Origin of the sequence: Bradyrhizobium sp. (assembly GCF_049519115.1) — a bacterium.
Taxonomy (GTDB): Bacteria; Pseudomonadota; Alphaproteobacteria; order Rhizobiales; family Xanthobacteraceae; genus Bradyrhizobium.
Genome location: NZ_JBEKRB010000048.1, coordinates 1 through 46205, shown reverse-complemented (window position 1 = coordinate 46205; position 46205 = coordinate 1). Strand labels below are relative to the sequence as shown.

At 60.7% G+C, this 46205-nt stretch carries 39 protein-coding genes; 11 read left to right on the top strand and 28 right to left on the bottom strand.

The genetic code is table 11. From position 1 onward, the window contains the following. Positions 1 to 582, bottom strand: a 582-nt coding sequence (locus ABSE61_RS28285; protein ID WP_423874454.1) for a LysR family transcriptional regulator, incomplete at its 3' end; no start/stop codon positions are given. A gap of 92 nt (positions 583 to 674) precedes the next feature. On the opposite strand from ABSE61_RS28285, the gene ABSE61_RS28280 reads away from it, so the two are divergent. After that, entirely contained in the window at positions 675 to 1862 is a 1188-nt protein-coding gene (locus ABSE61_RS28280) for an MFS transporter (RefSeq protein ID WP_423874453.1), read from the top strand. 375 nt (positions 1863 to 2237) lie between these two features. After that, positions 2238 to 3077, top strand: coding sequence for a hypothetical protein (locus ABSE61_RS28275; RefSeq protein ID WP_423874452.1), 840 nt, complete (start codon positions 2238 to 2240; stop codon positions 3075 to 3077). Between the two features lie 808 nt (positions 3078 to 3885). Here the strand turns inward: ABSE61_RS28275 and ABSE61_RS28270 are convergent. From ABSE61_RS28270 to ABSE61_RS28250, 5 genes are all read right to left on the bottom strand, one after another. Continuing rightward, positions 3886 to 5115, bottom strand: coding sequence for an MFS transporter (locus tag ABSE61_RS28270; RefSeq protein ID WP_423874456.1), 1230 nt, complete (start codon positions 5113 to 5115; stop codon positions 3886 to 3888). 199 nt (positions 5116 to 5314) lie between these two features. Then, positions 5315 to 6037, bottom strand: a complete 723-nt coding sequence (locus ABSE61_RS28265) for an ROK family protein (RefSeq protein ID WP_423874451.1) — start codon at positions 6035 to 6037, stop codon at positions 5315 to 5317. A 119-nt stretch (positions 6038 to 6156) separates the two neighbouring features. Next, on the bottom strand, positions 6157 to 7278 hold the full coding sequence (gene atzD / locus ABSE61_RS28260; protein ID WP_423874450.1) for a cyanuric acid amidohydrolase: 1122 nt from the start codon (positions 7276 to 7278) through the stop codon (positions 6157 to 6159). A 229-nt stretch (positions 7279 to 7507) separates the two neighbouring features. Further along, the gene (locus ABSE61_RS28255) at positions 7508 to 7750 is read right to left on the bottom strand and encodes a transcriptional regulator (RefSeq protein ID WP_423874449.1); all 243 of its coding nucleotides are present in this window, start codon (positions 7748 to 7750) and stop codon (positions 7508 to 7510) included. A 93-nt stretch (positions 7751 to 7843) separates the two neighbouring features. Further along, positions 7844 to 8053 (bottom strand): cold-shock protein, encoded by a 210-nt coding sequence (locus ABSE61_RS28250; RefSeq protein ID WP_423874448.1) that lies wholly within the window; start codon positions 8051 to 8053, stop codon positions 7844 to 7846. Positions 8054 to 8551: 498 nt separating this feature from the next. On the opposite strand from ABSE61_RS28250, the gene ABSE61_RS28245 reads away from it, so the two are divergent. After that, positions 8552 to 9634, top strand: coding sequence for an acyltransferase family protein (locus tag ABSE61_RS28245; protein ID WP_423874447.1), 1083 nt, complete (start codon positions 8552 to 8554; stop codon positions 9632 to 9634). Between the two features lie 38 nt (positions 9635 to 9672). On the opposite strand, the gene ABSE61_RS28240 is transcribed toward ABSE61_RS28245, so the two are convergent. Next, entirely contained in the window at positions 9673 to 10962 is a 1290-nt protein-coding gene (locus ABSE61_RS28240; RefSeq protein ID WP_423874446.1) for an MFS transporter, read from the bottom strand. Positions 10963 to 11013: 51 nt separating this feature from the next. After that, positions 11014 to 12006 (bottom strand): LysR family transcriptional regulator, encoded by a 993-nt coding sequence (locus tag ABSE61_RS28235; RefSeq protein ID WP_423874445.1) that lies wholly within the window; start codon positions 12004 to 12006, stop codon positions 11014 to 11016. 114 nt (positions 12007 to 12120) lie between these two features. Here ABSE61_RS28235 and ABSE61_RS28230 point away from each other — a divergent pair, with 114 nt between their 5' ends. From ABSE61_RS28230 to ABSE61_RS28220, 3 genes are all read left to right on the top strand, one after another. Next, positions 12121 to 12543, top strand: coding sequence for a DoxX family protein (locus tag ABSE61_RS28230; protein ID WP_423874444.1), 423 nt, complete (start codon positions 12121 to 12123; stop codon positions 12541 to 12543). Positions 12544 to 12778: 235 nt separating this feature from the next. Then, positions 12779 to 14863, top strand: coding sequence for a hydantoinase/oxoprolinase family protein (locus ABSE61_RS28225; protein ID WP_423874443.1), 2085 nt, complete (start codon positions 12779 to 12781; stop codon positions 14861 to 14863). A 2-nt stretch (positions 14864 to 14865) separates the two neighbouring features. Beyond that, positions 14866 to 16524: a hydantoinase B/oxoprolinase family protein gene (locus ABSE61_RS28220; protein ID WP_423874442.1), complete on the top strand. Its 1659-nt coding sequence runs from the start codon at positions 14866 to 14868 to the stop codon at positions 16522 to 16524. Between the two features lie 25 nt (positions 16525 to 16549). Here ABSE61_RS28220 and ABSE61_RS28215 read toward each other — a convergent pair whose 3' ends face one another. The 5 genes from ABSE61_RS28215 to ABSE61_RS28195 are packed head-to-tail and all read right to left on the bottom strand — an operon-like array spanning position 16550 to position 21082. Further along, positions 16550 to 17506, bottom strand: a complete 957-nt coding sequence (locus ABSE61_RS28215) for an arginase family protein (protein ID WP_423874441.1) — start codon at positions 17504 to 17506, stop codon at positions 16550 to 16552. A 15-nt stretch (positions 17507 to 17521) separates the two neighbouring features. Next, entirely contained in the window at positions 17522 to 18760 is a 1239-nt protein-coding gene (locus ABSE61_RS28210) for a M20/M25/M40 family metallo-hydrolase (RefSeq protein WP_423874440.1), read from the bottom strand. Positions 18761 to 18773: 13 nt separating this feature from the next. Further along, complete coding sequence (locus ABSE61_RS28205; RefSeq protein ID WP_423874439.1) at positions 18774 to 19439, bottom strand: amino acid ABC transporter permease; 666 nt, start codon at positions 19437 to 19439, stop codon at positions 18774 to 18776. Positions 19440 to 19455: 16 nt separating this feature from the next. Beyond that, the gene (locus ABSE61_RS28200) at positions 19456 to 20271 is read right to left on the bottom strand and encodes an ABC transporter substrate-binding protein (protein WP_423874438.1); all 816 of its coding nucleotides are present in this window, start codon (positions 20269 to 20271) and stop codon (positions 19456 to 19458) included. A 55-nt stretch (positions 20272 to 20326) separates the two neighbouring features. Next, positions 20327 to 21082 (bottom strand): amino acid ABC transporter ATP-binding protein, encoded by a 756-nt coding sequence (locus tag ABSE61_RS28195; RefSeq protein ID WP_423874437.1) that lies wholly within the window; start codon positions 21080 to 21082, stop codon positions 20327 to 20329. Between the two features lie 114 nt (positions 21083 to 21196). Between ABSE61_RS28195 and ABSE61_RS28190 the strand changes: the two genes are divergently transcribed. Beyond that, positions 21197 to 22093, top strand: a complete 897-nt coding sequence (locus tag ABSE61_RS28190) for a LysR family transcriptional regulator (protein ID WP_423874436.1) — start codon at positions 21197 to 21199, stop codon at positions 22091 to 22093. Positions 22094 to 22396: 303 nt separating this feature from the next. Next, positions 22397 to 23377, top strand: coding sequence for a M28 family peptidase (locus tag ABSE61_RS28185; RefSeq protein ID WP_423874435.1), 981 nt, complete (start codon positions 22397 to 22399; stop codon positions 23375 to 23377). Positions 23378 to 23418: 41 nt separating this feature from the next. Here ABSE61_RS28185 and ABSE61_RS28180 read toward each other — a convergent pair whose 3' ends face one another. The 10 genes from ABSE61_RS28180 to ABSE61_RS28135 form a co-directional block, all read right to left on the bottom strand. Continuing rightward, positions 23419 to 24660: an ABC transporter substrate-binding protein gene (locus tag ABSE61_RS28180; RefSeq protein ID WP_423874434.1), complete on the bottom strand. Its 1242-nt coding sequence runs from the start codon at positions 24658 to 24660 to the stop codon at positions 23419 to 23421. A 39-nt stretch (positions 24661 to 24699) separates the two neighbouring features. Further along, positions 24700 to 26337, bottom strand: a complete 1638-nt coding sequence (locus ABSE61_RS28175) for a hydantoinase B/oxoprolinase family protein (protein ID WP_423874433.1) — start codon at positions 26335 to 26337, stop codon at positions 24700 to 24702. Beyond that, positions 26334 to 28403: a hydantoinase/oxoprolinase family protein gene (locus tag ABSE61_RS28170; RefSeq protein WP_423874432.1), complete on the bottom strand. Its 2070-nt coding sequence runs from the start codon at positions 28401 to 28403 to the stop codon at positions 26334 to 26336. Before ABSE61_RS28170 ends, ABSE61_RS28175 begins: the two co-directional genes overlap by 4 nt. 451 nt (positions 28404 to 28854) lie before the next feature. Further along, the gene (locus tag ABSE61_RS28165) at positions 28855 to 30090 is read right to left on the bottom strand and encodes an ABC transporter substrate-binding protein (protein WP_423874431.1); all 1236 of its coding nucleotides are present in this window, start codon (positions 30088 to 30090) and stop codon (positions 28855 to 28857) included. Positions 30091 to 30111: 21 nt separating this feature from the next. Continuing rightward, complete coding sequence (locus ABSE61_RS28160; protein ID WP_423874430.1) at positions 30112 to 30663, bottom strand: carboxymuconolactone decarboxylase family protein; 552 nt, start codon at positions 30661 to 30663, stop codon at positions 30112 to 30114. A 12-nt stretch (positions 30664 to 30675) separates the two neighbouring features. Further along, entirely contained in the window at positions 30676 to 31596 is a 921-nt protein-coding gene (locus ABSE61_RS28155; protein ID WP_423874429.1) for a branched-chain amino acid ABC transporter permease, read from the bottom strand. After that, positions 31593 to 32453 carry a branched-chain amino acid ABC transporter permease gene (locus ABSE61_RS28150; RefSeq protein ID WP_423874428.1) on the bottom strand — a complete coding sequence of 287 codons (861 nt, stop codon included), beginning with the start codon at positions 32451 to 32453 and terminating at the stop codon, positions 31593 to 31595. Before ABSE61_RS28150 ends, ABSE61_RS28155 begins: the two co-directional genes overlap by 4 nt. Then, positions 32434 to 33237, bottom strand: a complete 804-nt coding sequence (locus tag ABSE61_RS28145) for an ABC transporter ATP-binding protein (RefSeq protein ID WP_423874427.1) — start codon at positions 33235 to 33237, stop codon at positions 32434 to 32436. Before ABSE61_RS28145 ends, ABSE61_RS28150 begins: the two co-directional genes overlap by 20 nt. Then, complete coding sequence (locus ABSE61_RS28140) at positions 33234 to 34109, bottom strand: ABC transporter ATP-binding protein (RefSeq protein WP_423874426.1); 876 nt, start codon at positions 34107 to 34109, stop codon at positions 33234 to 33236. Before ABSE61_RS28140 ends, ABSE61_RS28145 begins: the two co-directional genes overlap by 4 nt. 198 nt (positions 34110 to 34307) lie before the next feature. Then, positions 34308 to 35621 carry an LLM class flavin-dependent oxidoreductase gene (locus tag ABSE61_RS28135; protein WP_423874425.1) on the bottom strand — a complete coding sequence of 438 codons (1314 nt, stop codon included), beginning with the start codon at positions 35619 to 35621 and terminating at the stop codon, positions 34308 to 34310. Positions 35622 to 35970: 349 nt separating this feature from the next. Between ABSE61_RS28135 and ABSE61_RS28130 the strand changes: the two genes are divergently transcribed. Next, positions 35971 to 37404 (top strand): FAD/NAD(P)-binding protein, encoded by a 1434-nt coding sequence (locus ABSE61_RS28130; RefSeq protein ID WP_423874424.1) that lies wholly within the window; start codon positions 35971 to 35973, stop codon positions 37402 to 37404. A 983-nt stretch (positions 37405 to 38387) separates the two neighbouring features. On the opposite strand, the gene ABSE61_RS28125 is transcribed toward ABSE61_RS28130, so the two are convergent. From ABSE61_RS28125 to ABSE61_RS28105, 5 genes are read right to left on the bottom strand one after another with little or no spacing between them, the layout of a single operon-like run. Continuing rightward, positions 38388 to 39464: a branched-chain amino acid ABC transporter permease gene (locus tag ABSE61_RS28125; protein ID WP_423874423.1), complete on the bottom strand. Its 1077-nt coding sequence runs from the start codon at positions 39462 to 39464 to the stop codon at positions 38388 to 38390. Between the two features lie 12 nt (positions 39465 to 39476). Continuing rightward, complete coding sequence (locus tag ABSE61_RS28120; protein ID WP_423874422.1) at positions 39477 to 40346, bottom strand: branched-chain amino acid ABC transporter permease; 870 nt, start codon at positions 40344 to 40346, stop codon at positions 39477 to 39479. A 4-nt stretch (positions 40347 to 40350) separates the two neighbouring features. After that, complete coding sequence (locus tag ABSE61_RS28115) at positions 40351 to 41052, bottom strand: ABC transporter ATP-binding protein (RefSeq protein ID WP_423874421.1); 702 nt, start codon at positions 41050 to 41052, stop codon at positions 40351 to 40353. A gap of 3 nt (positions 41053 to 41055) precedes the next feature. Beyond that, on the bottom strand, positions 41056 to 41775 hold the full coding sequence (locus ABSE61_RS28110; RefSeq protein WP_423874455.1) for an ABC transporter ATP-binding protein: 720 nt from the start codon (positions 41773 to 41775) through the stop codon (positions 41056 to 41058). A gap of 18 nt (positions 41776 to 41793) precedes the next feature. Beyond that, the gene (locus tag ABSE61_RS28105; protein ID WP_423874420.1) at positions 41794 to 43122 is read right to left on the bottom strand and encodes an ABC transporter substrate-binding protein; all 1329 of its coding nucleotides are present in this window, start codon (positions 43120 to 43122) and stop codon (positions 41794 to 41796) included. Between the two features lie 137 nt (positions 43123 to 43259). Between ABSE61_RS28105 and ABSE61_RS28100 the strand changes: the two genes are divergently transcribed. Together ABSE61_RS28100 and ABSE61_RS28095 are read left to right on the top strand one after the other, a co-directional pair. Then, a complete protein-coding gene (locus ABSE61_RS28100; protein WP_423874419.1) occupies positions 43260 to 44048 on the top strand; it encodes an IclR family transcriptional regulator domain-containing protein in 789 nt (262 codons plus the stop codon). A gap of 117 nt (positions 44049 to 44165) precedes the next feature. Continuing rightward, positions 44166 to 45752, top strand: coding sequence for a 4-hydroxyphenylacetate 3-hydroxylase N-terminal domain-containing protein (locus tag ABSE61_RS28095; RefSeq protein WP_423874418.1), 1587 nt, complete (start codon positions 44166 to 44168; stop codon positions 45750 to 45752). Positions 45753 to 46205 lie beyond the last annotated feature (453 nt).

The following is a 46205-nucleotide window of genomic DNA, read 5'->3' as shown; positions in this document are numbered from 1 at the left end:
GTTGAAGATCCAGGGAAATGGGGAAAGGTCTTGCAGCGTCGCGGGAGACGGCAAATCCAGCGATTGAGGGGCCGCTACAGATAGCGGCTGGATGTCAAGGGCGTCCGCCTCGATCTCGGTCGACGGATGCATTCCATCTGGAAGACAAAACGCGGCGACGTCGATTTCGCTGCGACGAAGCTGCTCCAAAAGCTGTTCGGGCCATCCGGTTGTGATGCGCAGCATGAGATCCGGAAAGCTGCCACGGAGCCTGTCGGCGAGTGTCGTTATCCCGACCTCCGACAAATAAGGTGAAATGCCGAGCCGGAATTCTCCGCTGACTACCCCGTTGGGCGACAATCCCGTCTTGAGATCATTCAACACGCCGAGCATCCGTCGCCCGTGCGCATAAGTTTCGCGGCCCGCCGCTGTCGGCTTCAACGGCTTCGACTGCCTGTCGAGCAAGACGACGCCAAGCCTTTCTTCCAAACTCTGGATGCGGCGGCTCACACCGGGCTGCGTGAGATGAAGCCGCATTGAGGCTCCAACGATCGAGCCGGTCTCCACCACCGCCAGAAAGGCCTCAAGGTCCCGTGTGTTCATGCGGATTCCGTATAATCTTATTGATAATAACTCAATTGTCTCATACATCTAAAAACGTATGATGTCATCAAACAATATGCGGTTTTGATGATATGATATATCTAAATACCTACCGACGCGTGCAGAGTGACGGATCCGCGCCCTATTGGCCGCTCTGGTCGGCCTGCTTCCTTGGCTTCAGCGCGTTTGGCATGACGATCCAGGTCATGCCCGCTTATGCCCATGAGCGGTTGGGAGCGGGTGCAATCACCGCCGGCCTGGCCGTGACGATCGGCTCTCTCGCCACCATGATTTCCCGCCCAGTCTCGGGACGGTTTGCCGATCAAAGCGGCGGACGTCGCGTGGCGATGGTCGGAGCCATACTCGCCTTGATCGGCGGCATCGGCCATGTGGTGGCGCCAAATCTGCCCGTTCTGGTTCTTGCACGCCTTTTTCTCGGGGCGGGTGAAGGCGCCCTCTTCACCGGTTCCGTCGGCTGGATCCTGGCGCAAACGGCGCAATCACAGCGGGGTAAGGTCGCAGGGCATTTTGGCTTGGCGATGTGGATGGGACTGGCGTCTGGCCCGGTGCTCGGAACCGCACTCATGGCGATCGGCACCTATCGCGAGGTCTGGATTGCCGCAAGCGTCATTCCGATGCTCTCCTGGGTGTTGGTTGCATCGACGCCGCCTGAGAGTCGTATCTCGTCCCGCGGCACGGATATCCGCCGCGCTTTGTTTCCAAGGGCAGCATGGCTGCCCGGCGCTTCAGGCGTATTCGCCAGCGTTGGATATGGCGTCATCGCTGCGTTTCTGGTGCCACGCTTCGCGGCTCTTGGCTTTGCAGGCCAAAACTTCGCGCTCACCGTGTTCGGCATCGCGTTTATGATGACACGATTTTTGGGCAGCGGTTATGCAGATCGTTTTGGCGCAAGGCCGGTGCTTCTATCGGCCTTCCTCATCGAGTCCGTCGGGCTTGCCGGCTTGTTTCTCACGCAACGGGAGTCGCTCGCTTTCGCCTCGACCGCATTAACCGCTGCAGGGCTTTCCCTGCTGATTCCGAGCGTCACGAGCCTTGTAACGGAAGCGGCCGATCCGCGCGAACGCACCGCAGCCTTGGGCGCAGTGACGTCCGCGTGGGACTTGGGCGTTGCTGTCGGCGGCCCTTTGGGAGGGCTTGTTGCTGGCGCATCGAACGCCGGGCCGTTCGCGCTGGGCGCCGTCGCAGCGCTGATCGCGATAGCGCCTCTGGCGATAAATCCCAAACGTGAGCGCGCTTTCGTGCCCCCAAAGGAAGCATGATTCCCGCCCGTTCCGCACCTTGGCCGCGAAGCATGTAGGCAACAGCGACACCAGCGCGGATATCCTTGTTGCTATCAACGTTCGCAACACACTTGCCCCGGTTTGTCGGAATTAGGTCATCCAACGTTAGCAACAAATCCGTGGTCAAAAGGCGACCTTAGCGGCGAAGCGGCGTATGGTCTGCTAAGGCCCGACAAGAGACAACGGTTGGCTCTGCTTGACGTCCCGACTAGATCCGCATCCCGCGCTTCCAACATTCTGATGGCGTGAATTTTGGCGTAATTTCGGTCTTCGTCCGAACGCTCGGCGTCTGTTGAAGTCCCGGTCGCGCCTGAGGTAGAACGGTGCCTGGTCGAGACAATTGCGATTGGTGTGATGGCAATCGTGAAGTGGTTGCAGCTATTCCTTCAGCAGGAATCCAACACCACCCGCGCGGCCCTTGGGTTGGCGATTGCGGGCCATGTCGTCATTGCGTTGCTTTTCGTGTTTGGGGCTTTTAACCGGACTGAGGGGGCTTCGGTCGTCGCAATCCCAGTTGAAATCGTGACGGAAGAGCCTGACGCGCAGGCTCGGTCATCCCCGGCGCCCGCATCGAATCAACAGAGTGCCTGGTCGGGCATTCCGGCCGTGGCCGATGTCGACAAACGGACCAAGGCGCCGCCTGCGACGCAGGACCTCAATGGTGTCGATCTGCCAAAGCAGCCAGGGCACGACGGTGGCGACCCCAGCCCAGATCCGGCCGCGAACCCCGTGCCACCTGCAGACGGCGACCTCGCCTCCGGCTCTGCGTCGCTCCCCTCCTGGGCAGTTGAAGCCATCGGTCTCGCACAGCGGCAGATGACGGCGCGCGAGTCGCACGAAGACGAAATGACGGCAACCAAGGAACCGAAGATTGAGTGCGGAGCCAAAGCGAGGTGGCAGTCACCGACGAACGGGATCCGGCTTCGAGGGAAGGTAACGGGGATAGCAACTGCGGCTCAAACGTCAGCCCTGATCCGATCGAGCCAGCTCATGACGGACAGGCGTATCAATCCGAAATACGTCAATAACAAGCAAGTTTTCGCCGAGACCCTGGATGGCGTCAACAGGTCGTCCGTGGTGCTTCCTTCCGGACTCATGGTGAATGTGGGCGATGTGATTGAAATTGATTCGGGCCACGTCGATCCAGCCGATCCCTGTCAGTACATTCCGAACGTCGTCGTCGGCAAGCCTTGAAGATCTTGCGTCGCGCTCTTCTCTCTAAAGCGCCTGCGCGCGATCCACGCCCGCAGCAAGTCCAATTACGGGGTAATTCCGGTAGTTCCGGTCGTCCGATTTTGTCGGTTCAAGGCGTCGACTTCGACGTCATTCAAATGCGCAAGCCGGGCATCGAGCCGCGCCCCAATAAGCGAGCAAATGCTGGAGTGCCGCAAAATATAACCCTCGCTGTCTGGCCGGCTCACGGGAGTGATTTGCCCGACGGGCAAATCACCCGAAATCATGTCCAGCCCCACTCGCAAAAATATTTCGCTTCGCCGTTTGCTAGAAACACCTTTAGTGATTCCAGCCATTCCGCCCCGGATAAAGGGGCGTATCGCGATCGTCACGAACGTTGGGTGCGGGATGCAGTGGACGCGGGTTGCGGCGCAAGACGGGCGCGGCCGGACGCGGACGGCGAAGTCGTGTGGGCCTGACATCCCGACGCTGATGTCAAATTGGCGAAGATGCTTTCGCATCGCAGCCTGTAACGGAGACAACAAAGCCCGGTCTCCGGGGCGAGCGCGAAGGAAACCGTTAAAACCATTGCGCAGGGAAGGCCGGCGTGATCGGCGAACCTGTGGTGACTAACTTGCGTGTTTTCTATTTTTACACGCAAGGCTGCGGGTGCGCTTGGGCATCCGGCTTTCCCTGCGCCCTCTATTCCGGAGGGGTTTCGTTCAAACTTCGGGCGCCGTCGCGTCGCGAGACCGCGTTTTGCTGCGCGTGGCTGTTTGACAAGTTAACAGGAAGGACAGGCCGCTAGCGATGAGCGAACCGGCCCTCTTTATCGTTTACCGGAAGCCGCGATCTTTGAGGGCGCGGTTTCCGGCATGAATATCATGGCGCAGAGTCCTGCAGCCGTCGCGAACAACAAGTACCAGGCCGGCGCCAGCGCGTTGCCGGTTACTTCCGTCAGCCAGGCGACGACGAGCTGGGCGGTGCCACCGAATATCGCGATCGCAACCGCATAAATGGTTGCAAAAGCGCCGCCGCGGATGTTCTTGGGCAAAGCTTCGGCGAGTCCAACATAAAACGCGCTGTAGGGGATCGAGCCGATCAGCGCCAATAGACCAAGGCCGCCAAGGAGTGCCAAGGAATTGCGGCTTTCCACGACCCACAGGAAAACTGGATAGGTCAGCAAAAGTGCTGCGATCTGCGGCCATACCATGATCGGCCAGCGACCCGCACGGTCGGCAAGCCAACCGCCCAGAAGCGCGGCAACAACTCCGACACCATTGACGACAGCTGTTGTCGCGAAAGCGAGCGGAGCATCGACGTGCAGGGTATGCTGCGCATAGGTGGTCATATATTGCGCCACGTAAGTGATGATGGTGCCGCTGGCCAGAATGACGAGCCCCAGCCCCAACAGACGGGTGTTGCCGCGTAGCGTCTTGGCAGCCGCGTTGTTCTCAACCGCTATCGCCGGCGTTTCAACCCGGTGCAGCGTTTCAGGCAAGCCGCGGCGCAACCATAATCCGAACGGCAGCGTGCCGGCACCGAGCAGGAAAGCGATACGCCAGCCATACGTATCCAGCGCATCGCTTGCCATGGTCAGCGATAGGATCTCGCCCACCAACGCTCCCGCCGTCGCCGCGATCTGCTGGCTTACAGGCTGCAATGAAACCACAAGGCCTCGACGCTGGACCGAAGCCGCTTCCATCAGATAAGCGGTCGTCGGACCGACCTCGCCTCCCAACGAAAAACCCTGCGTCAGCCGCGCCAAAATGACGACTATCGGAGCGGCGACGCCGATCGTGTTGTAGGAGGGCGTGATGGCCAGCACCAGGATGGCGACGCCCATCATCGCAAAACTGAGCAGCATCGCGGGCCGGCGTCCCGCGCGGTCCGAATACGAGCCGATCACGATGGCCCCGATCGGTCTCGTGACGAAGCCGGCGCCGAAGGTCGCCAGCGAAAGCAGAAGACTGCCGAACTCGCTCTTGGTCGGGAAAAATGCGTGGCCGATTTGCGTGGCAAAGAAACTGTAAGTAACGAAATCGTAGAACTCGAGCATGTTGCCGATTGTCGCGCCGAGAACGGCGCCGAAGGTGAGGCCTTCATCCTTTTCCTCGCTCAGGTCCTTAACCTCGGGCGACGGCGAATTCGGCTGATCGGAGGGCGCTGCCATGGTCCGTTATCTTTCAAAGGTAAAAGACGACGGCGACGCTTGCCGTTTGTCGATAAATTGCCTCCGGTGGAGACACGCGATCAAGCTACTCCGAAACCTTTTTAACGTTGCGGGTATCCCAAAGCCTAAAACCTCCCTTGAAGGCATTGGCGTTGTTTCCCAGTCGCACGTTGCGAGGCAGACGTCCGAGCTTTTCGGCATTTCCGCCGCCGAGAACGACGTAGTCGGGCTCCAGCGCCCCGACGAAATGCTTGACGATATCGGCGACTTTTTGCCGCCACTTCTTCTTGCCGAGACGTTCGAGGCCGGCCTCTCCCACATCATCTTCGAAAGTCCGGCCCTTCTGATAAGGCAAATGGCCGAGCTCCATCGGCTCCATAATGCCATCGATGATCATGGCGGAGCCGAGGCCCGTACCTAACCCAAGGAACAGCATTCGCCCTCCTTCGTAGCTGCCGAGAGCCTGCATCAGCGCATCGTTGACCACCTGCGTCGGGCGGCCAAACGCTTTGGCGAAATTAAAGCCGACCCAGCCACGGCCAAGGTTATGCGGTTCGGCCAGGGGTTTGTTATGAACGACCGGTCCAGGATATCCGATCGAAACGACATCGTAAGACCAATCCGTTGTGAGATCCTTGACCTGCTTCACCATTTCTTTGGCTGACAGATGCGGCCCGGACACAAACTCACGCTTGATGCGACGTTTGCTGTCCATGACCTTCACATGGGAGCCCCCGACGTCCACCGCCAAAATGGTTTTTCGCGATAGCCGTTTTGCTGGTGCCCGCGTTGCTGACGGCTTTTTCATTGACGGCTAATGGTCTCTGGTCTGCGATCGGCGGTTCCGGTGGAACACCGCAGAGAAACGCCGCCACCGCCAATAGGTTGCCGTGCCGATGAAACTTTCGATGCTGCTTGCGCCGCAAGTTAGACGCGCGCAATGACGGCGACCGGGCCACCACCCGGCGGTCCCTGGTGCTCCGCTCCGCCCGAGACGTACACGGCCCCCGTTCCCGAAAGGCCGCTGATCAAACCGCCGACGGCCGCCCGTGCGTGCCGCGTGGCACTGATGTCGGTGTCTTCCAACATGGTGTGGCGAAATCCGCGCACCGTGCCGTCGGGCGAGGCCTCCGCTTTGGCGAAGATATTTACCAGACCGCCCGCCGCAACAGGAGCAGAGCCTTCACCCCGCAGGCCGACGCTTTGCAAAGCGTCGATCACCGCGGCGGTGTCGATCGCATCGCGCATCACCGCATGGCCAATCACGAAGGGGCTCGCAGCCGCACGCGAATTTCCCATGACGATGATGACGTTGTGCATCAGCTCGATGCCGGCGGATGTCGAGGCGACCGACGAGAACAGATCGTATCTTTTCAGAATGTCGTCGTCCTTGATGTCGCCTTTGACCTCTCCGAGCGCTGCGGCCACGCCAAGCGCCGAGGCGCCGCGCGAGTATCCCATCGACCCGTACGCGCTGGTGGTCACCGGCCTCTGGCCCCTGCCGTGGGCCTCCTCGATACGGTCGCTGGTCAGCAGGGGGCATTTGATCTGCACGAAATGCACATCGGAGGGATTGTCGATGCCGGCATCGGCCATCGCGGCGGCAACCGCTTTCACCGTCTCAGTCAGCTGCGCGCCACGTCCGATCTCCTCGGGGAGAAAATTTCGGGTGTGGGCGATGCCGATACTCAGCCGCTTGTCGGCGAAGACGGATTGCGCGTCATTGTTGCCGGAGAGGTTACGCGTGAAGACAGTGATATGCGGACTGAGCACGCCTTCGGTGCCGCCCGACATCACGAAAGCGACCCGTTCCTCCACGCGCTCCGGCGGCAGCGCAAGATACGGCGCGAGCGCGATCGACAGTGCCGAGCCGGCATATTCGCGGGTAAAGTCGTTTACTCCGCCGTTGCCTTCGGTCTTGCCCAGGATCGCCAGGATCGATACCGGATCGATACGGCCGGCTTCAATCAACTGGATCAGGCCCGAAACGTCGCCGGGCCCTTTGGTCGGAATCCGGATCACGTCGACGGAAATGGTGCGCGCGCTCATTCGAATTCAGCGTCTTGCGTTGCGGTTTTAAGATGCGCGGAAGAGAACATCATCGAACAACCAAGCCCCTGCGTAGCGCCGACGAAGTCGCCGGCAATCGCTGCCAGAATGGCGAGGGATGATGGAATTTTCAACGCCGAAAAAAGATGGGGTGACAATGTGGAATCCGCGAGCTTTACGGAATTTCTTGTGCGCGGCGTCGCCGAGCCCCTGGCTCTGGCGCGACCGTCTAAGCCTTCGCCTTGACCTTGCGCTTCTTCTTTGTGTCTGCGGGAGCGGAGGCTTGGATTTTTGCCTCCTCCTCTTCCTTGGCCTGCCTCAAGGCGCGAAGGCGTTCCATGTTGCGCCTCACCGCGACCGACTTTTGCTCGACGTCGGCCATCGCCCGCGCGCCCTCTTCCGCCGCCAATCGTTGTCGATTGACGCGCGCAAGGCTCTCTGGCGATTTTTCGATCGGCTTCTTGTCGGCCATCGTATCCAACTCTACAAAAGCAAAACCCGCCCAATCCAAGGATCGAGCGGGCGCCACGCCATTTCAGTACATCCGTGAAATGGCTCTGACGGTTCAGGCCAGCGAGAGATTCTCTGCGCTTACCTTGCCCCGCATCTTGTCGGTCTTGAGCTCGAAGTTGACCTTCTGCCCTTCGTTGAGACCGGAAAGGCCAGCACGCTCAACCGCGCTGATGTGCACAAAGACGTCGTTTCCGCCGTCGTTGGGCTGAATAAAGCCAAAACCCTTCTGGCCGTTGAACCACTTTACAGTACCTGTCGCCATCTAACTTCTCCAAAGACAATCCGCACGACGATCGCGCGTTTTCGAATTCAACTGGTCGAGGTCTTTGGGAAGGAGCCGGCAGGGCGCATTCAAAAAGGCACAGCGGCTAATCGAATAAGCATAACTTATAGGACTTTTGGACCGGTTGCAAGTCGTCCAGTAATTTTATTTCGCCGAATCCGGGGATGGTTCGAACGTGGTGAAGAACGCCCCTTCCGGTTAGCCTCCTTAGCGTGCACCCGGACCGGCCGATCGCTTCATCGGAGGGGTTATCGACCTTCGTAACCGTCGATCAACGTATCAGGAACAACCCACATTGCTTGCCACGTTCGCCGCGATGGAGTCTTTTGCGACAAGTTTTCGCTAACGGCGCGAACCTTGCTGCGGCAAGCTTGCCGTCTGCACAAAATTTGAATTTTTCCGCAACGCCTCGCTACGCTAGGTTTCTCGCCATTCGTGAACGCGCCGATTGCTGAAGCTGCCGAGGTGATAGTCAATATGAAGGCCGAGATTCGATCATTGACCGGCGTACGGGGTATCGCCGCCATCATCATCGTGATTTACCACTACGGTAAGTTTCGTCTCGATCACGTCAGCGACGTCTGGGACATTCCTCACGGGTATCTCCCGGTCGATCTGTTTTTCATGTTGAGCGGTTTTGTGATTGGGTATGTCTATCGCGACCACCTTCATCCGGAATCATCGTCGGACTACCGAATTTTTCTCGTCAAGAGATTTGCAAGGCTCTACCCCGCCTACATCGTGATTTCGGCCTTTTATGTGCTGAAGATCGCGCTCGGTTTGACAGGTGACGAAACATTCGCGCGATTTGATTGGCTCGATGCCGTCGGCAATCTTTTGCTGCTGACCGGCTGGGGGCTTAATATCTATCCGCTGATCGGCGTATCATGGGCGTCGAGCGCGGAACTAGGTTCTTATTTCGCAGCACCAGCCTTGATGAAATACACGCTGGAAAAAAATCTGCGCTGGTGCATCGCCTGCGTCGTTGTTGCCCTCATTGGCATCTACTTGATCAGCATTAGCGGCCAGGGCTCGAGCGGCCCTCTGGATGTCGTCGCGCGGAATTCCCTCCTCCCGCTATGCCGCGCCATTATCGGATTCACCCTTGGCCTCGCGACGCTGCGGTTCGCGGTCTATCTGGACCGCCTCTCGGCAATCGCCCAGGACGCTCTCGTGATTGGCATACTGGCGTTGATGTTGGCTCTCTCCGTCTTTACGACTGAGGATCTGCCGATCTATCTGCTGTTTGTGCCTTTTATCGCCGTGCTCTCGCGCGACGGCCGCGTTGCGCAGGCTCTGTTCGGCAACCGGCTCGTCTATCACCTTGGTGTCATCTCCTATTCAATTTATCTTTTCCATCCCCTTTTCTTCACGTTCGCCGAGCGTTCCTCGCGGCACCTCGGCAATAATCTGACGGCCTATCTGCTTTGCACGCTCGCTGCCTTTGCGGCGATCTGGCTCCTGTCATATCTGAGCTATCGATTCATCGAGATGCCCGGACGGCAATATGTGATTGCATTGTTGAGCCCAAGAGCCAAGGCCGCGCCGGCAGAAACCTGATCTTCGACCAGCGGTTTCCGCCCACGCTTTTTTCGAATTTAATTTTCGGCCTGCAGCACGCGCCCGCGCGTTTCAGGCAATGCGAAGGCGGCAAGGAAAAACACGGCGTACGCCGCGACCGCAAAGATCGCAATTGCGTTTGCGAGCGAGGTTGAGTTCGACAGCGCGCCGACCATGAATGGGAATAGCGCACCGATCCCTCGGCCGAAGTTATAGCAAAAGCCCTGACCGGAACCGCGCAGTCGCGTCGGATACAATTCCGTCAGGAAGGCGCCCACACCGGAGAAATAACCAGAGGCAAAAAAGCCGAGCGGAAAGCCGAGCACCCATAAAGCTTCGTTCGGTAACGTCAGTTGGGTGTAAAGCAGCACGACAGCGATCGCGCCTACCGAAAAGATCAGGAAAAGATTACGCCGTCCGATCCGATCGGCGAGCCAGGCACCGACAAGATAGCCGGCAAAAGACCCGATGATCAGCGCTGACAAGTAGCCCGTCGAAGAAACGATGGAGAGCTTTCGCTCCGTCGTAAGGAAGCGCGGAACCCAGAATGTAATCGCGTAGTAACCGCCCTGGCATCCCGTCGCCATCAACGACGCCAGGACCGTCGTCGTCAAGAACGGGCCAGAAAAGATCTCCCATATCGACGGCTGATCTCCGGCTTGCGCCTGCTTGGCCCGCGCCGCCACGGCCATTTCCGGTTCTGAAACGTAGCGGCGCAGATAAAATACGAGAAGCGCCGGCAGAGCGCCGATCACAAACATCCAACGCCAGGCGGTTTCCGGCGGAAAGTTGGAATACAGTACGGCCTGCGCGAGCACAGCCAGGCCCCAGCCCACGGCCCACCCCGATTGCACCGAACCGACCGCACGGCCGCGATATTGCGGGCGAATGGCTTCGCCCATCAGCACCGCGCCCGCCGCCCATTCGCCGCCAAAGCCCAATCCCAGCACGGCCCGCGCAATCAGCAGCTGATCGAAGTTCTGCACGATCGCGCAGACCAGTGAGAAGAACGAGAACCAGAGGATGGTGAACTGCAGTGTCCTGACCCGGCCGACACGATCTGCGATATAACCGCCCAGCCATCCGCCAATGGCAGACGACAGCAGAGTTACCGTGCCAGCAAGGCCGGCGTAGGCAGCATCAACCTTCCACATGGTGATGATGGTGCCGATCACGAGCGGATAGATCATGAAGTCCATGCCGTCGAGCGCCCAACCTGCGGCGCAAGCCCAGAACGTACGGCGCTCCAGCGTATTCATGTCGCGGTAAAACGCGACAAGGCTGGTATCTTCGATCACTGCCGTTTCGAACTGATCGGTTGCGCTCATGCTGTTTCCTCAGGGATTTTCTTGACCAGTATTTGAATTACGTCGCAAAGGCTATCTTTTAGTGTCCGGCGGCGAACCGGCAAGGGCTCCTTTCCTGCGCCGTGCAGGCGGTTTCCACCCCATCACCCTCTCGGCGCTCCACCGTGCGTCGGCAAGCTCGGTGATCAGGAAGTCGGCCAGAGCGGAAACCTTTGCGGGACGCGCGCGAGCCGTCGGCGTCACGAAGTACAATCCGCCTCCCGGGAGACTCCAATCGGTCAGGATCGGCTCAAGCTGCTTCTCCGGAAAATATTGTGTGGCAACGAACTCAGGCAGTTCGGTGATCGCCAGCCCCTCCAGTACTGTCGGCAACAGCGCCTCGATGCTCGTTCCCCGCAGCTGCCCCCTTGGCGTGATCGAGCATTCCTCGCCGGTTTTCAGATGAGCGAAGCGCCAGGTATCGTGCTTTGCCTTGTTAGCGTAGGTCAGGCAGCGATGGGAAATCAGATCGCGCGGGTGCCGCGGGCGACCATATCGGACAATGTAGTCTGGTGACGCCACGACAAAACGCCGGACCGCCACGATCTGTCGCGCGACAAGCGATGAATCCTTCATGACGGCGATGCGCAATGCGGCGTCAAAGCCATCGCCGATAAGGTCGGTCTGCGCATCTGTCAGATGAAGATCGACGGCGATGTCGGGATACCGGCGAAAGAACTCGGGCAGCAGGGGCGCAACCCAGCGCGTCCCAAAGGACAGCGGCGCTGCGAATTTCACCAGGCCCCGCGGGCGGCTCGAGGCCTTGCGGGCGAAGTCCTCGGTTTCCTCCGCGTCCGCGTAGATCCTGGTGGCCCTCCCGGCCAGCGTGCGGCCGTAGTCCGTTAATGCCAGCCGCCGCGAGGTCCGGTTGAACAGACGCCCGCCGAGCCGTTCTTCGAGACGGGTGACAGCCCGCGAAACGGTCGCGACCGATACTCCCATGGCTCGGGCCGCCGCGGCGAACGATCGCTCCTCCGCCACCTTGGCGAACATCGCGATCCCCTCAAAATCCGGCAATTTCGACATCGACAATCCCGCAACGATACATTTCTATTCTTTCTATTTCGAAAAAACAGCTTTCGCGACAGATTTGTCGAGCCCGCCCCGAGAGGCGGAAACCCCGTTTCAAGGAGATTTTCAATGAGCATGACCCGTTACCTTCCTTTCGCTGGCAGACTGATGATTGGTCTTCCCTTCGCCATGAGCGGCCTTGGCAAGCTCGCCGCCTACGGCGCCACCACCGCCATGATCAGCGCTGCGGGATTGCCCGTTCCGCCGCTGGCCTTTGCGCTCGCTGTCGCCATCGAGCTCGGCGGCGGCCTGCTTCTCATCGCCGGCTATCGCACCCGATTCGTTGCGGCCGGCCTGGCACTCTTTGCGCTGGCGACGGCGATTTCGTTCCACAGCAACTTCGCCGACCAGAACCAGATGATCCACTTCCTCAAGAACGTGATGATGGCGGGCGGACTCCTTCAGATCGTCGCCTTCGGGGCCGGCGCATTCAGCGTCGACAACCGCCGCCACACGGGCGATCTGCATTCACGTTCGGCTGCAGTCGCTTGAATACGTCGTCTTGCCTTGGTTTTCCGGCGACGACCAGTTGGCTAGTGGCCCGGACAGCACCTCTGGGCCGCTAGCCGCATTGCCGGTACGAGAGCAGAAATTCGTAGAAGCTGTGCCGTATAGGTGCCCAGCAAAAATGGTTGAGCGCACCGCCGCAGATGCTGGCATACAAATTGCTGTACAAATTGCAGTATGTTTTCCCATCTGTTCATCAGAAAACCTGCGGAGATCTGGAATGCTTGACGGAGCCGAAGTGCGGCTGGCCGTGGATATCGGCGGTACGTTCACGGATATCGTGCTCGACGTCGGGCGGGATCGCAAGACGCGCAAGGTGCTGACGACGCCTGCTCGTCCTGAGCAGGCGGTGCTGGACGGGATGCGTCTCATTTTGGCCGACGCCGGCGCCCACATCAGCGATGTCGACGTCTTTATTCACGGCACGACGCTGGCCACCAACGCCATCATCGAGCGCCGGGGTGCGAAGACCGCGCTGATCGCGACGGAAGGTTTTCGCGACGTGCTCGATATCGGCACCGAGAGCCGCTACGATCAATATGACCTTGCGATCGACAAGCCGAAGCCGCTGGTGCCGCGATCTCTTCGCTTCACGGTGCCCGAGCGCGTCGACGCGCATGGTGACATCAGGCTGCCGCTTGACGAAGCAGCCGTACGGGCGCTGGTGCCAAAGTTGCGCGCGCAAAATGTGGAAAGCATCGCCCTCGCCTTTATCCACGCTTACGCCAATCCAGCGCATGAACAGCGCGCCGGTTCGATCCTGCAAGCGGAGATGCGGGATATAAGGGTGACGCTCTCATCGGCGGTGTGCCCTGAAATTCGCGAATATGAGCGCACCTCGACGGCGGTCGCCAACGCCTATGTCCAGCCCCTGATCGACGGTTATCTCGGACGCATGGCGGAAGCCCTGCAGGTCCAGCAATTTCGCGGCGCCATCTACCTCGTGACCTCGGGCGGAGGTGTCACGTCGATCGAGACGGCACGGCGCTTTCCGGTCCGTCTTCTGGAGTCGGGCCCCGCGGGCGGCGCGATTTTTGCAAGCCAGATCGCTGCGAGCCTTGGCGAAAGCAAGGTGTTGTCCTTCGACATGGGCGGAACCACCGCAAAAATCTGTCTCATCGAGAAATATCAGCCGGAAACATCGCGGGTGTTCGAGGTCGACCGCGCCGCGCGTTTCTTGAAGGGATCGGGATTGCCGGTGCGCATTCCCGTCATCGAAATGGTCGAGATCGGCGCCGGCGGCGGCTCGATCGCACGGGTCGATGCCCTGAAGCGGGTCACAGTGGGACCGGAAAGCGCGTCTTCCGAACCGGGACCGGCGTGCTACGGTCGCGGCGGCGTCCACGCCACCGTGACGGATGCGGATGTTGCGCTTGGCAAGATCGATCCCGATGCCTTCGCAGGCGGTACGATCAAGCTCAGTTCTGAGCTGTCGCGGCAGGCGCTATTGCGTGACATTGGCGAGCCGTTGGGATTAGCAGCGGAAACGGCGGCCTACGCCGTGCATGAGATCGTGTGCGAGAATATGGCGAGCGCGGCCCGCGTGCATGCGGTCGAACGCGGCGCTGTCGTGGGGCAACATACGTTGATTGCATTCGGCGGCGCAGCGCCTCTTCACGCGGCACGCGTTGCCGAGAGGATCGGCGTCTCGCGGGTGATCGTGCCGTCCAACGCCGGCGTCGGCTCGGCCGTGGGATTTCTCGCAGCCCCCATCGCCTATGAACTGGTACGAAGCCGTCATGTTCGACTGGACGAATTCGACACCGCGGCGGTTTCCGATCTGCTGCACGAGATCGCGAGCGAAGCCCGGGCTCTGGTGGAGCCTGGCGCCGCCGGGATGCCGGTGCGCGAGCGGCGCACGGCCTTCATGCGCTATGTCGGACAAGGCCACGAGATTACGGTCGAATTGCCCGGTCGGCGGCTCACCGAGGCAGATCTCGCCGGCCTGCGCCAGGCCTTCGAGAAGGATTATGCGGCGCTGTTCGAGCGACCGATCCCGGGCGCGGCGATTGAAGTGCTCAGCTGGTCGGTGCTCGCGACCACCGAACCGCGCAATCCGGCACGGGTCGCGGAAGTAATGCGCAAGCCGGCCGGCAAAGCCGCAGGCCACCGCAGCTTTTTCGACGGACGCGCCGGGCACGTGGTGGAGATTCCGATGTATCTGCGCGACCAGATGCCGCCGGGGGCGACCATCGCAGGTCCCGCCGTGATCGCGGAAGATGAAACCTCGACGTTCGTTGCGGTGAGCTTCGAGGCCTATATCGACGGTGCCGGCAGCATCGTCATGGAACGGAAGGCAGCCTGATCATGAGCGAAACAAACGGTGCGAACCTCATCGATCTGCAAATCATGTGGAACCGGCTGATTGCCGTGGTCGAGGAGCAGGCGCAGGTTCTGCTGCGAACGGCCTTCAGCCCGATCGTGCGCGAGTGCGGCGATCTCTCGGCCGGCGTATTCGATGCGAAGGGACGGATGCTGGCGCAGGCGGTGACCGGCACGCCCGGCCACGTCAATTCCATGGCAGAATCGGTGAAGCATTTCATCACGCATTTCCCGCTTGAGACGATGAAGCCAGGCGACGCCTACATCACCAACGATCCGTGGATGGGTACCGGTCACCTCAACGATTTCGTCGTCACCACGCCCTGCTTCAAGGACGGCAAGCTGGTCGCGCTGTTCTCCTGCACCAGCCATTTGATGGACATCGGCGGTATCGGCTTTGGACCGGACGCCACCGACGTTTTCATGGAAGGGCTCTACATCCCGATGTTGAAGCTGATCGATCAGGGCGTCGTCAACGAAACCCTGATGTCGATGATCCGCAGCAACACGCGGTTGCCGATCGACACCGAAGGCGACACCTATTCGCTCGCGGGCTGCAACGACGTCGGTTGCCAGCGTCTGGTCGAGATGATGGAGGAGTTCGGCATCGAAACGCTCGATCAGATCGCCGATCACGTCTGCGACCGTTCGCGCGAGGCGGTGCTGGCCGAAATCGCGAAATTGCCGAAGGGCGTCTGGCGCAACAGCATGGTGGTCGATGGCTATGACGAGCCAGTCACGCTTTCGGCGACGCTGACCATTTCGGACACGGGTATTCATGTCGATTATGCCGGCACCTCGGCGGCATCGAAGTTTGGCATCAACGTGCCGGCATCCTACACCACCGCCTACACTGTGTTCGGTCTCGGCTGCGTGGTGGCCTCACAGATTCCAAATAATGCCGGCTCGCTGGCGCCGCTCACGGTATCGGCGCCCAAGGGGGCGATCCTCAACGCGTTGAAACCGGCGCCGGTGTCGTCGCGCCATATCATCGGCCAGATGCTGCCCGACGTGGTGTTCGGCTGCCTTCGCCAGATCATTCCCGAGCGGGTGCCGGCCGAAGGAACGTCCTGCCTGTGGAATCTGAATGTGCGAGGACAGACGCGCAGCGGCGCCGGCGGCAACTATGGATTCTCGATGGCGGTGACCAGTAACGGCGGCACGGGGGCGCGTTTCGCCAAGGATGGTCTGTCCGCGACCGCCTATCCCAGCGGTGTGCGTGGCACGCCGGTCGAGATCGCCGAGACCCAAACCCCGCTGATCTTCTGGCGCAAGGAGTTGCGTCCGGATTCCGGCGGCGCCGGACGCACCCGCGGCGGCCTCGGTCAAATCATCGAAGTGGGCAGCGGCATCGATGCGCCGTTCGAAATCCTCGCGGCGTTCGATCGCATCGATCATCCGCCACGCGGACGTGACGGCGGCCGCAATGGCGAGAACGGTTATGTCGGACTCAAATCCGGACAGAAGTTGCGCGGCAAGGGCTTTCAGACCGTGCCCGCCGACGACCGGCTGGTGGTGATGACGCCCGGCGGCGCCGGAATCGGCGACCCCAAAGAGCGTGCCGCCGCGAACGTGAGTGAAGATATAGCCAGCGACCTGGTATCGAACGAGAAGGCGGCTACGGTATACGGTTTCCCGCGCTAGTCTCGCTAAATCGCCCGGTTTAGCATTAGGCCGCAGGGTCTCTGCGTGCGGCCTTTTCCTCGATCAGCAGAAGTGCCTCGTAGGTCATGTAGGCTGCCAGGTGAGCCGCCATGCCGTTGACGTCGTGTGGTGGGCTCACCGTGTTGATGTCGACGGCGACGATATCGAGCCCCGATAGTCCACGCAGCAATTGCAGGCCTTCGCGTGCGGTGAAGCCGCCCCAGGTCGGCGTGCATACGCCCGGCGCAACCGACGGATCGAAGGAATCCATGTCCCACGAGAGATAGACCGGGCGTCCCTTCATCGCGGCGTGCAGTTCTGCGAGCACATCCGCCTCTCCGCGTCGCATATAGTCGCGCATGGTGATGACATTATAGCCGAAGCTTTTGGTGTGGGCTGCGACGCCGGCGCGATAGGTCGGGCCGCGGATTCCGACGTGATAGGAAGCGCCGGCCGATACCCGCTGCTCCATGGCGACGTGACTGAACTGGCTGGCGGCGTCGTAAGGATGATCGGGATTGACGGGATGACAATCGGTGTGGCTGTCGACGTGAAGCACGCAAAGGTTTGGCCACTTGCGCGAGGCGGCGCGGACCAGCGGCACTGAGATCGAGCCGTCGCCGCCGAATCCGACCACGGTCGCTCCATCGGAGGCGATGCGCCAGGCGGCTTCTTCGATGCGCTCGAACGCCACTTCGATGCGGCTCGGGGTGACGTCCACGTCGCCGCAATCCACCAGCCTCAACGCCGCGCGAATATCATAGTCGGCGCGTTCGGACTCGAAGGCGCGCACCAGTCGCGACTGTTCACGGATCGAACGTGGCCCGTCCCGTGAGCCGATACGGAACGCATGCGTGCCGCAATCAAACGGCACGCCGAGGATCGCGGCCTTCGATCCTTTGGCGGACGACGCCCAGGGTACGCCCATGAAACCAGTGCTGGTGCGAAACAGATCTGCCGTTGAAAGTTCTGATGCTTTCATTGTTGGTTTTTCCAGTCAGGCTTCGCTCAGAAAATCGAAGGCAGCGAGCGTATGAACTTTCGCGACCGCCACCAGCTCGTCGACGAGGATGTATTCGTCCGGCGCGCCCATATTGAAGGGCGTGCAGCCGAACACCACGCTCGGCACACCGAACATGCGGTAGAGCCTGGCGTCGGACGCTCCCACGCGCATATTGGCGACGGGCGCTGTTCCCAATACTTTTGTCGCCGCGGCGATCGTCCGACGGACGATCTCGTGGCTCGGCGGCGTAAAGCTTGGAGGATAGGCGCGTATGATGCGCCAGTTCACACCCTGGCAAGGATCAAGTTCGCGGTGCAGGGCCGCCTCGACGGCCTCCAGGCTGACGCCCACCGGAAGTCTGATATCGGCGGCCGCGCGCGCCCGCGCCGGCACCAGGTTCGGCGAGATCCCTCCCTCCATCGTGCCGATATTGACGGTCACGCGCTGCAAGGTTTCCGCCTCGCCCTCGCCCGATAACTCCTCCGAGATCGGCCTGGCAGCCATGATCGCCGACGTGACATCTGCAGGAGCTGCGACGGGGAGGTTCTCCAACCGCTTCAACCCGTCCAGCGCTTGTCGAAGCCGATCGATGGCATTCGTACCCTTATGAACATGCGCGCCATGGGCGGGACGGCCTTCGGCCTCGATCTCGACCCAGCAAAGTCCCTTCTCGCCGAAGCGCAAGACCATCGGCGAGCCGACATCGCCGCACAACATCGCGTCGCCCCCGGCTTCCGGCACATGCTCCAAAAGCCAGCGCGAGCCGAGCGAACCCATATTCTCTTCGTCGCCGGCAAGCGTCATGACCAGTTCGCCGCGCCAGCGTTCACGCAAGCCCGCAAGGATTCGAAGCGCGGTCAGCGCGGCCGCAATGCCGGCCTTCATATCTGAAACGCCGCGGCCGTAAATTCGTCCGTCCTTTAACGTGCCACCCAACGGTGGCACCGTCCAATGGCCCTCCCCGATCGGAAACGTGTCGAGATGCCCGTTGAAGACGAGCCTGCGCCCCGGCGCGGCGCCCTTCATCACGGCCACCAGATTGACGACACCCGGTGCTGTTTCGTAACGCGTGATGCTGACACCATCGATCGCCCTCAACAGCCCAGTGGCGACTTCGGCACATTCCGTCACATCGCCGGGCGGATTGGGCGACGCCACGGCGACGAGCCTCCGCGTGGTCTCGATCAAAAAGCCACGCTGCGCTTCGACCTCGGCTTGGAGGCGTGCACTCAAGGATGAAACGTGATCAGCGACGGGCAAGACGGCCTTCCCAGATACGGATCGCCATCGCGAGCGGCCAGCAGATGAAGAAATAGACCACCGCGATGAAGGAGAAGATTTCCAGCGGCCTGAAGGTGGAAGACGACAATTCCATGCCGCGCCGCGTGATCTCGCTCACCGAGATCACCGCACCCAGCGAGGAGAACTTGATCAGTTGCACGAAATTCGACGCCAGCGGCGGCAGCGTCATCCGGATCGCCTGCGGCAGCACGATCCGTATAAAACTCTGCGCCGGCGTGAGGCCGAGCACCTGTGCGGCCTCACGCTGGCCCTTGGGAACGGCCTGGATGCCCGCCCGGTATACTTCAGAGATGAAGGCCGCCATATAAAGTGACAGACCGATCAGGATGCCGGCCAGCGAGGAAACGCGAATGTTGAAGACGATCGGCAGTACGTAATAGACCCACAGAAGCTGCACGAGAATCGGCGTGTTGCGGATGATTTCCCCGAGCGTGAGACTGAAACCCCGCAGCACAGCGAATCGCGAGAGGTCAAACAAGGCCAGGATGAGGCCGCCGATCAGCGCAAATATCAGCGACGTCGCCGAGATGAACAACGTCATCTGAAGCCCCGACATCAGGAAGTCGAGGTTGTTCCAGATGACATCCCATCTGAATTGATAGGTGACCACGGCGTCTTACCTGACTTTACGGAGCGACAATCGGGCCGAGCTTGTTCTTCTCGGCATATTTCTTCAGACGACCATCGAGCTTGATGGTGTCGATGAAGAGATTGATGAAATTGAGCCAGACCTGATCGCCCTGCGGCACGGCATAAGCGTAAGGTGTGACGGCCAGTTTCTCCGGCGGTTCGATGCTCTTGGCCCAGTCGAACTCGTCGGTCACCTTCACCGCGGTCGGAAAGTCCGTCATGATGACGTCGACGCGGCCGGCGACAAGTTCGCCTTCGCGCGTATTGGGCGGCGCTACCGAAATCAACTCGGCTTTCTTCAGATAACCCTTCATGAAGGGCTCGATGTAACTGCCGAGCGTCACGGCGGCCTTGATGCCGGGCTTGTCGACGTCGTCCCAGTTCTTGATCGGGCCGTCCTTGCGGGTCACCGCATAGACATTGGTGATGAGGTAGGGCTTCGAAAACTCCACCGCCTGCGCGCGCTGAAGCGAGGCGCCGAGCGCGAACATGCCGATGTCGCACTTGTTGGCCTGAAGATCGGCGATGAAAGTGCCGAAGCTGCTTTCCACGATCTCGAGCTGCGCACCCAGATCCTTGGCGAGTTCCTTGGCAAGATCGGCATCGATACCCTCGATCACGCCCGTCTTGGGATTGCGGAAGGAAATCGAATAGTAGAGCGGGAACTGGCAGACGCGCAGCTTTTTGGATTTCGTGATTTCGTTGAGCCGCGAATTCACCTCGGCTGAACTTGCAGGCGTCGGCGTGAGGAGCGCGGCGGTGACGGCAAGCACGGCCGCGTGAAACAAGAATGGGCGCAGATTGTATTTCATCCGTTTGTCCTCTCGCTGGCTTTGATCCTGATCCTGTTGATCTTGATCCTTGGGACTAGTTCTGGAGCTGGGAGATAAAGCGTTTCGCGCGTTCGCTTGACGGCACGGTGAAGAAAGTCTCGGGCGGCGCCTCCTCGACGATCTCCCCGGCGTCCATGAACACGACCCGGGTGCCGACCTGGCGCGCAAAGCCCATTTCGTGGGTCACAACCAGCATGGTCATCCCCTCGCCCGCGAGCTGACGCATCACCATCAAGACTTCCTGACGCAACTCGGGATCGAGCGCAGACGTCGGTTCGTCGAACAGCAGGACCTTGGGCGACATCGCCAATGCACGGGCGATCGCAACGCGTTGTTGCTGGCCGCCGGACAACCGGTTCGGATAGACATCGCGCTTGTCGGAGAGACCGACCTTGGCGAGCAGCGCCTCGGCCATTGCGATGGCCTCCGCCCTCGGCATGCGTTTCACCCGCAGCGGGGCCTCGATCAGATTGCCAAGCACCGTCATGTGCGGCCACAGATTAAAGTGCTGGAACACCATGCCGATATCCGGCCGCACCTCGCGCGCCGCGCGGCGCTCTTCAGAACTGTTGCGTGCGGACGCAATCGTGACGCCGTTCATGGCCACCCATCCGTCGGTCGGTTGTTCGAGTAGCGCGAGGCAGCGCAGCAAAGTGGTCTTGCCCGAGCCGGACGGTCCGATCACGCAAACCACGTCTTTCGGCGCGACCGCGAGACTGACGTGCCGCAGCACTTCGGTCGGACCGAAGCTCTTCGATACCTTCTCGGAAGCGATCAACGGTGCAGCCAAGTCCGGACCCCGTCGCAGGATCAGCATAAAAAAATATAATGCTAGGCTTTACTAAATTTGGTGCGCTGGCTTAAATTAAAGCAATAGAAGTCGAATTAGCAATAACCAAAATTTATGCAAATTGACCCTCGTCTCCTTGAAGCGTTTCGCAGTGTCCTGGACAGCGGTTCCATGACCCACGCGGCTGCGTCCCTCGGTCTCACCCAGCCGGCGGTGAGCGCACAGATTGCGCGGCTAGAGTCCGATGTCGGCTTCGCCCTCTTCGTCCGCTCAGGCAACCGGGTGCGCCCGACCGCGGAAGCCATTGTCTTCCGCGATGAGGTCGAACACACGCTTGCGAAGATCAACGATCTGAGCCGAATTGCCGAGCAAATCCGTGCTGGCGATGTTGGATCGCTGACAATTGCGGGCCATCCGATGGCGGGTATATCGCTGCTGCCCCCCGTCGTTGCCGCCTTTGCCAAACAGCGGCCCAACGTCAAAGTCGAGCTCTTCATCCGCAACTCCGACGTGGTGCGCGGCATGTTTCCCTCGCGGAGCTACGATATCGGCATTGCCGAACCGCCTATTGATCCTTCCGGGCTCACCATCACGCGCTACCCGATGGAGTTCGTCGCCATCCTGCCGAAAAATGATGCGCTCTGTGAATACGACGTAATCACTCCGCAACTGATGTCCGGCCGTGCGTTCGTGGGTGTGTCGCGGCTCATGACCGGCTATCATCTCGTGGAAAAGGTATTTTCGGACGCGCAAGCGCGTCTGAATGTGGTCGCAAGTTCGGAATTCTTCGCAGCCATCTGCGCGATGGTGGCGAGCGGATTAGGGGTCTCGATCGTCGATCGCGCCTCGGCGCTGCAGTTTCAGTCCGCCGGACTGGAGATCCGCACCTTCAGGCCCGCCGTTCTCTACGATATCGCGGTTTTTCATGCGGCCGATCCGAACCTTTCGATGCTCGCGCGCAACTTCCTCGATGCGTTCGACGCCCACATGCGCAACTTTCTCGGAGACTGACCGATGCATCTACCGCCGGATGTATTTGCCCGTATTGCCGCCGACGGCGCTTTAGGCGAGGAATTTGCCGCGCTCTGTAATTTTGGCGGCCGTCTCGCCGGCACGGAGAGCGAGCGCGCGGCGATGGAATATGTCGCCGAACGCGGTAGCCTCGCGAGCAGTGTTCCCTGTACTTCCCTTCCCGTCAGCTACGGTGGCTGGCGCGCGATAAAAGCCGAGTTGCGCCTTTCCGACGGAGCGCTTGCCGCCTGCCATCCGTTGGTGCGCTCGACACCGACCCCAGCTGGCGGGCTCAGCGCGGAGGTGATCGACCTCGGCCGTGGCACACCGGAAGAGTTCGAAGCCCATGAAAAAGAAATCGCCGGCCGCATCGTCCTGGTGCGACATGAACTCATGTTTGCAGCCGGCACGATCCATCGCCGCCGCAAATACAATATGGCGCTTGAAGCCGGCGCCGCCGGCTTTCTCATCGCCGGTCCGTTGGCGGGCGCGCTGGTGACGGGATCTTCCGGCAGAAACGAGGGCGATGCAGGAATCCCGGCCATGGGCATTGCACCGGAAACTGCCGCGCGCCTGGCGCGCACGGCCGCCGGATGGGCGCACGCCACCATGATGATCGAAACCGAAGAATACGAAGCGCAAACCTCAACCTTACTCTTTGACATGCCAGGCCAAACTGACGAGGTGGTTGTCCTCAGCGCACACGTGGACGGTCACGACATCAATGAGAGCGCCATGGACAATGCTTCAGGCGTCGCAGCCGCGCTGGCGGTAGTCCGAACCATCGCGCCACACGTGCAAGGCTGGCGGCGGGGCGTACGCCTGGCATTTTTCAGTGCGGAAGAATGGGCGCTGACCGGCTCGGCGCGTTACGTCGCAGGTCTGTCCGACGTTGAAAAACAGCGCATCGTCTTGAACATCAATCTCGATACTGTCGCCGGCGGTAAACGCCTCACCGCATTGACCAGCGGGTTTGGCGGACTGGAGCCGTTCCTGCTGGAAACGGCTGAAGCGAATGGACACGCCTTGCGCTGCGTGCGGCCGCTCCAGACGAATTCCGATCACGCTAACTTTGCGCTTGCAGGTATCCCCGCCTTTCGACTGGTGGCGGGCTACGACAACCCTTCCGCAAATGTGCGGCTCGTTCTCACGCCAGCTGATCTCAGGGACAAGGTAACCGAGGCCGAATTGATCAAGGCGGCACAGCTCACAGCCGCTGTTCTTGCGGCCGGCTGTAACGCCCCCCCCGCCACAGTCACATCATGGCGAAAACTGAGCAAATAGCGGGACACCGTGCCGGCTGAATAAGCCGGCTGCGCCGGATTTCACTTCATCGGCCAGACAGCCTCCGCAATTGCGGCCTGCGGCGGAAAGATCGTGACGAACTTGCCGCCGACATACTGCAGCAACACCGGATCGGCATCGTTGTTCTGGCCCAGTTCGTCGAACCTGATGCGCCGCCACGGCATGATGGTCTGTTCTCCCGAAATATCGGTCGCGGCCAACGCATCGCGGATCTTCGGACCCTCGGTCGATTTGGCGCGGTTGATCGCGTCCGCCAACACCAGAAGCGCCATGAATTCTCGCGAAGTGAGGTCATTGAGGTCCTTGCCGGACCTTGCCTTGTACATCGCGTTAATGGTGCCGACCATTGGCCGCTTGGTGGCAAGATCGAGCGAAAAGGTGCTGCGCGAGATCGCGGCCTCGACCTTGTCGCCGACCGCGTCATAGAACGCCTTGTCGGAGAAACCGGCGTCTTGCGCCACGATCGCATTCGCCTTGTAGCCAAGCTCAAGCATCGTCTTGATCAGAAGGATACTGTCGGTGGTGTAACTTGACGGCATCAGCACGTCGGCATTGGCTGCCTTGAGTTGCTGCACCTCGGCCGAGAGCGAGGGCGTATTGGCGCGGTACTTGATATCGGCCACGATCTTGTAACCGCGCTCGGCCGCCAGCTTCGCTTGCGCATTGCCGGAGTCGGTGCCGAAGATCGTATCCTCGTGGAACAGCGCCAAGGTTTCGATCTTGGTGCCTTTCTTCTTCATCGCGTCGAAGAAGTCGAACATCGCCGCCGAATACATCTCGTCATGCGGCGACGGACGGAAAAAATATTTCAAGCCGCGCCTGTGCAAACTGGGCGAGGAGTTTTCGGCAGAGACGAACGGAATCTGGTAGCGCTCGCAGGTCTGGCTGACGGTGACCGCTACCGCGCTTTGATAGGTGCCGATGACGGCGCAGACATTTTCCTGGGTGATCAGGCGCTCGGCTTCGGCACGACCCTTCTGGGGATCGGATTGATGGTCGGCAAAGATCAGTTGCACCTTGGCACCGCCCAATCCCGGCAGACCTGCGCCTTTTGCCAACGGCAGATCGAAATCGTAGTTGTTGTTGATGATCTCGGCCGCGGTCTCGAACGCCCTTTGCGCGTCGACCCCGATCTGGGCGGAGTTACCGGACAATGGATAGGTGAAGCCGATCCTGATATCGCCGGTGTTTTGAGCGCGTGCTGGCAAAGTGCTGGCGGCAAGCGCTGCTGTACCACCTAAAAGAAGCGTTCTACGATCCATGATGTTCACCCCTACTGTTTCAAACTAATCAGACGTGCCTCATTCCGCCAAATAACCTTGCTCGCGATCCCGCCGCCGCGCGGATGCCTGACGCTCACCAGGCGCGCCCAGACCGCCGCCGCCGGAGGTGACAAGCCGGACAACGTCGCCTTTTCGCAGCGGCATATTGGAAATCTTCGAGTGCAATGCTTGTACTTCGCCCTCGCGCACGAGCTCGAGTTGGCCTGCCGCGCCAGGTTCGCCGCCATCAAGCCCGAACGGACGAAAGCGGAAGCGGTCCATCTGCGCCGTAAAGGTCGCCGCCTGGCTATCGATGCGCCACGCTCTGCGCAGGCCGAGGCCACCGCGATGGCGGCCATCTCCGCCCGTCCCCGGCGCGAGACCGTACTCGACCATGGTGACGGGCATGCTGCTTTCGATCATCTCGACCGGGATCGATGCGTTGTTATGCATTCCGAACGAATGCGCGCTGGCGCCATCGCCGTTGGGATGGGCACCGCAACCGCCGACTTCAATCTCGACCAGCACCTTTCGTTCGCCGCTCTCTTCCATCGTCTGAAACGAACAGACGTAGCTGACGGCGTAGTAGGCCGCCGGCAGTCGTCCTGGGATAGCCTTCGCAAGAGCACCGAACAGAACGTTGAGCAGGACGTGACCGGGCGCAAGGCGATGTGCAACAGGCGACGGATGCTGCGCCGACACGATCAAGCCTTCCGGCGCGACAATCTCGATCGGACGGTAGCAACCCGCGTTCGGAACGATCACGCGGTCGGCGGCGGCCACGATGGCGAAATAGACCGCAGATGATGTTGAGCCCAGCGTCGCATTGATCGGTCCGGGGACCGCGTGGTCCGAGCCGGAGAGATCGACGACCAACCTGTCGCCGTTCACGGTGATCCGCGCATGAATGCGTACCGGCCTCGTCACATCGATGCCGTCGTCATCGAGAAAGTCCTCGAACTCGTAAGCACCGTCAGGAATCGCGCGAATGGCCGCGCGCATGGTGGCTTCGGACGCATCTAACATCGCCGAACACGATGCGATCAAGGTGTCCGCGCCGTATCGCGCGGTCAGGATTTCGACCGCGCGCACGCCGACACCCAGGGACGCGATTTGCGACTGCAGGTCACCCATGACGGCCACCGGCTGGCGAACATTCTGCGCGATCAGTCCCCACAGCACGTCATTGCGCACGCCCTTGGCGAAAAGTTTCGAGGGCGGAATCCGCAATCCCTCCTGATAAATTTCGGTCGCATTCGCAGCATAGCTGCCGGGCGACATGCCGCCGACATCGAGATGATGGCAAAGCGTGCCGACGATCGCGACCCGTTTGCCCCCGGAAAAAACCGGACGGAAAGCCGCGATGTCCGGCAGGTGTTGGCCGCCACAATAGGGATCGTTGGAGATAATGACATCGCCCTCTTCCCAGAGGTCGGCCGGAATGAACCGGTCGAGGATCGTCTGCAGAAAATAGCCCATGGAATTGAGGTGCTGCGGAATGCGCGCCGACTGCGCCACGTTATTGCCATTCGCATCGAAGATGGCCGTCGAGTAGTCGAGCATCTCGCGCACAATGGTCGAGCGGCTGGTCCGCCACATCGTGACGTCCATCTCCGCCGCCGCAGCCGTCAGCGCGTTGCGCAGCACCTCGAGTTCGATTGCATCGAGCACGCTCATGCCAACTCCTCACTGCGAGCCGCCATGAGGTGACCGTCGCGCCCGAGCACGAGCGACCAGCCGGGGGCAACATAGATCGCCGTATAGTCTTCCTCGACGATCGCCGGCCCGATGATCCCAAGCGAATCTCCGATCGCATCGCGCCGCCATGCGGCGACGTCTTGCCATCGGCCGTCGACATAGACACGGCGGTGACCTGCCGCGGAGCCATCGGCGCATAACGGCTCTTCAGCGGAAATCTGAGGACGCGCCATTCGGCCGATCGCGACAAGCCGCAAGGTGACGAGTTCGACCATGTCTTCGGGATTGGCGTAGGAAAATCGTTGGGCGTGGTGGGCGTGGAAACGCTGGGAGATTTCGCCGAGGCCATCTTCGTCGATCGGAACCTCGCCCCAGGGCACCGTGAGTTCGAAGGCCTGGCCGCGATAGCGCAAATCGGCAGACAGCTCGAACTGACGATCGGCTGGTGCAATGCCGTCGGCTTCGAGCCGCGCGGCTCCCTCAGCCTTCAGATTCTCAAAACATGAACGCACCCAGGCAACAGCACTGCCGTCGAACGGCCGCACACCCGAACGGCCAAAAGCGTGCTCGATATCGGCCATCAGGATGCCGCGCGCGGAGAACGTGCTGGCATCGACCGGAAAGATGATGCGCCGGATGCCAAGCTCATCCGCCACCGCGCAGGCATGAACCGACCCCGCGCCGCCAAAGCTCAACATCGTGAAATCGCGCGGATCGAGACCTTTCTCGAACAGGCTGACGCGGATTGCCGCGGCGAGATTGGTATTGGTCAGACGGAGAATGCCGGCAGCAGCAGCATCCGTATCGAGCCCGAGCGGCTCTCCCGCGCGCGCTGATATGGCGGCGCGGGCGGCCTCTCGATCGAGCGCCATAGCGCCTCCAAGGAAGGTTGCAGCATCCAGCCGACCAAGGGCGAGATTAGCATCGGTCACCGTCGGCTCCGTGCCGCCGCGGCCGTAACAAACAGGGCCCGGGCGCGCGCCGGCACTCTCAGGGCCAACCGTCATTTGCCTCGTCGCGCTGACGCGAGCGATCGAGCCACCGCCGGCGCCGATCGTGCGAATCTCGATCATCGGCAGGCGTACCGGCAGCCGGTCGATTTCGCTCAAGGTGACGATCTCTAGCCGGCTGTCGCGGACGACGGACACGTCAAAGCTAGTGCCACCCATGTCGACGGCTACCAGATTCGGTTCGTCGAGCCGACGCGCGAGTTCGAGCGCCGCCATGGCGCCACCGCTCGGGCCTGACAACAAAAGGCGGGCAGGCTCGGCGGCGGCGGTGGCCGGCGTGCATACCCCACCGTTCGACTGCACGATCAAGAGGTGAGGCGCAAATGCTTCGGCGCGCATTCGCGCCTCAAGGCGTTCGATGTAGGCACGCACAACGGGCTGCAAAAGTGCATTCAGCACGGTCGTGCTGGTCCGCTCGTATTCCCGAATTTCAGGGCTTATGACCGACGACAGTGAAACGTCGAGTCTCGGCAATGCTTTTCGAATCCGATCGGCGAGGCACTTTTCATGGTCGGGGTTGGCGTAGGCGTGAAGTAACGCGATCGCGACAGTTTCGATGTCGGCGGCGGCAAGCCGCACGATAACGGCATCGACGTCAGCCTCGGTCGGCACGCGTTCAGCGGTGCCGTCAAAGCGCATGCGCTCGTGAAAACCGAAGCGCCGGTTGCGGGGGATCAGCGCGGGGACGGGTTGCGGATGGATCGAATAAACGTCGCGACGATAGTGGCGGCCGATCTCAAGCACGTCTTCGAAGCCTGCGGTCGTCACCAACGCACCGGCTGGAAGCTTCCGCTCAAGCACGGCATTGGTGGCAATGGTGGTGCCGTGCATAAGATAGCCGACGTCTGACAACGTAAAGCCGTAGCGCTGGCCGGCCGTCTTGATCCCTTCGACGAGCGCAATCGACGGATCCTCCGGTGTCGTTGGCAGCTTGTGAGCCACGATCCGGCCGTTACGCGCATCGAAGATCTGCAGGTCCGTAAAGGTTCCGCCGATATCGACCCCGATCCGTACCGGCTTGGCAGAGGCATTCATCGATCGATATCCAACTACATCTGTGAGCACTTGATTCCAGCGATCACCTGCATCATCAACTTGTTCTCCCGACACGGTATGGTCAGTTACACCAAGCCGCAAACCGGCCAAGGACGGAAAGCAAACCCTGCAATTCGTGTGCCGTGCGGGGGGCTGAGGGCCGTTGCTGCGACGATAGCACCGTTTGCCGGACAAGCATCCAACCCTGGGGCGAGCGCTATCTTGCGTTTCCTGAGGAGCCTGGCCGGGACATCGGAGTGCCCGGCTGGCGACGCAGTGGTGATCACACCGGTCTCCAGTCAAATTCCCTGCAAACAGGGAAAATCATGGTTTCGGCCAGCCAGGCATCCATTTGAGAGCAAGAAACCGTTGTGCCACCTGTGTTCATCCGCTTCACGCCAATCAACGGCGCGCAATAGGGACGCTGAACCTACGGCGCCATGGCCGCTTGCTAAGCCGCGCCGCCGACGGTCCCGAGAACCACGTCCTTACCATCGCGAATGACCTGATGCAGGAACGGCCGCCCGATCAATTCGCCCCGCTGGTCGAATTTGAGGTCCTGGCCGGCACCCGTGAAATCGATTGCCTCGCCCTTGCGAACCAAGGCGAGCGCATCGACAGCCGTCGATACTTTCGTTCCAGGTCCGTTGGTGATTGGAATGATCTCCTTGGCGAACTCGACCGGATTTGCCGATTTGGACTTCTCGATCGCGGTGGCAAGGACGTTGATCGCGTCGAACTGAAGTGCCGCGAACGGAAACACGGTACCATCAGGCGCGCCCATCGCCCGGACAAAGGCTTTGTACTCCGGGCGGTCCAACGGACTGATCGGCTGAACGTGCTCGATGCCTTCCGCAACCTCCTTGCCGACGTTCTTGACGAATGTGCTGCTGCCGTCGATCCCGGCTGCGGCGGCGATCGTCAACGAGAACACCCTGCCCTTGTAGCCGCCGCGATAAATCTCCTTGGCGATCGAGGTGAACTGGTTGACGTAACCCGGCACGAAGATCGCGTCAGGACCTGCCGCATAGACCTTCTCGATCTCGGCGCGGTAGGACGGCTGGTCAGGTTTGTATTCGACGTCCGATACGACCTTCGAGCCACCCTTCTCGATCGTCGCGACAAAAGACGGAATCATGGAAGCGACAAAGGGATTTTGCAGGTGAAGCAGGCCGACCTTCTTGTATCCACCCTTGAGGATGGCCAGCGCGGCCGGTTCGCCCCAACTCGATGCGCGAGCCTGGAAGCGCCACACCAGCCCTTTGGTATCGCCCTCGGTCACCTCGTCGGCTGAGCCCAGCACCGTCAACACGACATTCTTTTCCAGCGTCAGCGGACGAACGGCCAGAATCGGCGCCGAGCCCCAGATCGCCGTGATGGCCACGACCCTGTCGATATCGAGCAGCTTCCGCGCCGCCTTCACGGCCGCGGTCGCGCTGGTTTCGTCGTCTTCGACAAACAGTTCGATCTTGCGCCCGCCCAATACGCCGCCGGCCGCATTGATTTGGTCTGCGGCAAGCTTCGAGGCCTTGACGATATCGGCACCATAGGGACCGCCACCGCCGGTTAGCGGCGCCAATACGCCGATCCGGATCGGTTCGCTCGCTTGCGCATGCGCGAGGTGAGGCACGAACGGCAGGGCACTGATGCCAGCCAGCAGCGAACGGCGCGAAATAACAGAGTTCATGGTCTGATCCTTGGATACGGATTATTCGGCGGCGTCGCGGACAACGACGCCCTGTTCGATATCGAACTGCAAAATGTCGTTGAAGCGGTTGAACGCACCACAGAGCGCGGTACGCCAGGTCAGCTCCACGATCTGCGCTGCGGAAAAATGCTCGCGCAGCCGGGCAAAAATCTCGTCTCGTGTCCTGTTCCAGTTATTGGTGACGGCGATGGCGTATTCGACGACAAGCTTGTCGACGTTATCCAGTTCGGGATGATCCTTGTAATCAAGGAGGCGTTCAGCGCCCTCTTCCGAAACGCCCTGGATCGCCAACTTTGGCGCATGATGCGAAACGCAATAAGTGCATTTGTTCAGAAGCGACACCGTCACCAGCGCCAGTTCGAGATAGCGCTTCGGCAGGACGGCCTCATTGGCAAGATCGATCAGCAGCGACCAGACGTGTTTGAAAATGGGCGGCCGGTGCGCCATCACGCCGGCCTGATTTTCAAACGCGCCGTAGGTCGTCATCGTGTCCCAAAGCGGCCGGAGTTCGGCCGGCAGATCTTCTCTGGTTTTGACGCTGACACGGGACATGAGCTTCTCCTTCTATCGACCAGGATCGGGATGCGGCGATTTAGCAATCGAAAGGCGGTATTCCGAGGAAATGCCTTCGGGGCGGAAAATCAAAATCAGAACGAGACCGGCCCCGATCAAGGCAAGACGCAGGGAGGCGGCCTGCTGCGCCGAAAGCAACGGAACAAAGTCCTTCAGGAACCTCGTTCCTTCCAGCAGAACCATCACCGTGCAGGCGCCGAGCAACAGGCCGCGATTGGATCCTTTTCCGCCGACGATCACCGCCATGAACGCGTAGACGGTCACGAAGCCGGCAAACTCGCCGGGATCGATATAGGTGAAATAATAGGCGTGAAGCGCGCCTGCGAGGCCGATAACGGCCCCTCCGATCGCAAACGCCTTGACCCGAAGCGCCAGAACATTCTTTCCAAGCGTCGCCGCGACGACGTCGTCCTCGCGCACCGCGCGAAGCGCCCGTCCGAAGGGCGAGCGGATGATCCGGTCCAGCACCAGATAGGTCGCCGCTACCAGCACAAGACAGAGCAGCAAAAAGAACAACTCATATTGATCGCCGCCGACAAAGCCGATCAGGGGCCGCGGGATATCGCGAATGCCGTTGGTTCCACCCGTCAACCACGTCTCATTGGTCAGCACCAGCCGCACCAGTTCGGCAAACGCCAGCGTGGTAATTGCGAGGTAGTCTTCGCGCAATTTCAGTGTCGCCAACGACACCAGCGCCGAGAGTGCCGCCGTCATCGCCACAGCCGCTACCGTCGCCGTCAAACCGTCGACCCCGGCTTTCGATAGAATGGCAGCCGTGTAGGCGCCAATCCCATAGAAGCCGGCGAGACCAAAGTTAAGCATCCCGGCCTGCCCCCATTGCACATTGAGCGCGAACCCAAGCAGCACGGCCAGGGAAACGAAGGTCAGGATCGCGATGAAATAGCCGGTCATCGCCGGATCCTCGCCGCACCCACAAGCCCTTGCGGCCGCAGCAGCAGAACCAGCACGAGTACCGCAAAGCTGACGCCCTGGCGGTACGTAGTGGATACGGCCAGCGCCGAAGTTTCCTCCACGAGGCCAATGATCAGCGCGCCCGCTACGGCGCCGAATGGATTGCCGATGCCGCCGATCACGGCGGCGGCGAAAACCGAAACCAGATAGTTCGTTCCCATCATGGGATCGACGACACCATCCAGCGCAATCAAGACCCCGGCGAGCGCCGTCAGCACACCGGAGATCGCCCAGGTCCAGTCCACCGTGGCTGCGCGGCCAATGCCGCGCACCTCGGCGAGATCCGGATCATCGGAGATGGCCCGCATGGCGCGGCCGAGCCGCGTACGTTTGAGAATGAAAGCGACGACAACCATCGCGGACAAGGCGACCACGGCGATTGTGAGTTGCTCGTGATTCAAGCGAAGACCGTTCCACAGCAACGGCCTTGCGACCGGGACGTCGAGCGTGCGGACGTCCGCGCCATAGAAGAAGCGAAGCACGTTTTCGAGCACAAAGGCCACGCCCATCGAAGCCACCAGCAAGGTGACGTGATCGGCATTGCGGATCTGACGATAGACCCCGTGCTGGATCGCGATGGCCACAAGCGCCAGGCCGATAGCCGCGGCAGGTGCTGCGACCGCAATCGGCATACCCAGCGAGGTGTTCGCGATATAGGCGAGATAAGCGCCGGTCGTGATCATCGCGCCGATGGAAAAATTCGCAAAATTCAAAATCCCATAGGTCAGCGACAGCGCAATCGCCGGAAGCGCGATCAGAAGCCCGGAGACCAGGCCGTTAAGCAGCGCTTGCGTCATCGCTAATCCTGCTGCGGTCAGCGTCTGCCAGCTTTGCCTTCGCGCCTCCAAGAAACAATTCCCTGACAACAGGGTCAGAGAGGAATTGATCAGCTTGCCATGTGCCCCTGATTTCGCCTGCGACCAGCAGGACGACGTCGTGGGAAATCCGCATCGCCTCGATCAGGTTCTGTTCGATCATGATCACGGTCACACCGGATCGATTGACGGTAGCGACCGCGTCCAGCATCGACGTGACATAGCGCGGCGAAAGGCCCGCCGACGGCTCGTCCAGCAGGAGCGTCGTCGGTCCAGCCACCAGCGCGCTGCCCATCGCCAGCATCTGCCGCTGGCCGCCACTTAAAGTGCCCGCAACCTCGTTCAATCTCCCGGCCAAATCAGGAAACAGTTCGAGCACCCGGTCGCGCGCTGCACCAAACTCCTTTGCGGGCGCCTCGCGGTGGATGAACTCAAATCCAATCCGAAGATTTTCGCCAATGGTCAGATTTCTGAAGATGTTGCGTTCCTGCGGGACGTAGCCGAGCCCGGCCAGCGCCCGTTGCGGCGGTGCCAAACGCGTCACATCGCGACCGTCGATCGATATCTGCCCCAGCCGCGGCCGCAGCAATCCAGCCAAGGTCTTCGTCAGGGTAGACTTGCCGGCGCCATTCGGACCGGCAATCGTTGTGATCCGACCCCGCGCAGCGGCCAGCGTGACGGACATAATGATATCCGAGCCGCCATAGCCGGCCGATACGTCGCGCACCTCGAGGGAATTGACCGAGCCTGTCACCAAGCTTGTCATGCCTTCAACCCGAGATAGGCTTCGACCACCCGGGCATCGCCAACGACTTGCGCGAACGACCCTTCTGCCAGCACCTTCCCTGCCGCCATGAAATAGACGTGGTCGCACAACGCGGCGACGATATCGAGATCGTGTTCGACGATGAGAAAATCGACGCCTTCGTCGGCCAGACTGCGGATGGTGGCGACAAGTACCTCTTCCATGGCGGGAGCGACGCCGGCCGCGGGTTCGTCGAGAAGCACGAGCTTCGGTTTGAGCATCAACGCCCGGCTTAGTTCGAGCAGTTTCTTCTGGCCGCCAGACAAGGTCGCAGCGGGCGCATCTGCGAGCCGCCACAGATTGACCTTTTGCAACGCCGGACGGGCGATCTCGATCGCCGCCTCTTCCTCTTGTCGTACCCGCTTGGGTCGCGCAAACAGGCCGACAAGGCCCTCCCCTGTTTGCTGAGCGCGAGCCAGCAGCAGGTTTTCGAGAACGGTGAGCTGCCCCAACTCACGCGAAATCTGAAATGTCCGTACCAAGCCGCGCGTGGCAAGCCGATGTTGTGGCAATGAACCGATGTCTTCGCCGAGCAGGAGAACCTGGCCGCTCGTCGCCCGCTCGACGCCCGAGATCACATTAAGAAGCGTCGTCTTGCCGGCCCCGTTCGGTCCGATCAGGCCGGTGATCCGACCGCGGGCCAAATCCAGATCGACGCCCGAAAGGGCTTCCAGGCCGCCATAGGTTTTGCGAATGCCGCGCGCCTGAAGCAGCGGCGCGTTTTTTCCATCGTTCGCGATGGCGCCCGATGGCGCGGCAGGTCGGGATGGCGACGGCTCGGACACGACGCGGAATTCGACACGATCTTGCAGGGTGATGGCGGATGAACTCATTGAGCTACTTTGCAATCTTTAGGCCAGCTCCCGCGCGCAGGAATGCCGAACGATCCAGACAGGCCGCACATTAGTTTGCTACGCAACATATTGGCCGATTTAAGAAAAATAAGAAAATCGTTCCTCATATCGGTTTGCTGACAGATCAAATAACCTCATTTGCGGACTGCCTGCGACAGCAGCATTCCGCAAGTACGCTCAGGTCTGCAGGTGTCCTCGTAGGGTCGACGCCGTGTAGTCCTGTCTAAATACGTCCAGCCGCTGCAACTCCGGGACCACGCCATCCACGAACTCGGCAAAGGAGTCCGGCAGGAAGGCCGGCGAGATAACAAAGCCGTCGGCATCGCCGGACGTAAAGATATCCGCCAATTCGTCGGCGATTTGCTTCGGCGTGCCGCAGAGTTGCGGCACCAGCACGCCCTCTCCGTATTTGCGGCCGATCTCGCGCAAGCTCAGCGAATTATCCTTGGCGATCCGCGACGCCATCGCGATCAGGCTCTGGGTGCCCGTGCTCTGTAATTGCTCGACAGGTGCGTCGAGGTCGAGCGTGCTGAGATCGACATTGGAATGCGCCGCAAGGGTCGATAGCCCGACCATGGGATCGACGAGCGAATTGGCGATGTCGCGCTTTTGCTGCGCTTCTTCGCGGGTCCGTCCGACAAACGGCATGATCGCTATCAGCGATTTGCAGGCTCCCTCCGGCCGCTTGAGCCGTTCCGTCTCCTCGCGAACGCCTAGCGTCGATCGTTTCATGTGCTCGCGGGTTGGCGAGATGTTGAAAATAACCTCCGCCCATTTCACTGCGAAAGCTCGTCCCCGATCTGATGCTCCCGCCTGGATGATCACTGGCCGCCCCTGCGGCCCCCTGGGAATGTTGAGCGGACCGCGCGATTTGAAATAGGCGCCGTTGTGATTGACGTAGTGTACCTTTGCCGGATCGGCATAGATGCCTTTGGCACGATCCAGCCGCAAAGCGCCCTCCTCCCAGCTGTCCCACAGCTTGAAGATCAGCTCCATGAACTCCTCGGCGCGATCGTAGCGCTGATCGTGGCTGAGATGGCTTTCGACACCGAAATTCTGCGCCTCACTGTCGTTCATGGAAGTGACGACATTCCAGGCTGCGCGGCCATTCGACAGATGGTCGATCGTTCGAAACTCGCGGGCGAGATGATAGGGTTGATCGTAGGTGGTCGAACGAGTCGCACCGAGGCCGATGTGCCGCGTGGTGGCCGAAAGCGCACCCAAAATCGGCACCGGATCCATGCGGGTGGAATCCTGATCGCCGTGGCGAATCCCGACTTCCTTGTCGTTGCCAAATCGGTCGGCAACCGCGAGGCGGTCCGCAAAAAAGATCAGGTCAAATTTTCCCTGCTCCAGCTTACGCGCCACCTCGACGTAATAGTCGGTGGTGAGAAACGGCACCTCACGCGCCGGATTTCGCCAAAGCGCATGACTATGGGCCACTGGGCCCGCGATCAGAAACCCGGCAAGATTCATATGGCGGGACGACAACGGCATTCCTCCGCGGATGTTGGACCTTCAATTCTACTGAAACGTCCACCCTTATGATTTGAGGAAGAATTCCTCCCGAAGCAATCCCGAAAAATTCTCTTACAAGGATCAATGAAGGAACTGCCTTCTTACACGCTGCGCACGGAGAGAAGGAATGACTATTGAAGTGCGCAAGGACGATTTCATCGGCCGGTCTGTTCGCTCGTCGCAGACCTTCTTCGAAATGTTTATACTATTGAAACGCGCGCTGGTGGAACGATCTTGTCATTTGCCTCCGTCATTGAACGCTACGCATTGTCGCCGCGTTTGTGAACAATGGTGCATCATCGTTGCGGGGGGACTACGTCAGATGGTCAGGCGGCATGCGATCATTGTCGGAGGCGGCGCGAGCGGCGTACTTCTTGCTTATCAATTGCTGCGCTTGGGCCGCCGGGCATTCCGGGTGACGCTGATCGAACAGCGCCCCGAGATCGGGCGCGGACTGGCTTATCATACCGGCAATCCGGACCACCTGCTTAACGTGCGTGTGGCCAACATGAGCGCACTGCCGGACGATCCCGATCATTTCTGGCGTTGGCTGTCGGCTCGGGACACCTGTCGATGCGCGGATCGCTACTGCTTCGTACCAAGGCGCGTCTACGGCGACTATATCGCCAGCCTGATCGGGCCTCTGGTTTCCCGGGGCGATGACGCGAATGGCCTGAGAATATTGAACAGCGAATGCGTCTCGATCCGCGAAAACGCCGACGGTGCCGTGGTCGAACTCGCAAGCGGCGCGGAACTCGCCGGCGACGTTGTTATTTTAGCCACGGGACATGACGCCAGAAAGATTCGCGCTGCTTGTTACGCCGATCCCTGGACGCCGCCGTCCGCCGCAGGGATCAGGAAAGACGGCTCGGTTTTGATCCTCGGGTCCGGCCTCACAATGGCCGACTATGTGCTGTCGCTGTTGCGTCACGGCCATACCGGACCCATCGTTGCCATGTCGCGGCGCGGGCTGATGCCGAAGGCGCATCGTCGGGTGCCTCCGCTTGCCATCGACAAGCTACAAGTACCCTTTGGCGCCAGTGCCAGCCAATTGTTGCGCTGGCTACGACATCTCGTCGACAGCCATAGCGCGCAGGGCGGGAACTGGCGCAGCGTCGTGGACGGATTGAGGCCGTTCACACAACGTCTCTGGCGCGAGCTTCCACTCGAGTCCAGACGGCGCTTCCTCGAACACGCCCGCGCCTGGTGGGATGTCCATCGACACCGCATGGCGCCCGAGGTCGAGTTTACGATATCGAAGGCGGTCGCGGACCACCAATTGACCTTGACGGCAGCGAAGATCGTCGACATCTCGCCGAACTCTGCAGGGGCGATGGTCCGGTATCGCCGGCGCGGCCAAGTCGGGATTGAGAGCCTTGAAGTTGACGCCATCGTCGACTGCACCGGGATCGTCAAGAATCCTGCAGCAACCGGCAATCCCGCGGTGCGCAGCCTGTTCGACCAGGGGTTGGCGCGGAGCGATCCGTTGCATATGGGCATCGAAGTCGCCTCCGATTGCGCGATTGTCGATCGCCAGGGGTTGCCGTCGCAGCGCCTGTTTGCAATCGGCCCACTAACCCGGGCGGCTTTCTGGGAAATCATTGCGATTCCTGACATCCGCAACCAGTGCGTTCAGCTCGCCGAACAACTGGTCCGGAATGCCGATCAGGTCTCGGAATCTGTATTTACTCCGCCGGTTACGTCGTTGCCAATCCCCTCCTCCAAACGGAGAGCCGTACTCGTCGGTCACCATTGATGCTGCTTCGCGGGCGAGGCTTTCCGGTGGCTGGGTGCCGGTATTTGCTGTTGTGATTGCGCTCGATGTGCTCGCCGCAGCGCTGGCCTTTTTCGCTCCAAAAACGATGCGGGCTCGCCGTAGCATCATCCACGCCGAGATTCCAAGGCTGATTTAAGTCGACAGGCGCCAGAAACAAAACCTGGCGGGTACTCTTTCGGTATTTCTGACAAGTGAGTGCCTGGCTGGCGACGCAGTGCAGGTCGCACCGGTCTCAAGCCAAATTCCCTGCAAACTGGGAATTTTACAGGGAAAATCACGATTTCGGGCCGCAAAGCGAGAATTATAGAGCCCAAACCGCTGTGCCGCACGGACTTTTCGGTGAATTCCCTAAGCAAATCATCAGGGAGTTTTTCCGAAGAACAAGGATTTTCAAGCGGATAGCAGGGAATTTTCGCGGCGGATCTGGGGCGTCCAATTCTTCTACGCGTTGACTGGCGGCCCACCGACGAGAAGCGCCTTATCCTGAAGGAAAAGCCGAATGCCAAGCTCGCCATGCTTCCCTAGGACGATGACCATCTCCAAAGCCCGAAGGCGGTAACAAGGCGGCGTCGATGATAGTCGCAGAGGACGCCTATCAGTCGCCCTGCAACCGCAGGCTCGTCGGGTCGAACGGACTAAAGCAGCCCCTTTTGTATTGGGTTGAGCGTTTAGGGTGGTTCCCGAAGGTTCAAAAAGCGACGACAAAATCAGCCTAAATCCTCAACAATTTGAACGAACTTTCTGACGAAACAGCGGTTTTTGTCCCTCGATTTATCAATAGGTTGTAGGCGCAGTCAGAATTGGACACGTCCATCAAGCCGATCGCTAGCAGTTTCAATCGCGGCCGGAAACAGACGCCGGGCACAGCCCCACCCCGCTTGTGATTTCCCTAAGCCTTTGGTGGGTTAGAGTTTCACCGGCATGTGCTGCTCCGCTCGCAATCCTGCTTCGCTCATCATGAGTCACCGGCCATTACTGTCGTTAGCGTGGATGACGAGCCGGCGCCGCGTTGGAAACAGCGTCACATGATAGCGCTCGGAGACGAAACCCCAGATGCCCTTGGGCGCGAACAGCATCACGAAAATTCCAAGCGCGCCGAGCACAATGAGATACCAGGCGCCAAAGTCGGCGAGATAACGCTGCATCAGATAGAAGACCACGGCGCCGACCATCGGACCTTCGATCGTGCCGATGCCGCCGATGACCGTCATGAAAATGACGTAGGCCGTCCAGTCGAGCACCGAGAAGGCGGCATCTGGCGAGATCCGCGCCTTCTGAAGATAGATCATCGCGCCGATCATGCCGGTCATGGCGGCGGTCGCGACATAGACGCCGAGCCTGATACGGTAGATATCGACGCCGAGGCCGGCGGCAGCCAGCTCGTTGTCGCGGATCGCGCCCAGCGCAAGCCCGCGGCGCGAGCGCAGCATGCAATAGGCGAGCACCAGCGTGCCGGCCATCAACGCCAACACCAGCCAATATGAGACGATGTCGCGCGCCGCCGGCGTGCGGATATTCATGAGCGCCTTGATCCACTCGATGCCGGGCACGGATGAGGTAACCGACGGATCGAGCGACGTGCCGGTGCCGCCGCCGAGCGCCCTGAATTGGGCGAACACCAGCCGATAGACCTCCGCCACGACCCAGGTGCCGATCGCAAAATACGCGCCGCGCAGACGGAACACGATCAGCGCCGTCGGTAACGCCAGTGCTCCGGAAATCAGGCCCACGATCGGGATCGCGATTAAAGGATTGATGCCGCCCGGCAACGTCAGCGCGAACAGCAGATAGCCGCCCAATCCGACAAAGGCTTGCTGGCCGACTGAAATCAGCCCGGCATAGCCCGCCAGCAGATTCCAGCATTGCGCCAGCGCCATCATATAAAACAGAAAGATCAGGTTCTGGATCAGGTCGCGGTTGGCGATGAGCGGCAGCAACGCGGCCGCGAGCAGAACGCCACCTATGATGATGGTGGGGACGAGCGAGGCGGAGGTCTCGATCCGAAACGTTGGCACCGGTTTGGCTGAGGGAACGTCCATCGCCACTTTCCCTTAATCCAGCGCGCGGGGAAACAGCCCGCGCGGCCTGAGCACCAGCACGACGAGGAAGGCGAGATGCCCCGACAGGATCTGCCACTCCGGATTGATGTGGGCGCCGATGGTCTGCGCCACGCCGAGCACGATGCCGCCCGCGAGCGTTCCCCAGAAGCTGCCGAGGCCCCCGATGATCACGGCCTCGAACGCATAGAGCAAGCGTGCGGGGCCGATGGTTGGATCGAAATTCGCCCTCAAGCCGAGATAAAGTGCTGCGATCGCGATCACGGCGAAGGCAAGCCCCATGGCGATCGCAAAGATGCGGCCGACGTCGATCCCCATCAGTTGCGCGACTTCCAGATCGTCCGAGGTCGCGCGGAACGCCTGCCCGATCGTGGTGCTGTAGAACACGAAGTTGAGGAACATGATCACAGCGATCGCGCTTATTAGCGTGAGCAGCGGGACAACGCCCACCGCAATGCCTCCGCCAAGCGCGATCGAGGCGGTTTCGATCGTGCCAGACCTCAGGCGCACGCTGTCGGCGGAGAACAGCTGCAACAGCCCGTTCTGGATGATGATCGAGAGCCCGAACGTCACCAGCAGCGGCGGCAGCAAGTCGCGCCCGAATGTGCGATTGAGCAGCAGGTGCTGAAGCGCGTAGCCGACCGCGAATAGAACCGGAAGCGCGATCAGCGCGGCGGCGAAAGGATCAAGGCCGAGATGATCCGCGACCAACAGAATGGTGTAAGCCGCAACCACGATGAAGTCGCCATGGGCAAGATTGACGAGCCGCATAACGCCAAAGATCAGCGACAACCCAGCGGCGAACAACGCGTAGAGGCCACCGAGCAGAACGCCTTGGATCAGTGCATCGAGCCAGCCGGTCATTTCTTCATTGCCCAAAATAGGCGCGGTGAATGGAATCGCGTGTCAGGTCCCTGGGGCGCCCGGCCAATGAGAGCCGCCCCTCCCGGAAGCAGTAGACGCGATCGGCCACCTTCATGGCCTGAACAATGTCCTGCTCGACCAGCACAATGCTGGTGCCGTCGGCCTTGATCTGCGGAAGCGCCGCATAGATGTCGGCGATGACGATCGGCGCGAGCCCGAGGCTGATCTCGTCGCAAAGCAAAATGCGGGGATTAGACATCAAGGCGCGGCCGATCGCCGCCATCTGTTGTTGGCCGCCCGACAGCGTTGAAGGCGCGGAAGATCGCCGCTCTTTAAGGATCGGAAACAGCGAGTAGACGCGATGCAGCGTCCATGGCCCCTGTGCCTTGTTGCCGTAGCTGCCGATCCGCAAATTTTCCTCCACCGTCAGCGACGGAAATAATCTCCGTCCTTCAGGCACGAGCGCGATGCCGAGCTTGACGACGTCGGCCGCCGTGCGTGCGCCGATCGGCGCGCCGTCGAGCAGCACGCTATCGGCTGAAGCGGGAATGAGGCCGGCGATGGCCTTGAGGAAAGTCGATTTACCCGCGCCGTTCGCGCCGATGATCGCAATCGTCTCGCCTTTCTCCAGCGCCGTGTCGATGCCGTAGAGCGCCTGGAAGTCGCCATAAAACGCCGTGAGCTTGCGGGTCTCGAGTAGCGGCATCGGTCAGGCCTCGATGCCGATATAGATCTGACGCACTTCAGCAAGCTGCATCACGTCGGTTGGCACGCCTTCGGCAACCTTGCGCCCAAAATTGAGAACGACAAGCCGTTCGACGACCGCGTTGAGCGCATGCACGACGTGCTCGATCCACAGGATCGCAACGCCGCTGCGCCTGATGTCGTTGATGGTGCCGACGAGTTCCAGGCACTCGCCTTCCGTGAGACCGCCGGCGATCTCATCGAGCAGCAACAACCTTGGTTCGGTGGCGAGCGCGCGCGCCATCTCCAGCCGCTTGCGCTCGAGCAGAGTCAACCCGCCGGCAAGCGTGTTCGCGCGCTTGAGGAGGCCGAGCCGCTCGAGAATCTCGCCGCAGGATTGCGCCGCCTCGCGCTCGGTCTTGCCGCGCCCATAGACCGCGCCGACCAGGAGATTCTCGAACACGGTGAGCTTTTCGAACGGTTGCGGAATCTGGCGGGTGCGGCCAAGACCGACACGGCAGCGTGCTTGCGGCGATACGCTTGCAAGGTCGCGGCCGTCAAAACGGATATGGCCCGCCTCCGGCGAGAGATCGCCGCCGATCAGGTTGAACAGCGAGGTCTTGCCCGCGCCGTTCGGTCCGATGATCCCGACCGCCTCGCCGGGCGCAACGGTAAGATCGAGGTCATCCGCGACGACGATCGAGCCGAAGCTTTTCCTGAGATCGGCAACATCCAGCAGCATGATATGCGATACGGTGCGTGATCAGGCGATCGCCTCCATCTTGCCTCCGACGGGAATCGCCGGCGCCGTCTTGTTGTCGGTGATGACGATGTCGTATTTGCCGTCCTTCAAACGCCACTGGCCGCCGACCAGCGGCGTCTTGGCGACGTTCTTGGCGGCAAACGGCGGCAGGTTCGCCCCGCCCCATTGCACCTTGCCGACAACCGTATCGAGGTTGGTCGAGGCAATGCTGGCGGCGATCGCCTTGGCATCGCGATCCGGCGTGCGCTTGAGCACATCGACCGCGAGTTCAAACAGCGCATGCGCGAAACCAATCGGCTGCGTCCACTGTTTCTTGGTCGAAGCTTCATAGGCGGCCGCGAGATCCCTAGCGCTGATCCCGGTCAGCGAGGACTTGAACGGATGGTTCGGCGTCCACCAGACTTCCGACGACAGGTTGTTCCCGTCCTTGCCCAAGGCTTCGACAGCGACCGGAAACAGGATCGCCTTGCCGATGGACGCGACCTTCGGCTTGAACCCCTGCTGCAACGACTGCTTCCAGAACGTGGTGAAATCCGGCGGCAGCACCACGCCGGTGATGATCTCGCAACTGGCCGACTTGAACGCGCCGATCTGCGCCGAGAAATTGTCGGTGAGGTTCTGGTAGCGGCCGGGATCGGTGAGCTTGTAGCCTTGCTTGTCCAACACGGGCGGGAAGCCGACAACCTTGTCACCCCACGCATTGCCGTCGCCATCGTTGGGAAACAGTCCGCCGACGGATTTGTTGGTCGCGACCTGGCCCCACATATTGGTGTAGACGGCGATGACGTCCTCGAGCCCCCAGAAGAAGTGATAAGTGTAGTTGAAGCCCTTCCAGGCCGGCGGTCCGCCCGCAGGATTGGCCTGACGGCCGATGAACCAGGGCTGCCACGGCGCGACGGTGGAGATGCACGGCACCTCCTCGATCTCGCATTGAGTAGAAACCGGGTTTGTGGTTTCGGGCGTCGACGCCACCAGCATCAGATCGATCTTGTCCTGAACGATCAGATCCTTCGCGACTTCGGCGGCGCGGTTCGGATTGGACTGGCTGTCCTTTACGACCACTTCGACCGGCACGGTTGCGTTGCCGACCTTGATCCCGGCCTTGGTCGCTTCCTTGAAATGGCTGATGATGAAGTTGTCGGCCTCCGCGAACGCCGCCAGCGGACCGGTGAGCGGCGAGACATAGCCGAGCTTGATCGGGCGCGTTTGCGCGATCGCCGGCGACTTCAATCCAACTGACAGCATGGCGCCTGACGCAGCCGAATATTTCAGGAGCGTGCGGCGATCGATCGAACGACGATGAATCAAATTGGTGTTGTGGCAGCTCATCTGCGCGTCCTCCCCTCTGGATGCGCCGGATTCTCATTTCTGTCGATTGACAGGCGGACCGGCGTTCGATATTCGAACAAACGTTCGTATGCCGACCAGTCTCGGCCAAGGTCCTTAGGGAGTCAACAGGCCGCCTCATGCCGCAAACGCTAGAGCCAAGCCAAGGCGACCACCATGACAAGGAGTTCATGACGACGCTCGCCAAGGGCCTCGCGGTGCTCGGCGCGTTCGGACGGCAACGGCCGACGATGACCTTGTCGGAAGCAGCACAAGTGGCGGACCTGTCGCGGGCGACGGCGCGGCGGGTGCTACGGACCCTCAACCAGCTCGGCTATGTCGAGCAGGACGGCCGGACCTTTTCGCTATCGCCGCGGATCCTCGACCTTGGCTTTGCGTATCTGGCGACGCAAAGCTGGATCGATCGCGCGCTGCCTTTGATGCGCGAACTCAGCGAACGCCTCGGCGAATCCTGCTCGGCCGCGATCCTGCAAGGCAACGACATCGTCTACGTCGCGCGCGTGCCGGCCCGCAGAATCATGTCGGCGACGCTCTCGGTCGGCAGCCGATTGCCGGCGTTGCACACCGCGCTCGGACGCATGCTGTTCGGCTATCTCGATGAAGCCGAGATCTGGCGGCGGCTGAAGTGGCAACGCATCGAGGCCTACACGCCGCAAACCATCACCGACCTTCAGGCGCTGTTCGACCGCATTCGCGACGATCGTAGACAGGGATTCTCGATCGTCGACGAGGAACTCGAACGCGGGTTGCGCGCACTCGCCGTGCCGGTGCTCGACCGCAACGGCCAGGCCGTCGGCGCCATCAACCTGTCGACGCATTCGACGCGGACGACGCGCAACGAGATGCGCGAACTGTTTCTCGCCGAACTCAATCGCCTCGCGAGCCAGGTCTCCTCGATGACGTTCTGAGTAATTCCGGAAACGCCCTCCCCTTGCCAATCCGCAGGCTCGGCCGTATCGTCGCGTTAAGTTCGGAATACGGACAATAGTTCGATAATCGAACATATTCATCGGGAGAGTACGCGAATGGCAGGCAAGGGGAACGGGTCACAGGCAAGCTCGCCGGAGAACACCGGCAACGTCAAAGTCAGCCGCCCGCAAACCGGAGCGGAATATCTGGAGTCGCTGCGCGACGGCCGCGCCGTCTACATCTACGGCGAGAAGGTCAAGGACGTCACCACGCATCCCGCCTTCCGCAACACCTCGCGCATGGTCGCCCGCCTCTATGATGCGCTTCACGGCGATCGCAAGGACAAGATCCTGCTGCCGACCGACACCGGCAATGGCGGGATGACGCACGCCTTCTTCAAGGCGCCGAAAACCATGGACGATTTGATCGCCGGCCGTAACGCGATCGCGGAATGGGCCAAGATCACCTATGGCTGGATGGGACGCGCGCCGGACTACAAGGCCGCGTTCCTGGCGACACTCGGCGCGAATTCCGACTTCTATGATCCGTACCAGGAAAACGCAAAACGCTGGTACAAGTTCAGCCAGGAGCGCGTGCCGTTCATCAATCACGCGATCATCCATCCGCCGGTCGATCGCGATCGGCCGCCGAACGAAGTCGCCGACGTCTGCTGCCATGTCGAGAAGGAAACCGATGCCGGGCTCATCGTGTCCGGCGCCAAGGTGGTTGCGACCGGGTCGGTGCTGACGAATTTCACCTTCGTCGCGCATCACGGCCTGATGCCTTTGCAGGACAAGAAATTCGCCGCCGTGTTCATGGTGCCGACCAACGCACCCGGCGTGAAATTCATCTGCCGCACGTCTTACGAGATGAGTGCGGGCGTGATGGGAAGTCCGTTCGACTATCCGCTCTCGAGCCGGCTGGATGAAAACGACGCCGTGTTTATCATGGACAAGGTGCTGGTGCCCTGGGAAAACGTGTTCGTCTATGGCGACATCGAGAAGGCGAACAACTTCTTCCCGCGCACCGGCTTCCTGCCGCGCTTCGTCGTGCATGGCTGCACGCGGCTCGCCGTAAAGCTCGACTTCATCAGCGGGCTTTTGTTGAAGGCGACGGAAGCCGCCGGCACCAAGGATTATCGCGGCGTGCAGGCCAATGTCGGCGAGGTCATCGCCTGGCGCAACCTGTTCTGGAGTCTGTCGGACGCGATGGTGCGAGATCCGAAGCCATGGATCGGCGACTATCTCTTGCCGAACATGGATCCAGGCAACGCCTACCAGATCATCGCCACCATGGCCTACACCAAGGTGAAATATCTGATCGAGCAAACCGTCGCGTCCGGGTTGATTTATCTCAACAGCCATTCCAGCGACTTCAAGAACCCCGAGATCCGCCCCTATCTCGATCGCTACCTGCGTGGCTCGAACGGCTACAAGGCCGAGGAGCGCGTCAAGCTGTTAAAGCTGTTGTGGGATTGTATCGGCAGCGAATTCGGCGGACGGCACGAACTCTACGAGATCAACTATGGTGGTTCGACTGAGGAAATCCGCCGCTACTGCCTGTTCGGCGCGCAAGCTTCGGGGAATGCCGACCGCTTCAAGGGCTTTGCCGAGGACTGCATGGCAGAATACGACCTCGACGGATGGAAAGTGCCCGACCTCACCGACCCCGGCGAGCTCAGCTATCACATGATGAAGAAGTAAAGACTCGCGAAGATCGGGAGCGGCTCCTCCCGATCTTCAAGGAGATCGAAACAAGATGAACAAATCCGTCTCATCTTCGTCCTATGCAGGCCACAGCCCTGCATAGCGTCCCCATCGATCCCAAGCGACCAGCAATTTCCCTAAGCAAACTATCAGGGAAATTTTTCCGAAGAACAGGGAATTCTAAGCGGATAACAGGGATTTTTCGCGGCTGTAAGCGTCACTTTCTTACACGCTTGTTGGCCGGTTTAGCCGAGGTTCGAACAGCCTGTCCTCGTCCGCTTCAACCCCAAAAGCGGACCTTCACCGACAGATCGAAGACGTCGGCTTTGTGCCGATTTTGTTGCAGAAGTCGGCTGCACCGATGGGTGCGCGGCAGTCATCCGGCTGAGATCGCCCGGCTTTGTCTGCCGGCGTTGACGCTCTCTACGCAACTTCGACGCTACGCAGTGC

Bases quoted from the DNA above. Each gene is read 5' to 3' on its own strand.
- ABSE61_RS28280 (WP_423874453.1), top strand. From the start codon at position 675: ATGATATATCTAAATACCTACCGACGCGTGCAGAGTGACGGATCCGCG.
- ABSE61_RS28275 (WP_423874452.1), top strand. From the start codon at position 2,238: ATGGCAATCGTGAAGTGGTTGCAGCTATTCCTTCAGCAGGAATCCAAC.
- ABSE61_RS28270 (WP_423874456.1), bottom strand. From the start codon at position 5,115: ATGCTCGAGTTCTACGATTTCGTTACTTACAGTTTCTTTGCCACGCAA.
- ABSE61_RS28265 (WP_423874451.1), bottom strand. From the start codon at position 6,037: ATGAAAAAGCCGTCAGCAACGCGGGCACCAGCAAAACGGCTATCGCGA.
- atzD (WP_423874450.1), bottom strand. From the start codon at position 7,278: ATGAGCGCGCGCACCATTTCCGTCGACGTGATCCGGATTCCGACCAAA.
- ABSE61_RS28255 (WP_423874449.1), bottom strand. From the start codon at position 7,750: ATGGCCGACAAGAAGCCGATCGAAAAATCGCCAGAGAGCCTTGCGCGC.
- ABSE61_RS28250 (WP_423874448.1), bottom strand. From the start codon at position 8,053: ATGGCGACAGGTACTGTAAAGTGGTTCAACGGCCAGAAGGGTTTTGGC.
- ABSE61_RS28245 (WP_423874447.1), top strand. From the start codon at position 8,552: ATGAAGGCCGAGATTCGATCATTGACCGGCGTACGGGGTATCGCCGCC.
- ABSE61_RS28240 (WP_423874446.1), bottom strand. From the start codon at position 10,962: ATGAGCGCAACCGATCAGTTCGAAACGGCAGTGATCGAAGATACCAGC.
- ABSE61_RS28235 (WP_423874445.1), bottom strand. From the start codon at position 12,006: ATGTCGAAATTGCCGGATTTTGAGGGGATCGCGATGTTCGCCAAGGTG.
- ABSE61_RS28230 (WP_423874444.1), top strand. From the start codon at position 12,121: ATGAGCATGACCCGTTACCTTCCTTTCGCTGGCAGACTGATGATTGGT.
- ABSE61_RS28225 (WP_423874443.1), top strand. From the start codon at position 12,779: ATGCTTGACGGAGCCGAAGTGCGGCTGGCCGTGGATATCGGCGGTACG.
- ABSE61_RS28220 (WP_423874442.1), top strand. From the start codon at position 14,866: ATGAGCGAAACAAACGGTGCGAACCTCATCGATCTGCAAATCATGTGG.
- ABSE61_RS28215 (WP_423874441.1), bottom strand. From the start codon at position 17,506: ATGAAAGCATCAGAACTTTCAACGGCAGATCTGTTTCGCACCAGCACT.
- ABSE61_RS28200 (WP_423874438.1), bottom strand. From the start codon at position 20,271: ATGAAATACAATCTGCGCCCATTCTTGTTTCACGCGGCCGTGCTTGCC.
- ABSE61_RS28190 (WP_423874436.1), top strand. From the start codon at position 21,197: ATGCAAATTGACCCTCGTCTCCTTGAAGCGTTTCGCAGTGTCCTGGAC.
- ABSE61_RS28180 (WP_423874434.1), bottom strand. From the start codon at position 24,660: ATGGATCGTAGAACGCTTCTTTTAGGTGGTACAGCAGCGCTTGCCGCC.
- ABSE61_RS28175 (WP_423874433.1), bottom strand. From the start codon at position 26,337: ATGAGCGTGCTCGATGCAATCGAACTCGAGGTGCTGCGCAACGCGCTG.
- ABSE61_RS28170 (WP_423874432.1), bottom strand. From the start codon at position 28,403: ATGAATGCCTCTGCCAAGCCGGTACGGATCGGGGTCGATATCGGCGGA.
- ABSE61_RS28165 (WP_423874431.1), bottom strand. From the start codon at position 30,090: ATGAACTCTGTTATTTCGCGCCGTTCGCTGCTGGCTGGCATCAGTGCC.
- ABSE61_RS28160 (WP_423874430.1), bottom strand. From the start codon at position 30,663: ATGTCCCGTGTCAGCGTCAAAACCAGAGAAGATCTGCCGGCCGAACTC.
- ABSE61_RS28155 (WP_423874429.1), bottom strand. From the start codon at position 31,596: ATGACCGGCTATTTCATCGCGATCCTGACCTTCGTTTCCCTGGCCGTG.
- ABSE61_RS28150 (WP_423874428.1), bottom strand. From the start codon at position 32,453: ATGACGCAAGCGCTGCTTAACGGCCTGGTCTCCGGGCTTCTGATCGCG.
- ABSE61_RS28145 (WP_423874427.1), bottom strand. From the start codon at position 33,237: ATGACAAGCTTGGTGACAGGCTCGGTCAATTCCCTCGAGGTGCGCGAC.
- ABSE61_RS28140 (WP_423874426.1), bottom strand. From the start codon at position 34,109: ATGAGTTCATCCGCCATCACCCTGCAAGATCGTGTCGAATTCCGCGTC.
- ABSE61_RS28130 (WP_423874424.1), top strand. From the start codon at position 35,971: ATGGTCAGGCGGCATGCGATCATTGTCGGAGGCGGCGCGAGCGGCGTA.
- ABSE61_RS28125 (WP_423874423.1), bottom strand. From the start codon at position 39,464: ATGGACGTTCCCTCAGCCAAACCGGTGCCAACGTTTCGGATCGAGACC.
- ABSE61_RS28120 (WP_423874422.1), bottom strand. From the start codon at position 40,346: ATGACCGGCTGGCTCGATGCACTGATCCAAGGCGTTCTGCTCGGTGGC.
- ABSE61_RS28115 (WP_423874421.1), bottom strand. From the start codon at position 41,052: ATGCCGCTACTCGAGACCCGCAAGCTCACGGCGTTTTATGGCGACTTC.
- ABSE61_RS28105 (WP_423874420.1), bottom strand. From the start codon at position 43,122: ATGAGCTGCCACAACACCAATTTGATTCATCGTCGTTCGATCGATCGC.
- ABSE61_RS28100 (WP_423874419.1), top strand. From the start codon at position 43,260: ATGCCGCAAACGCTAGAGCCAAGCCAAGGCGACCACCATGACAAGGAG.
- ABSE61_RS28095 (WP_423874418.1), top strand. From the start codon at position 44,166: ATGGCAGGCAAGGGGAACGGGTCACAGGCAAGCTCGCCGGAGAACACC.